The organism is Comamonas sp. 4034 (assembly GCF_050434545.1).
Lineage (GTDB): Bacteria > Pseudomonadota > Gammaproteobacteria > Burkholderiales > Burkholderiaceae_C > Comamonas > Comamonas odontotermitis.
This window is the reverse complement of record NZ_JBNDIT010000013.1, coordinates 1-56,296: the sequence shown is the minus strand read 5'-3', so window position 1 is coordinate 56,296 and position 56,296 is coordinate 1. Positions and strand designations below refer to the sequence as shown.

The following is a 56,296-nucleotide window of genomic DNA, read 5'->3' as shown; positions in this document are numbered from 1 at the left end:
GTACAGCAGGCGCTTGACGGAAACTGGCTCGACTTTGCTGGCCCCATGCGGCAGGCGCCCATCAGCGATCCACCTGAAGGCGATGGCGAAGAGTTTGACCGCTGGCTGGATGCAAATGATGCCATTGATTTTGTGGATATCGACGGCAGCAGCGAGAACGATATCTATGCCGTAGGCGATGAATGCTGGCATTACCACAATGGCCGTTGGAGGCAGTTGCAGTTGCCAACAGATGAGTTCATCAACGCCATCAAGGTCATTAGTGCCAGCGAAGTATTCCTGGTAGGGCACAACGGAACGCTGCTATATGGCAATGCCCACGCAGGCTTTACCGACCTCTCCAGCGTTGATGACAACCAGAATCTCACCAGCGCAGAAGTATTTGAAGGCAAGCTGTATCTCGCGTCAAATAGGGGTTTGTTTGTTTACGACCCGCAGATCAAGAAAATGGAGCCTTGCCTCACCAGCTTGCAGCCTGAACTGCAGGATACCCATATTCTGGAAGCGAAGGATGGGATTCTTTGGAGCTTTGGTTTCAAGGATCTGGCGTATTTTGATGGCCATGTTTGGACCCGCGTAGATCACCCAGATAATCCGCCGATTCGATAACGAACTGAATGTTGCGTCAGGGCAAATGGGGCGGGCCGCAAACTATCCCTAATACGCCTTCGCTGGGCTCGCGTCGCCGCGGAGCAAGCGGCGGTAGCGCGTATGCAGCAGGTAGTGCTTGTGCGGCCCTTCGATGCGGGTGTGCAGGTCGAAATGCGTATCGTCCAATAGGACATAGTGGCCGTTGTAGCGATCCAGATTGCACAGGTGGGTTTGCACCGGCGTCAGCGCCCGTTGGCGTGGGTCGTAGCGGTAACGCTGGTAGGGCTGCCCGGCCTGCAGGCCGTCTGCAAAATCAACCTGAACGATGTCGCCATCCATCCGGTAGTCGAAGCGCCGGGTGAAGGAAAGCGGCCGCTCCCCGGTCACCAGGCGCAACTGTCCACTCTCTTGGTAGTGCAGCTGGTTGGCATCGCCCGGCTGAAACAGGGCCTCGCCCTCGGCTTCCCCAATGGCGAGCGCATCCAGGCCCTGCATGGTGCGTGTGAAGCACCATGGACCGCTGAAATAGCGCAAGAGCGCTGCCTGCAGGTCTTCCGCTGCATCCGGCAAGCGCGGAGCGGTCACCCTCACAGCTTCAGCGCCAGGCATAGGCGCACCACGGGTGGGCAGGGTCGAGCAGCCACTGGTGCAGCTCGTCGCTGCTGATGGCCCGCCCCATGGCATCAGCCCGGCCCCTGGCTACCCATTGCGCACGGCCTTGTACATAGGCCTGGCCAAAATCCTGCCAGCTGGCAAAGCAGTCGCGGGCGCGAGCAGCGTTCAATTGCAAAAGCTGCCACTGCTGGTCGGCTGGCAGCCAGCCCAGCATGGCGGCGGTACGCACAAAAAAGCTGATGCGTGCGCAGGCAAAGGCCATGGCTGCACGCGGGTCGTCGCCGGGCTGCAGTTTGTCGAGGTCAAAGCACCACCAGCGCGTGCGCAGCAGATCGGGCAGTTGCTGGCGCACGCTGGCGTTGTCCAGGTCGGTGCGCAGGCCAAATTCGTGCAGTGCCATGGGGCGCAGCGATGCGGCCAGGCCATCGGTGGGCTCGGGCATGTCGCTGTCGGCAAAGCCGCCCTTGATGGCGTGAAAGGCCATGGGGTGCGCCAGCGCCAGGACCCAGTTGTGCTCCGGTGCCAACTGGTAGGTTTTTTGCAGGTTGCTGCTGCGTGGCGCGCTGCTGCCAAACTGGCGGCTGAAGGCCTGGATGCACTTCCACACCAGCCACATGGCCACGACCAGAATCGTGAGCTGGATCATGGCGTTGTCACCTTCGCTGCAGGCACCGGCTTGCCCGCCTGCCGCAAGGCGTAGGCCAGTGCGGGGCTGATGGCATGGCCCGCCAGAACGCTGCTGTCGCGTGCGGCGGCCAGCCATTGCACCAGGGGCGTGGGCTGGCGCAGGTGCTGCAGCAAGCCGGGTTGGCGCTGCCACAGTTGCAGCTGGTCGGATTCCTGCGTCAGCGCTTCGACCTCATGCCAGCGGGAAGCCACCCGTACCAGGCGCATGCCCAGTGCATCGTCGGGCGTGTCGTCGCTGGTCGGCAGCTGGTTCAGAAAGCCGAGTACATCGGCGCGGTAGCGGTCGATCGGTGGCCGATTCTGCTTGCCCTTGATCTGGTCGATGCGCAGTCGGCCATCGTCCTGTACCCAGGCGCTGATGGTGATGCGCGGCTGCTGCAGGCCGGTGCGGTAGCTGAAGATGCGCATGCGGCCTTGCTCGCAGCTTTCGGCGTAGTGTTCACCATAGCCGCCTGTCAGCAGGCGACGGTTGGCAAACTGGCCCAGGCAATGGCGCATCATCTGGCTCTCGTAGGCCATTTCTTCGCGCAAGGCAGCGCCTGAGGGCAGCAGCTCGACAAACTCTCCATTGCTGCCTTGCCACAGCGGTGTTACCGCTTGCGGGTTGTGGCTGCGCCAACCTGCCAGTTGCCGGGTTTCGAACGCACGGTGCTCCTGCTCCCAGCGCTCCAGGGCCTGAGGGCAGTTGATGCGCATGAGCTTGCCTTCCAGCGATGTGCCCACGCGCGAATGCAGAAATTCCAGCAGCCGTGTCTCCAGCGCCAGGATGGCATCGCTCTCGGGGTTGATCCACCACAGCGCGGGTTCGGCGCCATCCCTGTGGGAGGCGGCAGCGCGTGCCACAACGGCCATGGCCCAGGCGGGAGGGCCGTTGCGGTAGCGCTGTTGCAGGTCATCGGTGGTGTAGAGGGGCTGCACGGCAGGCGGCGGGGCCAGCAGGTTGCCCACCACGTAGCGGTAGAAGTGGTTTTGCAGCCAGGTGGCAATCTCGTTGCTGTCGCCCCGTTGCTGGCTGCGTTCGGTAATGCGAACCTTGATCTCGGGCGCGTTGACCACGTTGCGCGCCAGGTACGTTGCCTGGTGGCTCATGGCGTTACCAGAACTTCCACCAGGGCTTGCTGCTGTCTGCGGCGCTGCTGCCCGTGCCTTTTCCCAGCTTGGGTGCCAGCTCGGCAATGCTGTCTTCCAGACGCTTGCGCTCGTCGGGATGGCTGTCTGCGGAAAAGCGCTGCGCGTCCTGGTAGATCTGCATGGCTTCCTGCCGTGTTCCAGATGTCTGCATGGCATCGCCCGCCCGGCGCAGCAGATAGGCGTTCTTGCGCTCGCGCAGCTCGGGCAGCAGGGCTTGCAGGCGCGGCAGCACCTCGGCGCCATGGGTGTCCGAGTAGTAATCGAGCTGGTTGAGCAGGCTGCTCAAGTAGTCGTGGCGGGACTCGCGCTGGTCGTCATCGTCCAGCGCGTTCCACCATTCGTCCAGGCGCTCCAGCCAGATGCTGTTTTCCACGTTGCGGCTCTGCTGGTAGAGCGCATAGGCCACCTTGGGAAAGTAGTCGGACGGGCTGTGCCGGCTGTAGCCATTTTCCCGGCTGTAGTGCCACAGCTGCTCGCCCGCGGCGATGATCTGGGGGTAGTTGTTGGTATCGATGTAGGTGGAGAGGATGCCGTTGTAGTGCTCGGCAAACGGGCTGGTGGCGATGCCCTTGGCGTGCAGGGCCAGCGCAGCGTCGTAGTTTTCGTCGTTGTAGCGGTACTTGATGGCCAGGTTGTTGCACAGCATCGAGTAGTCGTGGATGTCGCCATCCTTGTAGCTGCCCTGGCCGGTGGCAAACCAGTGCTCAAAACGCGCCTGACCGGCTTCGTAGTAGTGCTTGGTCCAGCGCAGCAGCTCGTCATAGGGCCAGTCGCTGGGCAGGGCGTCGCCGGCAATGTTCAGGGCTTCCTTCAGCGGCCAGTCGTCGTCCATGCGCACGCCCATGGCGTAGTTCCAACTGCCTGCGTCGGTGCGGATGTAGGGCGTTTTCAGCGCCGCCTGCAGGCCCATGCTGCGCGCGCGTGCGATGAACAGCCGGTACGTCAGCTCGCCATTGGCGTACTGGGGCAGCTCGCTCAGCGCTTCCAGCAACGGCAGCGCTTCGGCATGGCGGTCGGCTTCGAACAGGTGGTTGCCTTGCAGCAGGCGCCAGAGTGGATGGTTGGGCGTTTGCTGCTGCACGATGGCGCCATAGTGCGCAAAGGCCTGCTCGGGCTCCATGCCTTCGGGCAGAAACTCTGTCAGCTCGGCCTCGCAGCTGGCGGCCATCAGGGTCAGGGCCCAGTAGGGGGCGCCCGCCGATTCGCCCAGGTGGGCGAGTGCCTGTCGGCAGCCTGCTTCGCGCGATGTGCCACGGCTGTGCAGTGCGCTTTCGAACGCCATGTGCGCGGCCTCGGGCAGACGGCCCGCCTGTACCAGCCACTCGATCAAGCTGGCGCTCATGGCGTCGTCGCTGTCCTGCACCAGCGCAAAGCGGCCTTCCAGGCCTTTGGCAATGGCGGCATCGAGCTGGCCCTGGCGGTACAGGCTGTGCGCATGCAGGCGCGCCAGCTGGGCCAGGGTGTCGCGTCGGGTGCCGGGTGAGGCATCGGCGGGCAGGCTCGCCAGGGTCCATTCGCTGTAGGAGGCCACGGTATCGGGCGCCAGGGAGATGATGTCATCGGCCAGGCGCAGCCAGTCGTTGGTGTCGATGTCCTGCCCGGCTCCAGGCTGCTGCAGCTTGGCGAAGGCGTAGTGGCCGAAATCGCGCGCCGATGTGGGGTTGCCTTTGGCCGCTTCGATGGCGCCCAGGCGGGTGGCAAGGACGGCGTCGTCCCAGGCGCGGTAGCTCGCGCGTTCGGCCTGCTGGCTTTTGTACTGGTGCTGTTTGCGGAAGATCTGCTCCTGCAGATCGAAAGCCTGGGCCTGCTGCGCATGGCGGGCGAGAAAGCCCCAGGCACGGTCGGGATCGCCTTGCGCGCCCCATTGGTCTACGGCCTGCATGGCATGGCGCACCACGCTGTGGTACTGCTCGCGCGGCAGTTCGCGGATGTCTTCGGCCGCATCGGCCTGCATCATGCCCATGGTGACGGCGGCGTCACGCTGGGCGGTGTGGCTCAGGTCGCCGAGCAGGCGCTCCTGGTGCTGCTGCACGGCGGCCAGGGCGCGTGCAGGCTGGCCGCTCATCGACCACAGGCGGTAGATGCGTCGCAACTGGTCGAGGTCGTCGGGCTGCATGGCCTGCTGGCCCAGGCGCTCGCTGGCAGCCGTCTGGCGCGCAGGCCATTCAAGCGGCTGGGCTTCGTCGTCATCGCTGTCGAAAATGGTTTCCACATGGTCGAGATAGGCATCGAGCGCATCGCCGTGCAATGCGGTGGAAGGATCGGCAACGGAAGCCATGGTGCAAGCTCGCTTTCTGTGGAGTGTCTCTCTGTGCGAAGCCCACATGCTACCGACCCTGGCCCGGCTTCCGGCAGGGTAACCGCCGGGCGCCTGCTGGATTTGAGGTGAAAGACGGTCGCCGCGCTTGTCTATTGAGCGCTTGTAGCTATTAAAAGATGAGTATTCTTGTTTTCGTTATTTGTAATAAATTGTTGATTCTTCTGTGCATGAGGCGATGGTCATCGAGCCACGGAGCCACCAGCCCGCTGCAAACGCGCCCATCCGAAGCAGTGCAACAATGAAAAAGCCGCCTGTGCAGGCGGCTCGGGTCATGCTGTAGCGGAGCGCCTTACTGCGCAATCACCACTTCGCCGCGCAAGGTGTAGGCCATGGCTTCGGTGATCTTCACATCGACCATCTGGCCAATCAGGCGTTCCTGGCCGGGGAAGTTGACCACGCGGTTGCATTCGGTGCGGCCCATCAGCTCGCCGTTGTCGCGCTTGGATTTGCCTTCCACCAGGAGTCGCTGCACCGTGCCCAGGCGTTCTTCGCTGATTTCCTTGATGTTGTTGTTGATGACGGCTTGCAGCTCCTGCAGGCGGCGCAGCTTCACGTCGTAAGGCGTCTCGTCGGGCAGGTTGGCTGCAGGGGTGCCGGGGCGTGGGCTGAAGATGAAGCTGAAGCTGTTGTCAAAGCGCACATCGTGGATGAGCTTCATCATCTTCTGGAAGTCTTCCTCCGTCTCGCCGGGGAAGCCCACGATGAAGTCGCTGCTCATGGCCAGATCGGGCCGGATGGCGCGCAGCTTGCGGATGGTGCTCTTGTATTCCATAGCGGTATAGCCGCGCTTCATCGCCATCAGGATCTTGTCCGAGCCGTGCTGCACGGGCAGGTGCAGGTGGCTGACCAGCTTGGGCAGCTTGGCATAGGCTTCGATCAGGCGCGGCGTGAACTCATTGGGGTGGCTCGTGGTGTAGCGGATGCGCTCGATACCGGGAATCTCCGACACGTATTCGAGCAGCAGCGCAAAGTCGGCGATCTCGGCCGTATCGCCCATCTTGCCCAGGTAGGCGTTCACGTTCTGGCCCAGCAGCGTGATCTCCTTCACACCCTGGTCAGCCAGGCCCGCAACCTCGACCAGCACGTCCTCGAAGGGGCGGCTGACTTCCTCGCCCCGCGTATAGGGCACCACGCAGTAGCTGCAGTACTTGGAGCAGCCTTCCATGATCGATACAAAAGCCGATGCGCCTTCAACCCGGGCGGGCGGCAGGTGGTCGAACTTCTCGATCTCGGGGAAGGAGATGTCAACCTGCGGCTTGGCCTTGGCCTGGCGGGCGTTCAAAAGCTCGGGCAGGCGGTGCAGGGTCTGCGGGCCGAACACCACGTCCACATAGGGGGCGCGCTTGATGATCTCGTTGCCTTCCTGGCTGGCCACGCAGCCTCCCACGCCAATGAGCACACCCTTTTCCTTGAGGTGCTTGACGCGGCCGAGGTCGCTGAACACCTTCTCCTGCGCCTTCTCGCGCACCGAGCAGGTGTTGAACAGGATCAGGTCAGCCTGCTCCGGGTCGTCGGTGGGTTCGTACCCCTGGGCGGCGCCCAGTACGTCGGCCATCTTGTCCGAGTCGTACTCGTTCATCTGGCAGCCAAAGGTTTTGATGAAGACTTTTTTAGACATGGTGCAAATCCATAGCGCCACGGCCCCGGCAGGCGAGGCTATGGTCAAAGCAGCCATTGGCGCTTATCCAGAAAGCGCCAGCAGCTATGAAAAGAGTAGTTTTTACCGAGGCCTGTTTACCGGAACAGGCTGCTCCAGAAGCTGTTGTCGGCCCGGTCGCGCTTGAGCTGGGCTTCTGCGCCATTCAGGATCCAGGCAGCGTGCAAGCGGCCCGAGGCTTTTTCGATCACGTAGTTCACGTTCAGCTCCTGGCCCTGCACGGTGCCGGGGCGGATCGTGGCGTTTTGCGGGTTGTAGAGCTTGAATGCCGGAGCCAGCAGGAGTTGCTTGCCATCGACCGTGGCCTGGCTGGCGCTGCTCACCACCAGGGTGCCGCGCAGGGCCTGCGGAGGAAAGGCGCGAACCTGGCCTTGCACAGGGGCGAAGGTAGCGGTCTGGGCTTGAGCGGGCACGGCGGCCAGCAATCCCAGGCCCAGGGTGAGAGCCGTTGCCATGGCGGCGGAGTGGCGGCGCAGGCGTGTCGTGTGTGGGGTTGGTGTTGTGCAGCGTTGCATGGTGTATATCCAGGGGCTGAAGGCCGCATTCTACAAAAGGGCATGGTGCCAGAGTCCGGCGCTGGGGCTTGGCGTGCGGGGCCCTTTGTTTATGGCCGGGCGCCCTTGGTGGTGGCGATCAGGCCTGCCATCACCAGGGCCATGGCCGCCAGCAGGGCAGGCGAGGGCATGCGCTGGTACATAACCAACTCCAGCGCGGCGGCGGTGACGGGCCCCAGGGTCTGGAATGCAATCACGAGCGATGCATCGAGGCGGCCCAGTGCCCACAGCAGGCAAAAATAGCCCAGCCCGCTCGACAGGCCGATGAAGACCACGTGCCCCCATTGCACCACAGAAAACACCGGCACCAGGGGTTGGCCCTGCAGCGCGCAGTACAGCGCCAGAAACAACACCGCTGCGCCCATGGCAAGGCTGCTGGTGGGAAGCGCCGGATACCGCCGCATATAGGGGCCGTACAGAATGCTGGTGGCTGCCCCCACCAGGGTGGCTGCCAGCAGGGCCGCCATGCCAGAACCATCCAGCGTGCCGGCGCTGCCAGCGTGGCGCCCCGAGCCCAGCAGCAAAACCGCCACCCCGCCCACGGCCAGCAGCACGCCAGCGAGTTTGCGGAGGCTGAAGGATTCGCGCCCCGCGAGGGCCGCCAGGCACAGGGTGAACAGCGGCATGGTGGCAAACACCAGCGCGCAGGTCGATGCGGGCAGGCGTGCCAGCGCGTGGTTGAGCAAGAGGATCAGCACCGCAAACTGCGCCACGCCCAGCAAGGCGATGGCCAGCGCATCGCGGGCGCGGTACCGGGGCCAGGCCGCCAGCAGGGCGGGGCCCGCCAGAATGGCCAGCCCAATGGCATAGCGCAGAAATGCGAGGCTGGCAGGCGAGGCTGCGGGCGATACCGCGCTGGTGGACACCATGGCCGCCCCCACCAGCATGCCGGTGGTGGCTGCGGCCCACAGCGCGGGCTGGCGAGACTGCATGTGCCGCCTAAGCCCCGTGCAGGCGGCGGGTGAACTGCTGCTCCACCACCTTGGAGCCCCATTGCTGGCCAGCCTCCTCATGTACCAGCGCAAAGCCAAAGGATTCGTAGAGCTTGCGCGCCGCATCCAGGCCCTGAAACGTCCATAGCTGTGTAGAGGCAAAGCCGCGCTGGTCGCAAAAGGCCATGGCCTGCGCCATCAACTGGCGGCCCACGCCGCTGCCGCGGCAGCCGTCGTCGAGAATGAACCAGCGCAGGTGGGCCTGGTTGTCGCCCAGATCCTGGCCATCAATGGCAACGGAGCCCACGATGCGGTCGTTCTGCACGGCAGTCCAGATCTGGTTGCCCGGCTCGGCGAGGCGCCCTGCAAATTCGGCAACACCGGTGGCGACCTTGCTTTCAAAGAACTGGCCAAAGCCCCAATGCCGGGCATAGAAGGCCGCATGCATCTCCGCCACGCGGCCGATCACGCCCGGCCGGTAGCCGCTGTGCACGGTGATGGCGCTGGTTCCTGCCGTGGGCTGGTCTGCCTTGGCGCCCAGCCGGTGCGTCTGCAGTGCTCCGGCATAGGCCGACAGTCCCTGGGCGACGGCCTGCTGCTGCGATGGGTTGAGTTGCGCCATGGCAGAGCGCACCTGCATCTGGCCATAGGCGTGGATATCGGCCACCGTGCGGCTGCCGTGTGCGGTCAGCAGCAATTGCTTGGCGCGTGCGTCATCGGTGCAGGGCTGCTCGTTCACTTCGCCGTTCTTCACGAGCTTGGCCACCATCCGGCTCACGCTGGATTTGTCCAGCCCCAGAAACTCCGCCAGTTGCGCTGCCGTGATGCTGCCGCGCGCCTCAATTTCCAGCAGGGCATGGACTGCCGATGCAGAATACTGGGTGGCCGCCAGTGTGCTGGCCATGAAGCCCAATTCCCGTACCATGCAGCGCGATGCTGCGCGGATGTCGTTGACCAAGGTCGCGTCTGCTGTCATACGGATCTCCTGTAGATAGTTGCAATATACAACTTTTAGGTTGTATGTTGCAACTTTTATGAAGATCGATCACCGAGACAGATGGGCGAGGGCGGGTTTTTGGAGGGGCAGGGCGGAGGATGCCGCCTTGTCCACCTTTCCATTCCGTTGGTGAGTCCCGTCGCGCTGCCGTTTACGCGTCCAGACGATAGCTCGACACCGCCAGCCCGCCCATGAACGCGTCTTCATGGTACACCCGCACCGCCTGGTCGCCCTCGGCTGCGCCCACGGCCACCATCAGCGGGAGCAGATGCTCTTCGCGCGGGTGGGCCAGCCGGGCCGCAGGGGCGGTTTCCCAGTCGATCAGGTGCTGCGTGCGCTCGGCCGGGGTGGCGTCGAGCATGGTGTCGGCCAGCCAGTCATCAAAGGCTTTTGCTGGCGCATGCGCTTGCGGGCCAAAGGCGCGCAGGTTGTGGTACGAGAGGCCGCTGGCAATGATCAGCACGTCCTCATCGCGCAAGGCTGCCAGTGCGCGGCCCAACGCCAGGTGCTCGGCGGGGTCGAGCCCGCGCCGCAGCGACAGCTGCACCACCGGCACATTCGCCTCCGGATAGATGGCGCGCATTGGCGAGAACATGCCATGGTCGTAGCCGCGCTCGGCGTCTGCCTCGACCGCAATGCCTGCCTGGGCGAGCAGCTCGGTGACACGTTGCGCCAGCGCGGGTGAGCCGGGCGAGCGGTAATGGATCTGGTAGGTTTCGGGCGGAAAGCCGCCGTAGTCGTAAATCATGCCGGGCTGCGGCGTGGCCTGCACGGTGAACGTGGACTCTTCCCAGTGGGCAGACACCATCAGCACAGCCTTGGGCGTGCGGCCAATCTGGCGCGGCATGTCGGCCAGCGACGTGGCGAGGTTGGCATAGGTTGGCGCCATCTGAGGCATCCAAGGCCAGGGGCCGCCGCCGTGCGAGATGAAGTACACGGGCAGCCGCTGGGGGTGCGCAGGGGCGGGAGAAACAGTGGGGGCAGTCACGGTGGTGGTCATGGAAAAAACTCCTTGCCATGAATGTAGAGCTGCTTGTTCAGGAAACCAAGGGCCTAAAATGCATGGATCAATTTCTTGATAAGAAACCATGGACCAGCTCACCAGCATGCAAGTGTTTCGGCAGGTGGTGGACAGCGGCAGTTTTGCGCTGGCCGCGCAGCGGCTCGATATCTCGGCGTCCATGGCCAGCAAGCATGTGGCCCAGCTGGAAAAGCGCCTCGGTGCACGCCTGCTCAACCGCAGCAGCCGCCACCTGAGCCTGACCGAAGCCGGGCAGCGCTGGTATGCGCAAAGCAGCCAGGCGCTGGAAATGCTCGATGCGGCGGCGCAGGAGATCGGCCAGCACCACCAGGCGCCGCGCGGCCAGCTCAAGATCAGTGCGCCGGTGTGGTGTGCCACGCCTCGCATGGCCCAGATACTGGCGAGCTACCGCGCCCGCTACCCCGAGGTGCTGGTGGACATTCACCTCGACAACCACAAGATCGATCTGGCCACCGCAGGTTACGACATGGCCCTGCGCGCCGCCACCGAGCCCGCGCCGCACCTGATTGCCCGCCCGCTGTGCGAGGTGCCTTTCTACCTGGTGGCGGCGCCCGCCTACCTGCAGCGCGCAGGCCATCCGCAGCAGCCCGCAGACCTGATGCGACACGCCGCCGTGGTACCCAGCTATGTGGCCACGGGCCCTCTGCAACTGAGCCAGGGCGGGCGCAGCGTGCCCCTGCACTTGCCCCCGGCGCTGCTGTCGGATGATTCCAACCTGAGCCTGCACGCCGTGCGCGCGGGCATGGGCATCGGTTTTCTGCCCGGCTGGCTGGTGGATGCGGAGGTGGCCCAGGGGCAACTGGTGCGCGTGCTGCCGCAATGGAGTGCGCTCACCGTGACCCTGTACGCGATCTACACCAGCCGCCGCTACCTCGCCCCCAAGGTGCGCAGTTTCATCGACTGGCTCTCGCAGGAGCTTGCCGGCAGCGGCGAGAGTTCACCGACCGGAAAGGGCTGATGGACTCACGCTGCCTGCAGGCCAGCCGTGCGCACGCGCTGCGCCAGCCGCAGGCGGCTGATGAAGCCGATCTGGCGCAGGGCTTCGGCAAATTCCTGCTCGGTGTCGCGCTCGGTGCGCGAGGCCAGCTCGGCAAAGAGGCCCATGCGGGTGTAGTGGCGCACGCAGGCAATGAATGGAAAGCCGTGGCGCGCGCGGTAGGTCTGGTTCAGTGTTGCCAGGCGCTCGCCCTGTTCCTTTTCCAGATCGCCGAGCCCGGCGCTTTGCTGCTCTTGCTGGGAATCGCTGGTCAGCGTGCCGGAGCGCACCGCGCTGGCTGACAGCTCCGGGTGGCCGCAGAGAAAGTGCACTGCCTGCTCGCGCGGGCTGGTGTGCACGGCGGCCAGCATGGCGGCGTGCAGTGCGTCGATGCCCGCGAACGGACGCTGGCGCGCAGCCGATTCTGCAACCCAGGGGGCATATTCGAACACCTCGCCAAGTGCGGCCACGAAGTCGCCATGCGCCATGGTGTTGAGTTCGTCGAGCGAAGGGGTAGGGTGGGTGGAGGTGGTAGTCATGGAGCCAGTGTAGAAAGCGCGTTTCCCGCCTCCCAGTCCTGGCTTGTTATAGCCCGTATAGCATTCGGCTACGCCAGCTCTACAAGGGCCTGCGACGCCTGGCCCAGCAGGCCGCGCAGCCAGATATGGGAGGCATCGCGGTGCCGCGACGAATGCCATAGCTGGTAGAAGCGCATGGCGCGGTTGCCCACCGGCAGCGGCTGCATGGCCAGGGGCAGACGCCTGGCGTGGTAGGCGGCGAAGTGGCGGCTGGTGGTCAGCAGCAGGTCGGTGCCCACCAGCAGATCCGGGGCTTGCGAGAAGTAGGTGCACTGCACGCGGCCATCGCGGCTCACCCGCATGGTGCCCAGGCTCGATTCCACCACCCCGCGCTGGTCGGGCGAGTAGGGCGTGAACACCACGTGCGCCGCCTGCAGGTAGCGCTCTGCCGTCAGCTCTTCTGGCGCAGCCAGCGGGTGGCTGGCATCCATGAGGCAGACCACCTCGTCCTCGATCAGCGTGGAGATGTGCAGGTGCTCCGGCGGGCTGGGCCAGTTGCCGATGACGATGTCCACCTCGGCATTCTGCAGGGCCTGTTCGTAGTCGAAATTCTGCCCCAGCGGAAGTATGGCAAGCCGCGCCCCGGGTGCCTGGGCGCGCATGAGCTGGACGACGCGCGCCATGAAGGGTGGGGCCAGGTAATCGGGCGCGGCAATGGTGAAACGCTGCTGCGTGGTCTCGGCTGCGAACTCCTTGCCAGAGGTGAGCAGCCCGTCGATCAGGCCCAGCGCGGCGCGCGCCTGCTCCACCGCCTGCAGTGCCCGCGCGGTGGGCACCATGCGGTTCTTGTCACGCACCAGCAGCGGGTCGTTGAAGATGGCCCGCAGGCGCCGCAGCGCGGCGCTGATGGCAGGCTGCGACTGGTTCAGCCGTATGGCGGCGCGCGACACACTCTTCTCATGGATCAATGTGCATAGCACACGCAGCAGGTAGGTATCGAATGGATCTTCGCTGCGAGACACGTGTTTTCCCTATGAATATGCGTTTTGCTATGCGGCTCATAGCAGCTGGCTAGTTTCGCATATTGCCGCAAGCCGCGACCATGCAAGCGTTCGCAAACCCAACTACAAATTCCCGAGACAAGGACTTGCAATGAACGCTCAAAGTGTGCCCCTCAGTGGTGCGGCGACCTCCATCGACGAGGTCGACGCCACCTATTCCAAGATCTCCTGGCGGCTGTTGCCCTTTCTGGGTGTGCTGTGGGTGCTGGCCTGGCTGGACCGCGTCAACATCGGTTTTGCCAAGCTGCAGATGCTCGATGACCTGAAGTTCAGCGAAGCCGTCTATGGCCTGGGCGCAGGCATCTTCTTCATCGGCTACTTCCTGTTCGAGGTGCCCTCGAACATGCTGCTGCAGAAGATCGGCGCCAAGAAGACGGTGATGCGCATCACCATCGGCTGGGGCATCATCTGCATCCTGCAGGCCTGGGTGACGACACCTACGCAGTTCTACATCCTGCGCTTTCTGCTGGGTGCCTTCGAGGCAGGCTTCTACCCCGGCGTCATCCTGTACCTGACCTACTGGTATCCATCGAAGCGCCGCGCCAAGGCTTTTGGCACCTTCATGTCGGCCTCGGCCATTGCCGGTGTGCTGGGCGGCCCGCTGGCGGGCGGCATCATGACCTGGACGGCAGGTGCCCACGGCATGCACGGGTGGCAGTGGCTGTTCATCATCGAAGGCATTCCTTCGGTGCTGGCCGGTGTCGTGGCCTATTTCTACATGACCGACCGCCCCGAGCAGGCCAAGTGGCTGACCGACGCGGACCGCGCCATCGTGCGCCAGCAGCTGGAGCTTGACCAGAAGGCCCAGGGCGAGCGCGACAGCGACTGGCGCACCCTGTTCAGCAACCCCATGGTGTGGCTGCTGATCGCCGTGTTCTTCTGCCTGCTGTGCGCCAATTCCACGCTGACCTTCTGGATGCCGACCGTCATTCGCGAAGCGGGCTTCACCACCCCCATGCAGGTGGGCTGGATTGCGGGCGCCGCCTATCTGCTGGGCGCTGCGGGCATGGTGCTCAATGGCCGCCATTCGGACCAGCGTGGCGAGGTGCGCTGGCATTTTGCAGGCTCGGCCCTGCTGGGCGCTGCCGGCATGCTGGCGCTGGCCATCACCATGGGCATGGCCAGCATCCCGGTGGTGCTGGCGCTCACGGCCATGGTGCTGGCCCTCATTGGCACGATGAGCGCGATCCCCGTGTTCTGGCAGATGCCCAACATGCTGCTGAGCGGCGGCGCCGCTGCCGTGGGCGTGGCGCTGATCAACTCGGTCGCCAATCTGGCCGGCTTTGGTGCGCCCTACCTGATGGGCCTGATCAAGACATCCACCGGCAAGGTGGCGCCGGGCCTGTACCTGGTGGCGATTGTGGAAGCGCTTGCAGCGGTACTTGCCATTGCTTTCATTGCCCGCATGCAGCGCCGCAAGGGCCAGGGCCGCTGAGGCCGCACCCGAGGAGACCGGTTCATGACCCAGACATCACATTCCTCTGCGCCACAGGGCACACAGCCCCAGGCTGGCCTGCCCCAGGGTGGCCTGCCCCAGGATGGCCTGCCCCAGGCTCCGGCTCGGCGCCAGTTTGCCCTGGGCGGCCTTGCCCTGGGGGCTTCTGCCCTGGTGGCCGCGCGGGGCGCGCTGGCAGCCGATGCGCCTGCATCGCCTGCTGCACCCGCGCAGGGCACGGGCCCCATCGTGCTGCATGGCGCAAGCCCACGGCTGACGGTGCACACCATCGACACCTACCACGGCACGGCCGCTACTGGCCTGCGCATCGATTTTTCACGCTGGGATGGAGATGCTTATGCGCTGGTGCGCAGCTTCACCATCAACGCCAATGGCCGTGCCGACGAGCCGCTCCTGATCGACGACAGCTACCGCACCGGCCGTTACGAGCTGCTGCTGCATGTGGATGCGTATTTCGCAGCCAGGGGCGCCCAGCTGCCGCGGCCGCCGTTTCTCTCCAAGCTGCCGGTGCGCTTTCAGATCACCAATGCAGCAGAGCGCATCCACCTGCCGATCCAGTTCGGCCCCTGGAGCTACACCTACTCGCGCGGCAGCTGAGCCGCCGCAACGCTACTTGATCGAAAGGAACGCCATGGCAGGCATCAGCACCCATGTACTCAACCTCACCACCGGCCGCCCCATCAGCGGCATGCGGGTGGAGTTGTATGACCTTGCGCACACACCTGCGCAGCGCATCACCAGCACGCGCACCAACGCCGATGGGCGCACCGATGCGCCCATGATGGCAGCCACCGCCGCGCGCACCGGTGACTTCGAGCTGCGCTTTTACGTGGGCGAGCATTTCAAGGAGCCCACGGCCCTGTCGGACGAGGTGCTGGTGCGCTTTTCCATCTTTGACGCGGCCCAGCACTACCACGTCCCCATGCTGTGCTCGCCATGGTTCTTCAACACCTACCGAGGCAGCTGATCCTTGTTTTTCCATCCGAGGGAATGATTTCATGAGCAACGACAACAACGACACCGGCAAGTACCTGATTGAATCCATACGCCTGGCCATGGGCAACGTCAAAGGCCGCAAGCAGGCCACCTGGCCCTTTGGCGCCGTGCTGGTCAAGGATGGCCGGGTGCTGGCCCGTGCGGTGAACCAGGTGGACGAGCTGTGCGACCCGTCGGCGCACGCCGAAATGCAGGCGGTACGCATGGCCGCCAAGGCCCAGGGCAGCACCGATCTGTCGGGCGCGGTGGTGTACGCCAGCGGTTACCCCTGCACCATGTGCTACACGGCCATGCTGCTGGCTGGCGTGAAGACGGTGTACTACGCCTATTCCAATGAAGACGGCGAGCCCTACGACCTGTCTGCCGCGCGCGGCTATGAGCAACTGGCCAAGCCAGAGGGAGAGCGCGAGATGGCGCTGGTCAGCCACCGCGTGCGCGATGAGGGCGAAGACCTGTACGACGCCTGGCAGAAGGCCGTTTCTGCCGCCTGACCCTGTACTGCAGATTGCCAACCTCCTGTTGCCCCGCGTGCACTGTGCGCGGGGCTTTTTTGTTGCGCCGGGCGCGCCCGGTCAGCCCGCGCGGCGGAAGGTCAGGTTGATCCGTTGCTCCGCCAGCAGCGGATGCGGCACGGGACTAGCCCCGTCCTTGACCGGCATCACGCCGTGGTAGCGCATGCGGTCCACGCCTCCCCACACCACCACGTCGCCATGCTGCAGCGGCAGCTTTTGCGTGGCATCGCCGCGCTCATGGCCTCCCCACAGAAAAATGGCGGGCAGGCCCAGCGAGACAGAGACGATCGGCTGGCTGGCATCGCCTTCGTCCTGGTGCAGGGTGAGACGCGTCCCTACCGTGTAGCGGTTGACAAGGCAGGCATTGGGCGCAAACGCGGCAAGCGCCGCAGCTTCAGCGGCCTGCGCAGCCAGTTCCATGAAGCTCGACGGCATGGCAGGCCAGGGCTGGGCGCTTAGCGGATCGGCGCGCACATAGCGGTAACCCAGGCGGTCGCTGTACCAGCCAAACTGGCCGCAATTGGTCATCGCCACCTGCATGTGGCGCCCGCCGGGGGTGACGAGGTGGCGAAACGGTGCCTGGCGGATGATGAGCGTCAATTCATCGAGCAGGGCCTGTTGCCAGCGCAGCGCAAAGCCGCGCAGCACGCAGGCTTGCTCGCCGATGGCAATGCGCTCCCATTGGGGGCTGTCACTGGCCTCGTCAGTGCTGAACAGGTCTTGCATGTTCCTTGTTTGCTATTGTTTTTATAACTCATTGCGCCCATGGCGTGAGCGCCTGCAGCCGTTTTGATCAGATCAGCTCTTTCTGCTGCGTCTGGGCGGCAAACCCCTCGGTCGCGAGCAAGGCATGCTTGCGCTCCAGCCCCCAGCGGTAGCCGGTGAGCGAGCCGTCCTTGCCGATCACCCGGTGGCAGGGCACCAGCAGCGAAATTTCATTGGCGCCATTGGCCCGGCCCACGGCGCGCACGGCCTTGGGGTCGCCCAAAAGCGCCGTCAGCTCGCTGTAGCTGCGGGTCTGGCCCGGAGGAATCTGGCACAGGGCCTGCCACACCTTCTGCTGGAACGCCGTTCCCCCCAGCACCAGAGGTACCTGGGCTGCCAATGCGGGCGTCTGCAGCGCGGCCTGCACGGCCTGCGCCAGTGCGGCCAGGCCCGCGTCGTCGCGCACCAGGGCGGATTTGGGGTAGCACTGCGCCAGTTCTGCTACCAGGGGCGCTGCTTCGTCGCCAAAGTACAGCACGGCCAGGGGGGGCAGTTGCTGGCCGAGGGCGGTGGGCGCATCGCTGCGGGTGGCAATCAGCACCAGCCCCAGCGAGCAGGGCACCACGCTGTAGTTCAACTGCGCGGGCGCACGTGGCGGGGTGGGGAGCAGGGTGATGTGTGGCATGGCAAGGGTCCCTTCGGATGGAGTGATTCCACTGTAACGCGGCGGCTTTTTCCGTGCCTCGACATTCTTGCGCTGCAATTGCCGCGGTCCGGCGATCCGGCAGGCGGATTGCAAGGCGCGCGCGCGTGGCATTGCCATGCAAAAGCAAAAACCGCAGTGCCCTTGCGAACACTGCGGTTTGTTGTCTGGTGGTCGTAGTGGGACTTGAACCTACGACATCAGCATTATGAATGCTGCGCTCTAACCAACTGAGCTATACGACCAGGAGGGCGCATTGTAGGGGCAAAGTGGACGCGCTGCAGCACAATTGCGCTCTTTTTCACCAACGGTGCAGGTTGCGCGCGCACGGCAAGGTGCCAGCGAACCGCAGTCTTGAGGCCTGAATGCGCCTGCGCAAAGAAAAACCGCAGTGTCCTTGCGAACACTGCGGCTTGTTGTCTGGTGGTCGTAGTGGGACTTGAACCTACGACATCAGCATTATGAATGCTGCGCTCTAACCAACTGAGCTATACGACCGGCAGAGCGCCATTATATATCGAAATTTCAGCCCGAAGAAATTTCGCGGCACTTTTGCAGATAGCTGCACGAATCATCCGTGCGGATTTGCATAGCCCAGGACATTCATCAATAACGACAAACCCGAGTGTGTAAAAGATCATGCGCGCATATGTAAATTTTGTTGACAATATGTAGGCATTTCCCAATAGTGGCGCCTGCTTTATCGACCGGTGGGACGGAAATATCCCGCGGATCCGCAAGAAATCACTCAAGGAGAAGGCGCCATGCAGACGCCAGACAAGAACAGGGCAGCCGGGCAGCGGCAATGGTCGCGCCGCCAGTGGCTCCAGACATCCGGGGCGCTGATTGCCGGGGCGCCGTACATTGCGCGCTCGCAGTCCGCACCCATTCGCGTGGCAGCCACCTTTGCCAACAGCGGTGTGGAAAAGCCCAACGGCCAAGGTCTGTTCCAGGGGGCGCAGGCCTGCTTCAATGCCATCAACCGCGCAGGCGGCATCAATGGCCGCCAGATTGAGCTGGTGATGGCAGACGATGAGTTCAACCCTGCGAAGGCCAAGGAAAACGCGGTCAAGTTCGCCTCGGATGCAGGCGTGGTGGCATTGCTGCATCCCCAGGGCACGCGCCAGACGGCCGAGGTGATGAACGCCGTGCGCACGGTACCCATCGTGGGGCCCAACTCAGGCACCACGGCGCTGCACAAGCGCGGGGCGAACAATGTGTTCTGGGTGCGCACCAACTACGACGTGGAGCTGGAGCGCCTGGTGCGCTTTGCCGACACCCTCAATCTCAAGCAGATCGCCCTGGTCTATCCCAATGATCCGTTTGGCCTGTCGGTGCTCGATGGCTTCAATGCGGCGCTTGCGCGGCGCAACATCAAGGCCGTGGGCATTGCCAGCACGCCCGGCACGGCCAGCCTCGAAGTCGGCCCTGCTGCCAAGGCGCTGGCTGCTGTGCCCGCGCAGGTGCTGATCATGAGTCTGGTGGGCACGCTCCCTGCCTTTCACGAGGCCTACCGCGCAGCGGGCGGCTCGGCAATCTCGTTTGCGCTGTCCCTGGGCGGCAGCGCTCCCAATCTGGCAGCCATGGCCAAGCAGCCCGAGCGGCCGATTTTCTCGGTGATCGTGCCGCCACCCAATGCGGAGCGATTCGAGCTGGCACGCAGGTACCGTGCGGACATGCGCGCATCCAATTTCAGTGGCGATTCGCTGGTCAGCCTGGAGGGCTATGCCGATGCCCGGGTGCTGGCCGAAGGCATTCGCCGAGCGGGTGCAAGGATCGACCGCGACAGCGTGATGGCAGGTCTGGAAAGCATGAACGATTTCGACCTGGGCGGCCTGCGCATCCGCTACGGCAAGGACGCACGCGAGGGCAATACCTATACCGATATCGTGACAGTGGCGCAGAATGGCCAGATTCTGAGTTGAGGACTGAGTTGAGGATAGACGGAGTGAGGAGAAGCAAAAACGCCGCGTCATGCGGCGTTTTTCTTGGGAGTCTGCCAGGAGGCTCGAGCGGCTATCGAACGGCTACTCGTCAGCTATCCATCAGCTGTGCGTGAACTTGGCGTCGCGCTTGTTCACGAAGGCATCCATGCCTTCTTTCTGGTCGTTGGTGGCAAACAGCGCGTGGAACAGGCGGCGCTCAAACATCACGCCATCGTTGAGGCTGCCTTCGAAGGCGCGGTTGACCGATTCCTTGGCGGCCATTACGGCCAGCTGCGAGAAGCCGCTGATGATGATGGCCGCGCCCAGGGCTTCTTCCATCAGCTTGTCCAGCGGCACCACGCGGCTGACCAGGCTGGCGCGCTCGGCTTCTTCGGCATTCATCATGCGGCCGGTCAGGGTCATGTCCATGGCCTTGGCCTTGCCCACGGCACGCGGCAGGCGCTGCGTACCACCGGCGCCGGGAATCACGCCCAGCTTGATTTCGGGCTGGCCAAAGCGGGCGTTGTCGGCTGCGATGATGAAGTCGCACATCATGGCCAGCTCGCAGCCACCGCCCAGCGCGTAGCCGGACACCGCTGCAATCACCGGCTTGCGGATGGAGCGGATGGTTTCCCAGTTGCGGGTGATGTAGTCGCCGCCATAGGCGTCGGCAAAGCTGTACTTGGCCATGGCGCCGATGTCGGCACCTGCAGCAAATGCCTTTTCGCTGCCGGTGATGATCATGCAGCCAATGCGCTTGTCGGCGTCAAACTGCTTGAGCGCGTCGCCCAGCTCGTTCATCAGCTGGTCGTTCAGCGCATTCAGTGCCTTGGGGCGGTTGAGCGTGATGACGCCGACCTTCTCGGCTTCGACACGCACTTCGATCATTTCATAGGCCACGGTCTGTCTCCTTGGTTGGTCTGGCACCAGCGGCCCGCTGGCACCTGCATAGTTCGTCAGGCATCCTACACCAAGCCCGCTGCTGCGGCGCAGCAGGTGGTGCAACTTGGCACATCAGGGTACCTGTTCAGTGAAAGCTGTCGCTGTCTAGCGCCCATCCAGCCAGCAGTTGACCGATTTTTCATCGGCGACAGAGAGTGTGACGGTATCTGCAGGTGTGGCGGTTTTTGTGGTGGGTTTGCGACCTTTTGTCGCTGCCTTTTCTGCCATTTTTGGAGCTGTGGCGGCAGGCAACTGCAGCGGCAGGCGCAGCAGGCGCTTGTCGCGGGCGACGAGGGCGAGCACTTGGCTGGCGTCTCCTGCGTAGAGCAGCAGGTCGTCGAGCTTGCCCAGCCGCCAGCCAGCCGCCTGGGCGGTGGCTTGCACGGGCTCGATGCCAATCCATTCGTCTCCGGCCATCATGCCAGCGGCTTCGGCGAGGCTGCCGCGCAGCACGACCTTGATGCCGATGCCGGCAGCGCCTTCGCTCACGCGCAGGCCCAGTTGCTGGGCGATCTGGGGTGTGTCGCCCTTGCATTGAACGCCGTGCGCTTGCAAAAGTGTAGCAACAGGCAGGTCAAATCTGCCATGCACCCAGGCGGCGATATCGGTGGTCCAACTGCGGGCTGTCAGGGTGTGCAGCACATCCAACAGGTCCTGCTCGCGCATCGGGCCACCCTTGCATTGCTTGTAGAGCGCGCGCATCACCTGATCGAGCGTGGTGCTGCCTTCGCGGCGCAGGCTCAAGTCGAGGCACAGCGCCACCAGCGAGCCCTTGGTGTAGTAGCTGACGGTGGCGTTGGGCGTGTTTTCGTCCTGGCGGTAGTACTTGACCCAGGCGTCGTAGCTGGCCTCGGCCACGCTTTGCACATGGCGGCCGGGGGTCTGCAGCACCTGGTTGATGGTCTTGTTCAGGAGTTTCAAGTATTCGGCATTGTCCAGCAGGCCCGCGCGGCGCAGGATCAGGTCGTCGTAGTAGCTGGTAAAGCCTTCAAAGAACCACAGCAGCTCGGTGTAGTTCTCGCGCTCGTAGTCATAGCTGGCCAGCTCGATGGGGCGCAGGCGCTTGACGTTCCAGGTATGGAAGTATTCATGGCTGATCAGGCCGAGCAAGGTGGTGTAGCCGCTGCCGGCCTTGTTGCCATCGGACGCCTGGCCCTTGCGCGGCAGGTCGCGTCGGCCGCAGATGAGGGCTGTGGAGTTGCGGTGCTCCAGCCCGCCATAGTTGTCGTCCATCACATTGAGCATGAACACATAGCGCTCGAACGGCGGCTTGCCCTTGGGGTGCCACAGGCGGATTTCGGTCTCGCAGATCTTCTTGGTGTCGGCAATCAGGCGCTCGCCATCAAAGCTTGCCGCTGCGCCCGCCACGACAAAGCGGTGGGGCACGCCGTGGGCGGTGAACTCCGCGCTCCAGAACGCGCCCATCTCTACCGGGCAGTCCACGAGCTCGTCGTAGCTGGCAGCGTGGTAGCGGCCAAATCCGTTCTTGTGGGTCTTGATGGCAGTCAGGCCGGTGGCCACTTGCCAGCGCGGCTGGCTGGCGGGGGCTTCGATGTGCAGCACCTGCAGCCGCTGCTCGGCACCGTGCACGCGCACAAACACGCTGGTGCCGTTGAAAAAGCCGCGGCTCGCATCCAGCCACGCGGTGCGCACCGAGCTGTCGTAGGCGCAAATCTGGTAGCTCAGGGTAAGTGGCACGCCTGCGCTGGCGTCGATTTGCCAGGTGTTCTTGTTCTGCTGCACGGCATCGACCATCTGCCCGCCCTGGCTGGCCGTCATGTCCTGCAGGTTTTTGGAGAATTCGCGCACCAGGTAGCTGCCAGGTATCCACACCGGCAGCGATACGGTCTGCTGCGGCTGGGGCTCGGGAATATTGACCACCACCTCGTACAGGTGGGCGTTCAGATCCACCGGCGTGATGGTGTACTGGATGGCATTGGCGGCTGCAACGGGAATGCTTTTTTTCATGGACTGGGCCGGATGGCTGAGAGTATGTGCGCAGTATAGGCAGGGTATGGGTGGGCCAAGGGGCGCCTGCCGCCTTCCCTTGTCGGGATGGTGCTTTTCATCTGGGGACGGCTCGGCCATAAAAAAAGGCCCCGCAGGGCCTTGTTGTCGCATGTTCTCCTGGCGGAGCGCGTGCTTACTTGATGGTTTTCAGGCGTTTTTCCAGGTCTTCTGCACCAATGGCGCCGGGTACGCGCGAGCCGTCGGCAAAGAAGATCGTGGGCGTGCCGGTGATCTTGTACTTGCGGCCAAACTCCATGTTGCGCTGCAGGGCGGTCACGTCGCAGCTGGCGGCAGCAGCAGGGGCTTCGGTACCCTTGAGCATGTGGCTGGCCCATTCCTTGGCGGAGTCTTTGGCGCACCAGATGTTGCGCGACTTTTCGACCGAATCGGGGCTCAGGATCGGGTAGAGGAAGGTGTAGACCGTCACGTCCTTGACGTTCTGAAGGTCCTTTTCAAAGCGCTTGCAGTAGCCGCAGTTCGGGTCTTCGAACACCGCAATCTTGCGCGAGCCATTGCCCTTGACGGTCTTGATCGCGTCCTTCAGGTTCAGGCTGTTGAAATCCACTGCCGTGAGCTTGTTGATGCGGTCTTCGGTGAGGTTGCGGTGGGCCTGGGTGTCGATCAGCTCGCCCTGGATCAGGTAGTTGCCCTTGGCATCGCTGTAGAACACATCGGTGCCAATGCGCACTTCGTACAGGCCTTGCATGGGCGTGGCGCTGACTTCCTCAATCTTCTGCAGCTGGGGAATGCGTTCTGCCAGGGTCTTGCGGATCACGTCTTCTTGCGCGCTGGCGCTGAAACTGGCCGCCATGGCAGCACTGGCCAACACGGTAGAGAGAAATCGCATGAGAGTCTTTCTGTAAGTTCAAACAATCCAAAGGCCCGGGTGAGCGGGCCAACCCAGGTTTGTACCGCAAGGTCGCTAAAAGTTCACACCCATGGCCTGGCGGGTCACCCAGGCTTTGAGCGGGCCACTGCGCTCAAAGCCGCTCATGCCCCAGTTGCGCAGGTTGGCCAGTGGCAGTTCGGCCCGTGTAAACAATTGTTGGATACCGTCCATGGCCAGGCCAATGGGGGCGAGGCGTGCCTTGCGTTCACGTTCGTAGCGGCGCAGCAGGCGCAGATCGCCCAGGTGGCGCCAGCGGGCGTCTTCACCGGTCAGCAGCCGGGCAAGCGCTGCCACATCGGCCATGCCCAGGTTCAGGCCCTGGCCTGCCAGCGGGTGCACGGCATGGGCGCTGTCTCCGGCCAGCACCCAGCTGGCGGGTTCGCGCAGGGCGTCGCTGCCGGGCATGGGGCCGCACCATTGGCGCGCCACCGATTGCTGCAGCGGCCATGCGGCGCGCTCGGCCACCACCGTCAGGCGCCCGAGCGCCCCCTGGCTGGCAGATTGCAGCGCATCGGCAAATTCGTCATCGGCCAGCGCCTTGAGGGCGGGTACCTGCTTTTCGGGCAGCGACCAGACCACGGCGACTTCGCTGGCGCCCACACCGCCCAGCGGCAAGAAGGCGAGAATGTCGCCTGCTGGCGAGAACCACTGGCGCGCGGCCTGGCCGTGCGGCACCTCGCACTGAACACGGGTGGCAATGGCCGTCTGGTGGTAGGGCATGGTGGCAAATTCAACGCCAAACTCCTCGCGGGTGCGGCTGTGCCTGCCTTCGCACACCACCGTGAGGCTGGCGTTCACCGGGCTTGCCACCACTTCCACCATGGGCTGGTAGCGCACGGCGGCAGCCAGTTGGGCTTCCAGCGCGGGTACGTCCACGATCCAGTTGAGGGCATCGACGCCCTGGCGCTCGGCTTCGAAATGCACTTCGCCGCCCGCGTCGCCATACACATCCATGCGGGTGACGGGGGTGGCGTAGGCGTTTTCGGGCCAGCTGCGCACCGATTGCAGCACTTCGCGCGAGAGCTGGTTGAGCGCATAGGCCCGCACATCGCCATGGCCGCTGTTGCCGGGGGAGGGGGCGGTATCGACCAGCGCCACACGCATGCGCTCGCGCGCCAGCAGCAAGGCCAGAGTGCGACCCACAATGCCGGCGCCGCGAATACAAACATCGAATTCAGAAGCCATAGGCGGACTATTGTAGTAGGCGTGGAGCGCGGGCCATTTACTCGTTACAGTGTGGTTTGCCAAGAATCAAACAAGAGTACGACCATGGTAGACACCGATTTCTTCGACGTGACCGGCCAGATTGGCCAGTTGTGGATTTTCCCGATCAAGTCCTGCGCGGGCATTGCGGTGCAAAGTGCGCGCCTGCTGCCGACCGGTCTGGAGCACGACCGTGCCTTCATGCTGGTGGATGCGCGTGGCGAATTCATCACGCAGCGCGAAATCGCCCGCATGGTGCTGGTGCAGCCTGCGATCGAAGGTGGCGTGATGACGGTGACGGCCCCCGGCATGGAGCCCTTGACTGTGGACATGGCGTTCACCGGCCCCGAGCGCAGCGTGCGCGTGTGGGACGACCACGTGCCCGCGCTGCAGGCGCCAGACGCCATCAACGCCTGGTTCAGCCAGTTTCTGCAGAAGGAATGCGCACTGGTGCGCATGGCACCGCAGGCGCAGCGCCTGGCCAGCAAGAAGTGGACGCGCGGCGCCGATGCGCCCACGCAGTTTGCCGATGGTTATCCGATCCTCGTGGTCAGCCAGGCCTCGGTGGATGAGCTGAACGACCGGTTGACGCAGGGCGGCCACAGCGCGGTGGTGGCGCACCGCTTTCGCGCCAACATCGTGGTGCAGGGCTTCCAGTCGCACGACGAAGACCGCATCGAGGCGCTGGCGGTGCACCAGGGCAATGCAGACAGCCGCCAGTGGCTGGATTTGCCGCTGGTCAAGCCCTGCGCGCGCTGCCCCATTCCCGATATCGACCCGGCCACATCGCAAAGCGGCACGAGCGTGACCGACACCCTGCAGACCTACCGCCACGACGACCGGCTCGATGGCGCCGTCACCTTTGGCATGAACGCCATCGTGCCTGCGGGCGCAGGCGGCCTGCTGCGGGTGGGCGACCGGGTCGGCGGCGTGCTGCAGTTTGATTGAGCAACGGATTTAGTGAGAAAAACAGCTGCAGCGGCCAGAGGGTGAGCGCCTGCCGCTATTGTTTTTGAATTGCTGCCGCCTGCGCTGCGGGTGGCGGTGAAGCGTCTGAATATGCCCCAGTGCCGCCCGCAAAACCGCTTCGGCTTAAAATGCCGGGTTTGTCCGAAAGAATAGAGAAAGCACTGCCATGAGCCTCAAATGCGGCATCGTCGGTTTGCCAAACGTTGGCAAGTCCACCCTTTTTAATGCGTTGACCAAGGCTGGAATTGCCGCCGAGAACTATCCTTTCTGCACCATCGAACCCAACACTGGCGTGGTGGAAGTGCCCGACCCGCGCCTGGACGAGCTCTCGAAGATCGTCGAGCCCGAGCGTGTCGTTCCCGCCATCGTCGAGTTTGTGGACATTGCGGGCCTCGTGGCTGGCGCCTCCAAGGGCGAAGGCCTGGGCAACCAGTTTCTGGCCCACATCCGCGAAACCGACGCCATCGTGAACGTGGTGCGCTGCTTTGAAGACCCCAACGTGATCCACGTGGCCAACAAGGTCGACCCGATTGCCGATATCGAAGTCATCCAGACCGAGCTGTGCCTGGCAGACCTCGCCACCGTCGAAAAAGCGCTCAACCGCTACAGCAAGGCAGCCAAGTCGGGCAACGACAAGGAAGCGGCCAAGCTCGTCTCGCTGCTCACGCCCATCCAGGCTGTGCTCAACGAAGGCAAGCCTGCCCGCATCGTGCCCGTGTCCAAAGAGGACGCGCCCCTGCTCAAGCAGTTCTGCCTGATCACCGCCAAGCCTGCCATGTTTGTGGGCAACGTCAGCGAAGACGGCTTTGAGAACAACCCGCTGCTCGACAGCCTCAAAGCCTACGCCGAAGCCCAGGGCGCGCCCGTGGTGGCGATCTGCGCCAAGATCGAGGCCGAAATGTCGGAAATGAGCGACGAAGACCGCGACATGTTCCTTGAAGAAATGGGCCTGGAAGAGCCCGGCCTCAACCGCCTGATCCGCGCTGGCTTCAAGCTGCTGGGGTTGCAGACCTACTTCACCGCAGGTGTGAAGGAAGTGCGCGCCTGGACCGTGCCCGTGGGCGCCACCGCCCCGCAGGCTGCCGGCGTGATCCACGGCGACTTCGAGCGCGGCTTCATCCGTGCGCAGACCATCTCGTTCGACGACTACATCCAGTTCAAGGGTGAGCAGGGCGCCAAGGAAGCGGGCAAGATGCGCGCCGAAGGCAAGGAATACATCGTCAAGGACGGCGATGTGCTGAACTTCCTGTTCAACGTCTGATTGAACCTGCCATTGAACTGTCAGCGCATGGCCCCTGCGCTGGTGGTACGGCCCCACAAAGCCCGCTGCATTGCCAGCGGGCTTTTTGTTGGCGGGCGGGCGCGGCGCAATGCCGCTGCAAGCCGTTATAAGATAGCCTTTGACCGCGCGGAGAGCCTCTTCGCCATCCCTTGCGACCTCTGCGCCATCGCGCGGTCCGAGCCATCCCAACGAATTTCCGAGAAAGTCCTGCCTGGTGACACCATCCGCCGCTGCCATGAATGCCGTTGCACCTACCGCGCCAAGCGCTGCCGAGCGCGAGCAGCATTCGGTGCAGGCCGATCTGGTGGCGGTGCTGGTGGCGGTGACGGGCGGCGAGCCGCGCATCCTGACCACGCATGGCGGTGACGCCCTGCCTGCGGGGCCGTTCACCGCCAACCACCGCTCGCTGCAGGCCAGTCTGCGGGCCTGGGTGGAGACGCAAACCCACCACCCGCTCGGCTTTGTCGAGCAACTCTACACCTTTGCCGACCGCGACCGCTCGCAGGAGGTGGGCATGCGCGCCATCTCCATCAGCTACCTGGCGCTGACGCGCGAGCTGGATGACGCGGGGGATGCCCAGCCGGGCTGGCAGGACTGGTACCGCTATTTCCCCTGGGAGGACTGGCGCAGCGGCGCGCCCGACATTCTCAGCCAGTGCATTGCGCCCGCCTTGCGCGCATGGAGTAATGATGCTCCTGAAAATATAGCTAAAAGCGCTCGATGGGAGCGCGCTAGCGTCACTTTTGGCCTGGAGGGCAGCGATTGGAACGAAGAACTGGTGCTGCAGCGCTACGAACTGCTTTTTGAAGCTGGCCTGGTGGCCGAAGCCTGGCGCGACGGCGTGGCCGCCCCCGCAGGCCGCCAACTGCTGGGTGCAGCCATGCGCAACGACCACCGCCGCATTCTGGCCACCGGCATGGCGCGCCTGCGGGCCAAGATCAAGTACCGCCCCGTGGTTTTTGAGCTGATGGCGGACAGCTTTTCGCTGTTGCAACTGCAGCAGACCGTGGAGGCCTTGGCCGGGCGCAGCCTGCACAAGCAGAACTTTCGCCGTTTGATCGAGCAGCAGGCCCTGGTGGAAGACACCGGCCACATGAGCACGGTGGGCGCGGGCCGGCCCGCCAAACTGTTCCGCTTTCGTCGCAATGTGCTGATGGAGCGGGCCATTGCCGGAAACAAGCTGCCCCTGGCGCGCAGCTGATCACTATTTTATTCAAAAAAGATAGCTGCTAGCGTATGCTGGTTGGCTGCTGAAGCCATATTTAACTGCTATTTCTGCACCTGCACTGCAGGCCGATGCGGTAGACGATAGATGCGCGCCTGCAGTTGCCAAAACGGTCGTCCGCAGGGTATGGGTTCGGATGCGCTCAAAAGGACAAGCCTTGACAATATTTATGCTCATATTTAGCATAAGTGAATGCGCAACGAACAAGGCTCGTCGCGCCCCTTTTTTACCCTTTAAATACTCAAAATGAGCATTAATAAGACAGCCGCACTGCCCGTACCTCCCTTGCCTGATGTGATGCTGGAGCCGATGGTGCGCATGGCCCTGCTCGAAGACCTGGGCCGCGCTGGCGATCTGACGACCGACACCATCGTGCCCGCCGATGCCAAGGACAGCCTGCGCCTCGTGGCGCGGCAGGAGGGCGTATTGGCGGGGCTGGATCTGGCGCGGCTGGCCTTTCATCTGCTCGACAGTGGCCTGGTGTTCGAGCCGCTGTGCGGTGATGGCACGGTGCTGGCGCCGGGAATGGAGATCGCGCGCATCAGCGGCAAGAGCCGCGCCATTCTGACGGCTGAACGCACGGCGCTGAACTATCTGTGCCACCTGAGCGGCGTGGCCAGCGCTACCTATTCGATTGCCCAGGCCATTCGGCCCTACGGCACGCGGGTCACCTGCACGCGCAAGACCATGCCGGGCCTGCGCGCGCTGCAGAAATACGCGGTGCGCGTGGGTGGCGGCAGCAACCACCGCTTCGGTCTGGACGATGCCGTGCTCATCAAGGACAACCACATTGCCCTGGCAGGCGATGTGGCCACCGCCGTGGGCCGCGCGCGGGCGGGCGTGGGCCACATGGTGAAGATCGAGCTGGAAGTGGACACGCTCGCGCAGCTGGAATCCGCCCTGCAACTGGGCGTTGACGTGGTGCTGCTGGACAACATGGACCTGGAGACGCTGCGCACGGCTGTGGCCATGTGCAAAGGCAAGGCGGTGACCGAGGCCTCGGGCCGCATCACGCCCGAGACCGCGCCGCACGTGGCCGCAACCGGGGTGGACCAGATCGCCGTGGGCTGGCTGACGCACAGCGCCAAGGTGCTGGATATCGGCCTCGACGCCTGAACCTGCCGCAGCGCAGCACACCAACCTTGCAAGGAGGCGCACCATGCCCCGATTTCCCAAACGCATTTCCTGGTGGTGGGTCGCAGCCGCCACGGCGGCCTGCATGGCCGCAGGCCTGTGGCTGGGCGGCAGCACCATGGCGGCGGCCCGTTTTGACCGGCCGATCACCATCGTCGTGACCTTTCCGCCCGGTGGGGGCACCGATCTGCTGGCACGCAAGCTGGGCGCCGCCCTGCAGCAGCGCATTGGCCAGAGCGTGGTGGTGGAAAACCGGCCCGGTGCCAGCGGCAACATTGGCGCGCGCCATGTGGCCGAAGCGGTGGGCGACGGCGCCACATTGTTGATGGTGAACAGCTCGTTTGCCATCAACCCGGCGGTCTACCAGCAGCTCGATTTTGACCCGCGACAAGATTTCAAGGCGGTCTTCAACGTGGGCACGATTGCCTCGGTGCTGGTGGTGCCGCAGGCAAGCGCGCTGCACAGCCTGGCCGATGCGCGGGCCGCTGCGCAAGTGCAGGATCTGCCGTTTGCATCGTGCGGCAACGGCACGCCGCAGCACATGGCTGGCGAAATGCTGGCGCAGGCCGCGCAAGTGCATTTGCAGCATGTGCCCTACAAGGGCTGCGGGCCGGCCATCACGGCGATTGCGGCAGGCCAGGTGCCCCTGGGCGTGGTGACGGCCAGCAGCGCTGCGCCGCTGATCGAAGCGGGCCGCGTGCGGGCCATTGCCATCACCGCGCCCCAGCGCCTTGCGCAGTGGCCGCTGGTGCCCACGGTGGCCGAGCAAGGCGTGGCCGGGTTTGCCGTGGAGCAGTGGCATGGCCTGCTCGCGCCCGCCGCTACTGGCGATGCCCTGGTGCAGCGCATGCACGCCGTGCTCGCGCAGATTCTGGCGGAGCCCGCCATGCAGCAATCGCTGCGGGAACAGGGCTATACGCCGGTGCAGCAAAGCGCGGCGCAGTTTGGCCAGGTCATCGCGGCCGATATCGACCGCTATGGTGCTGTGGCACGGCAGTTGGGCTTGCGGGTGGATTAGGCGGGCGTTGACGCGGAAGGCCTTTGTGGCGGGACGGTTCGGCATCGCCATTCCCCGCCCTACGCCAGGAATGTGTCATCCGTATGGCATGTGGGTGGCATCTGAGTGGAGGGGCTGGCGCTGTTGCTGTTTGGTGCCATGCGTCTGCAGACGCTGCAGAAACCTGTACGCGCTCCCTATAATCCGCGCCAAATCAATCAAGGAATCACGCGTGCGGCGCGGTGCGTGACTGGTGGGCGGACGGGCCGGGCACGCTGGCTGCAGATGCGCGAAGGAGTTTTTATGCGTTGGACCCCCTGGATGCATGGCCTGGTGGCTGCTGTGTGCGCCGCCCCGTTGATGGCCCATGCGGCCCGCCCGATGAACACGGACGATGCGCGGGTGGTGGATGACAAGTCGTGCCAGCTGGAGAGCTGGGCCAAGCGCACCGATGGCCATACCGAGCTGTGGGCGCAGCCCGCCTGCAACTTCACAGGCAACCTGGAGGTGACGCTGGGCGGCGCGTGGACGCGCGAGGACGGTGGCACGCGGCGCAGTGCGCAATTGATCCAGGGCAAGACCCTGTTCAAACCGCTGGAAACCAATGGCTGGGGCTATGGCCTGGCCGCTGGTGTGTCGCGCGATCCGCGCCCGGGCTCGGGCGGCGGCCGCGATACCTATGCCTATGTGCCTGTCAGCTTTTCGTTTGCCGACGACAAGCTGGTGCTGCACACCAATGTGGGCTGGCTGCGGGAGCAGGGCACGCACAACAACCGCCTCACCTGGGGCCTGGGCTCCGAGACGCAGCTGTCGGGCAGCAACTGGCTGGTGGCAGAGACCTACCGCCAGGGCGTGGGCAAGCCGTATTACCAGGTGGGCCTGCGCCACTGGCTGGTGCCCGACCGGGTGCAGGTGGACGCCACCTACGGCAACCGCTTTGGCGGCGAGGGCGGCCACTGGGTTTCCATCGGCCTGCGCCTGCTTTCGCCGAAGTTTCTGCCCTGATCAGCCAGTGAGCGAGCCTGCGGGCCAGAAGTGCAGGATGGTGGCGGTCATGACGAGGTAGCGCATGAATTTGCCGATGGCCATATAGAAGACGCAGGGCCAGAACGGCAGGCGCAGCCAGCCTGCAACGGCGCAGATCGGATCGCCCACCACCGGCAGCCAGCTCAGCAGGCAGGCCTTGGCGCCAAACTTGCGCAGCCAGACGCGGGCCATGCGCTGGTGGCGGCTGCGCTGGTGCGGGGCCTGGGCGGACGCGGCGTCGTCACCCACTTGCACGGGGTCGTTCGCATGGCGCAGGCTGCGCGCCTTGCGCCATGCCTTGTGTGCCAGCATGCCGGTCCACCAACTGATGGCGCCACCCAGGGTGTTGCCCGCCGTCGCCACCAGAATGGCCTGCCAGAACAGATCGGGGTTGAGCTGCAGCAGGCCCGCCACGGCAGGCTCGGACCCCAGCGGCAGCAGCGTTGCCGATATCAGCGCCACGATAAAGACGGTGCTGAGCCCGAACTGGGGCAGGGCCAGCCATTGCAGCAGTTGATGCATCCACACTTCCATGCGCGCCAGTGTAGCCCGCAGCTCTGGCGTGAGGGCTTTTCATGCTGCCGAGGCCCTGCAACGAAAAAATAACAGGACGAATACGGTGTCAACCGGGTTGATTTGGTGCTTGCTGATTTTTTGAGCAGGTACAATCGCTCTCTTCCCCAAACCATTCAAGCTACGGCGCCCCTGTTTTTGGAGCGCGCTTTTGTCTTTTCCCCATGTCCGTGCGCATCGGTTCCTATCAATTGGCCAACAACGTGTTTGTGGCACCCATGGCGGGTGTGACGGACCGGCCCTTCCGCCAGCTGTGCAAGGCGTTGGGGGCAGGCTATGCGGTCAGCGAGATGGTGACGAGCCGCAAGGACCTGTGGGACAGCTTGAAGACCAGCCGCCGTGCCAACCACGCGGGCGAGCCGGGGCCGATCTCCGTGCAGATCGCTGGCACCGATGCGCTCATGATGGCCGAGGCGGCGGTCTACAACATCGAGCGCGGCGCGCAGATCATCGACATCAACATGGGTTGCCCGGCCAAGAAGGTGTGCAACAAATGGGCGGGGTCGGCGCTGATGCAGAACGAGCCGCTGGCGGTGGAGATCGCCGCCGCGGTGGTGGAGGCGGCAGCGCCGTTCAAGGTGCCTGTCACCCTCAAGATGCGCACCGGCTGGAGCGACGAGCACAGGAACGCCATCACGCTGGCGCAGCAGTTCGAGCAGGTCGGCATCCAGATGCTGACTGTGCATGGCCGCACGCGCGAGCAGGGCTACAAAGGTTTTGCCGAGTACGACACGATCCGCGCCGTCAAGGCGGCCGTGGGCGTGCCCGTGGTGGCCAATGGCGACATCACCAGCCCCGAGAAGGCGCGCGATGTGCTCGCCTACACCGGTGCAGATGCCGTGATGGTGGGGCGGGCTGCCCAGGGGCGGCCCTGGATTTTTCGGGAAATCGTGCACTTTCTGCAGACGGGCGAGCACCTGGCACCGCCCTTGGTGGCCGAGCTGCGCAGGCACCTGCTGGCGCACCTGCAGCACCACTATGCGCTGTACGGAGAGAGCACAGGTGTGCGCTCTGCGCGCAAGCACATCGCATGGTATGTGCGCGATCTGCCCGGAGGGGACGCGTTTCGGCGCGAGATGAATCTAATAGAGAACAGCGCTGCGCAATGGCAGGCGGTGGCCGATTATCTGGATGCCCTGGGGCAGCAGATGGATCGCCTGCCTGTTAGTGCGGCAGCGCCAGTGGCCGGCGAGGGAGCCGATGCCCCAGCAACAACGAGTGATTGTGTATGAGCAAGACGACGATTGAGCAGTCCGTGCGCGAAAGCCTGCAGACGTATTTTCATGATCTGGAAGGCGAAGTGCCGGACCGCGTGTACGAGATGGTGGTGCGCATGGTGGAGCGCCCCATGCTGGAAGTGGTGATGAACCACGCAGACAACAACCAGTCGCGCGCGGCCGAATGGCTGGGCCTGAACCGCAACACCCTGCGCAAGAAGCTGGTTGAGCACAAGATGCTTTGAAATCTATCAAATTTATAGCAGCTTGCGCAATCAGTGCAAGCGCTAGAGCCTGTTTTTATCTATAGAGTGATTGCCATGAAAGCACTGATTTCCGTTTCTGACAAGACCGGCATTGTGGAGTTTGCGCAGGCGCTGCACGGCCTGGGCGTGCAACTGCTGTCCACCGGCGGCACGGCCAAGCTGCTGGCGGGCGTGGGCCTGCCGGTGACTGAGGTGGCTGAGGTGACCCAGTTCCCCGAGATGCTGGATGGCCGCGTCAAGACCCTGCACCCCAAGGTGCATGGCGGTCTGCTGGCGCGCCGCGAGTTGCCCGAGCACATGGCAGCCCTGAAGGAACACGGCATCGAGACCATCGATCTGCTGGTGGTGAACCTCTATCCGTTCGAGGCCACTGTGGCCAAGGCAGGCTGCACGCTGGCCGACGCTATCGAAAACATCGACATTGGTGGCCCGGCCATGGTGCGCTCTGCCGCCAAGAACTGGAAGGATGTGGGCGTGGTCACGGCTGCCGACCAGTACGACGCCGTGCTGGCTGAGCTCAAGGGCGCGGGCAAGCTGTCCGACAAGCTGCGCTTTGCGCTGTCCGTGGCTGCCTTCAACCGCATCGCCCAGTACGATGGTGCGATCAGCGATTACTTGTCGAGCGTCAAGTTTGAAGAAGAGAAGCTGAGCGAAGCATATGTGCCCGAGCGCGCACTGTTCGCCGGCCAGAGCAATGGCCACTTCATCAAGGTACAGGACCTGCGCTACGGCGAAAACAGCCACCAGCAGGCAGCGCTGTACCGCGACCTGTATCCCGCCCCCGGCTCGCTGGTGACCGGCGTGCAGCTGCAGGGCAAGGAGCTCTCTTACAACAACATCGCCGACGCCGATGCTGCCTGGGAGTGCGTCAAGAGCTTTGACGTGCCCGCCTGCGTGATCGTCAAGCACGCCAACCCCTGCGGCGTAGCCATCGGCAAGGATGCGCACGAAGCCTATGCCAAGGCCTTCCAGACCGACCCCACCAGTGCGTTTGGCGGCATCATCGCCTTCAACCGCACTGTGGACAAGGCTGCGGCCGAAGCCGTCTCCAAGCAGTTCGTTGAAGTGCTGATGGCGCCTGACTTCAGCGCCGAGGCGCTGGAAATCTTCAAGGCCAAGGTCAATGTGCGCCTGATGAAGATCGCCTTGCCCGCCGGCGGCGAGCGCGCCTGGGACCAAGGCCGCAACGCCGTCGAATCCAAGCGCGTGGGCTCGGGCCTGCTGCTGCAGACCGCAGACAACCATGAACTGCAGCTGGCCGAGCTGAAGGTCGTCACCGTCAAGCAGCCCACCCCCGAGGAGCTGAACGACCTGCTGTTCGCCTGGAAGGTGGCCAAGTACGTCAAGTCCAACGCCATCGTGTTCTGCAAGAACGGCATGACCATGGGTGTAGGCGCGGGCCAGATGTCGCGCCTGGATTCGGCACGCATCGCCTCTATCAAGGCCGATGCCGCCAAGCTGTCGCTGCAGAACACCGTGGTGGCGAGCGACGCCTTCTTCCCGTTCCGCGACGGCCTGGATGTGGTGGTGGATGCGGGCGCAACCTGTGTGGCCCAGCCCGGCGGCTCGATGCGCGACCAGGAAGTGATCGACGCCGCCAATGAGCGCGGCGTGGCCATGGTGTTCACCGGCGTGCGCCACTTCCGGCATTGATTGATCGTGCGCCGCTGGGCGGTCTTCCTGAAGGAGGGCTGCCTCGTGGCGGTTCGGCGTATCAATTGAGGAAGCCATGAGCGATACACGAGAAGAGAGAGACGAACAGCCCCGCCGCTCGCGCTGGTGGGGCGTGGTGATTGTGGGTTTTGCGCTGGTGGTGGGGCTGGGGATGTTCAACATCGGGCGCCTGATCCTGCGGCCCAAGCCGGAGGTGGTGGCGGTCGAGCAAACCATTGCGGCCAGCCCTGCTCTGCAGCGGGGGCGCGATCTGGTGACGAAAAGCAGCGACTGCATGCGCTGCCACACCATGGATCTGGATGTGGTGGGCCCCGGTTTCATGACCATTGCCAAACGCTACGGCGACCGGCCCGACGGGGTTCAGTACCTGGCGGGCAAGATCCGCGAGGGCAGCGTGGGGGAGTGGGGCCGTGTGGTGATGCCCCGCCACCCGCAGATCACGCAGGAGCAGGCCGAGTTGATGGCCGGCTGGTTGATGGCGCTCAAGCCATCAGCCAAGCCGGAGGCTGGCAAGCCTTGAGACCCCCGATCCCGCCCACAGGCCCGCAAGATGCGGGCTTTTTTTCTGCGTGCCGGTCCATGCAGGCAGCAATGCCCGTACGGCATGGCTGAAAAGCCTGTACTTTTGTAAAGCAAATCTGCGATACTGCGGCGCACAAGGGGGCAACGATCGGTGCCCCCTGCAACGCAGAGAAACCGAAGGAGGACGCATGAACTTTCCCGAATACGCCGGCCACGGCGGTGGAGTGCCCGAGGCGCAGACCCGCGGCCAATTTATCAAGGCTGCCTACAGCTATCTGGCTGTTGCCGTGCTGCTGTTTGCCGTACTGTCGTTTGGCCTGTATGCGAGCGGCGCATCGTTTGCCATGCTCAAGATGCTGGGCGCCAGCAAGTGGGCCTGGCTGGGCGTGATGGGTGCATTCATGGTGGTGGGCTGGCTTGCCACCAATGCGGCAGACAATTCCGAGAGCAACAGCGTGCAGATGCTGGCGCTGGGTGGCTATGTGGTCGCAGAGTCGCTGATTTTTGCGCCGATGCTGGCCATGGCAAGCATCATCGCTCCTGGTGCCATTCAGGCAGCAGCCATTGCCACCCTGGCCTTGGTGGCGGGCCTGACCTTTACCGCTTTCACCAGCAAGACCGATTTCTCCTTCCTGGGCGGTTTTCTGAAGATTGGTGGTCTGGTGGCCATCGGCGTCATCATCGCGGGCGTGCTGTTCGGCTTCAAGCTGGGCGTGTGGTTCTCCGGTGCCATGATCCTGTTCGCTGGCGCCTGCGTGCTGTATGACACCTCGCAGATCATCCACCACTACCCCGCAGACCGTCCTGCAGGCGCTGCATTGCACCTGTTCGCATCGGTGGCGCTGCTGTTCTGGTACGTGCTGCGCCTGATCATGTCCCTCACCGGCAACGACGACTGAGCGGCGTTTTCTTCATGAACAAAGCCCCGGCATGCCGGGGCTTTGTTTTGCTCTCTCTTTAAGAGCTATTGGCGCTTGCCAGAAAAGCGCCAAGGCCGGATTTTTATAGTGTTTTGAACACTTCGCGGGCGGCTTCCACCGTCGAGGCGATGTCCGCATCGGTGTGCGCGCTGCTGACAAAGCCGGCTTCGTACAGCGCGGGCGCAAAGTAGTGGCCGCGCGCGAGCATGCCGTGGAAGAACTTGTTGAACAGCGGCTTGTCGCTCTTCATCACGGCGTCGTAGTTGCTGGGCAGCTCGGGCAGCAGGAAGAAGCCGAACAGGCCGCCCTGGTGGTCCACGCAGAAAGGAACGCCGGCGGCATCGGCTTCGGCCTTGATACCGGTCATCAGCTTGCCAGTCTGGGCGTGCAGGCGGTCATGAAAGCCCGGCTGGCTGATCAGCTCCAGCGTCTTGAGGCCGCAGGCCGTGGCAATCGGGTTACCTGAGAGGGTGCCTGCCTGGTAGACCGGGCCCAGGGGCGAGAGTTTTTCCATGATTTCGCGGCGCGCGCCGAAGGCGGCCATCGGCATGCCGCCGCCGATCACCTTGCCCATGACCGTGATATCAGGCCGGAAGCCCGGGATCTGCTGCGCATAGATGCTTTGCGCGCCGCCCAGGGCCACACGGAAGCCCGTCATCACCTCGTCGTAGATCATCAGCGCGCCGTGTGCGTCGCACAACTGGCGGATGCGCAGGGTGAATTCGGGCGTGGCGCGCACGAAATTCATGTTGCCCGCAATCGGCTCCATCATCACGCAGGCAATCTGGCCCTCATACTTGGCAAAGGCCTCTTCGAGCTGGGCGATGTCGTTGTATTCCAGTACGACGGTGTCCTGCACCACCTCGGCCGGCACACCGGCCGACGACGAGGCGCCAAAGGTGGCCAGGCCCGAGCCCGCCTTGACGAGCAGCGCATCGGCGTGGCCGTGGTAGCAGCCGTTGAACTTGATGAGCTTGTTGCGGCCGGTGTAACCCCGCGCCAGGCGGATGGCGCTCATGCCGGCTTCGGTGCCGGAGCTGACCAGGCGCACCATGTCCATCGACGGAATGAGCTTGAGAATGGCCTCGGACAGCGCCACTTCGCGCTCGGTCGGTGCGCCGAAGGAGAAACCATCCAGCAGGGCGGCCTGCACGGCCTGCACCACATCGGCCTGGCCATGGCCCAGGATCATCGGCCCCCAGGAGCCGATGTAGTCCACATACTGTTTGCCGTTGGCATCCCACAGGTAGGCGCCTTGGGCGCGTGCAATGAAGGGCGGGGTACCGCCCACGGCATTGAAGGCGCGCACGGGCGAGTTGACGCCGCCGGGAATCACCTGGCGTGCGCGTTCAAACAATTGGGCGTTTTTATCGATGGTCATAGCGGGTCAGAGGAGAGTTCGCCGCTGATTGTCGGCCAACCAGCGGAGAGGGGCTGTCAAACCGGGGGTACCGCAGCGGGATGCATTGTTTTACCCCCGGCGGGGTGACGGCAACAGACGCCACCCGATTCCAACAGATGACATCAGGTGGTAACAATCAGACAATCAGGTCGCGCTGGCAGCGTCGTCCGGGTCCGCGTCTTCGTCATCATCGGCATGTACCCAGAACAGGCGATCCGGAATCGTCTTGCCCATGCCGGGGCGCAAGCCCCCTTCCAGGCATTTGTCGAGGTAGGTCATCGCTTCTGCCGTGGCGTCGCTCAATGGGACTTCAGTGGCCAAGAGGGCGGCCAGTGCGGCGCTCAGGGTGTCGCCAGCGCCCAGGTACTCGGTTTCGAACAGCTCGAATTCGCCGCTGCCGTAGATGGTGTCGGAGGAGGCCAGCACGTTTTCCACATGCTGGTCCTTGCGGGGAATGCCGGTAACCAGCACAAAGGGCACCCCGTGTTCGGCGGCGGCCCGGGCAATGTCGCGCGGCGTGGGCGGGTGTTCGGAGGTGCGGTCCGGCACCAGCCAGCGCCACAGCAGGCCATAGGCGCCCACCAGCACGGTCACCTGGGGCAGCAGCAGCTCTTCATAGGCATCCAGGTAATCCTCGATCAGCGCGCCATCCCACCAGGCCATGCTGGAGACATAGGCAACCACCGGAATATCCGGATAGTCATTGGTCACTTCTGCGCAAACCCGCACGTTGCCTATCGATCCCAGAAAACCGATCTTGATGGCGCGGATGGGGATGTCCTGCAGAACCGTCTGGGCTTGATGTTGCACTGCATCATCAGGCAGCGCGTAGAAATCGAGGGTATCGAGGGTGTCGCGCACCAGGGTGCCCGTCGCCACGGTGCAGGGGTGCCCTCCCATGGAGGCTACGGCGAGGCTGTCGCCGTTGATGCCGCCAGCGCCAATCGGGTCGTTGGCGTTGACGCACAGGATGCTGACGGTGTCGATGGAGGCGGCGAGGGTGCTGTCACTGGCGCTGGATTCGGGCACAGATGTCAAAGGAGATGTCATAGGTCAATAGGGTATGGCACAGTGCCGCAAGAACCACAACCAACCGTGTTGAAAAGCTACAATCGTTGCATTCTATTTAAAGGCTATGTAAGCTTTTCAAGATTAAGAGCAGGGGCGACGGGTCCAGTGTACGCGTTGTGGTGCAAAATGCGCCAAAACGGGCGCCGTTCCGTCGAAAGAAAAATCGCATACATGCGATTCACATTTATGCGAGCCGGGTGGGAGGGGTGTTGTCAGCCTTCGCTGCCGTGTGCATTTGCATTTCACACTTTAGGTGAGGAGAGTGGCCGGTGACAGCATCCGCAGAAAATTTCAAGGTCCTGGTGGTTGACGACAGCAACACCATTCGCCGCAGTGCCGAGATATTCCTCAAGCAGGGTGGCTATGAAGTGCTGCTGGCGGAAGACGGCTTTGATGCACTTTCCAAGATCAACGATTTCAAGCCGGACATGGTGTTTTGCGACATCCTGATGCCCAAGCTGGATGGCTACCAGACCTGCGCCATCGTCAAGCGCAATGAATCCTTTGCCTCCACGCCTGTGGTCATGCTGTCGTCCAAGGACGGCGTGTTCGACAAGGCCCGGGGCCGCATGGTGGGTTGCGAAGACTACCTCACCAAACCATTTACCAAAGACCAATTGCTGGAAACCGTCGGGCGCTTCGTCGCTGTGCGGTAAGGAGGGGCTGTGCCTATTCAAAAAGTTTTAATCGTCGACGACTCCAAAACCGAGTTGATGTTCCTGAGCGACCTGTTGATGCGCCACGGCATGGTGGTGCGCACGGCCCAGAACTCGGATGAGGCGATGCAGCGCCTGGCAGAAGAGCGCCCTGACCTGATCCTGATGGATGTGGTCATGCCCGGGCAAAATGGCTTCCAGCTCACGCGCTCGATCACGCGCAACCCGGATTACGCGGACATTCCGATCATCATGTGCACCAGCAAGAACCAGGAAACCGACCGCGTCTGGGGCATGCGCCAGGGCGCACGCGGCTACGTGACCAAACCGGTGGACCCGGCCGAGCTCAAGGCCAAGATCGAGGCATTGGGTTAAGGCATGACACAACGCGAAGACCTACGGGATTTGCAGGCCCGCCTGGCAGATCGCCTGAGCCAGGCGCGTACACAGACCGCTGTGGGAGCGTCGTGGCTGGCCGTCAAGATCAGCAACAGGAATTTTCTGCTACCCCTGAGCCAGTCTGGCGAAGTGGTAGGCTGGAGCGGCGTCGAGCCGGTTCCCTACACCAAGCCCTGGATGCTGGGAGTCACCAGCATCCGGGGCATTTTATTGACCGTGGTCGACCTCGCGCGCATGCTGGGCCTGCCCGTTGCGCGCAGCGAACAGGTATTTGCAGAGGCCTCGGTCGTGGCACTCAATCCCATGATGGGGGTCAATGCGGCGCTGTTCGTGGAGGACCTGGGAGGTCTGCGGGGCATTGCCGATTTCCAGCATTCCAGCGATGCGGCTCCCGATGCGCCTGAGTTCTTTGGCGCCCTCTATACGACGACCACCGGCGAACAATGGCAGGAGTTGAATCTGCAGCTGTTGGCCAATGCCCCCGATTTTCTCGATATCACGGCATAGCGCAGAACGCCTGCCACCCTCTGACCATAACCACTCTGTATGTTTAGCAAACTATTCAAACGCAAAGAAGATGCGGCAGCGCCAGAACCCGGTGTCAGCATTTTCCCGGATGGCGACCAGGTCATGCTGTCCGAAGGCTCCACCGGTGATGCTGTTGCGGCTCCCTCTGAGTCGACATTGGCCACCAGCAATGCATACATGGAGCAATTGGTCGAGGGCAACGTGAGCGGTGATGATCCGATCACCCTGCCCGTATTGGGAACCGCTCCGGCGTCCAAGCACCAGAAAACCCTGCTGGCGATCGTGATCGGCGGCCTGGTGGTGTTCTTTGCGCTGGCAGTGTGGGCGATTCTTCAGTCGCGCACAGTGACGGGGCAGTTGTCTGCCACCGGCCAGGCGCTGACTCAGTCCCAACGTCTTGCCAAGGCCGTGGGCCAGGCGCTCAATGGCCATGAGCAATCCTTTGCCGATGTGGCCGAGAGCTCGACCGTTCTCAAGCAGAACGTGCTGGGCCTGAAGTCCGGCGATGACGAACTGGGCATCAAGGCCTTGTCGGACTCGTATGCCGAAACGCTCGATCCTCTGGTGGAGGATGCCAACCGCACGGCTGCCAAGAGCGATGTGATCATCAAGCAAAAGGATGCGCTCATCTCGATGAGCAAGGCCTTGCAGGCCATCCACAGAAACACGCAGAACCTGCTGGAGTTGAGCGAAGCCGTTGTCAGCCTGAAGCTGCAACAGGGCGCGCCCACTGCAGAAATCGCTGCAGCCAGCCAGTTGACCATGCTGACCCAGCGTATTGCCAAGTCCTCCAGCGATTTCCAGTCTGGCGCCGGCGCCAGTGCGGAAGCCGTTTTCCTGCTGGGCAAGGATCTGAACACCTTCAAGGAGTTGGTGGGCGGCTTGCTCAATGGCAGCAGCGAACTGCGCCTGGGTGCTGCCCGTGATGGTGCAGTGCGCGAAAAGCTGCAGGCACTCAGCGCTCAGTACGAGACAACCCTGAAGGACGGCTCGGCCGTTCTGGGCAACCTCAAGGGCATTTCGGAAGCCCGCGAGGCCGAAGTGTCGATCCAGTCGGCCAGTGAGCCGATGCGCCAGCGCCTCAATACCCTGCAGGCGGATTTGAACAGCGGCTCCAACCGGGTCTGGCTGTACCTGGTCGGCATTGTGCTGGCCGCTCTGCTGGTGGGCCTGGGAGGCTGGGGCCTTGTGCGTCTGCAGCTGATTGATTCTGCCAACCGCCGCCGCGCTGCGGAAATCCTGCAGCAGGATGCGACCCGCCAGGAGCAGGAAGCCAAGCGACTGAACGATGCCAACCAGGCGGCCATTCTGCGTCTGATGAACGAATTGCAATCGGTGGCTGAAGGTGACCTGACGCAGGAAGCTACCGTGACGGAAGACATCACGGGCGCCATCGCCGACTCCGTGAACTACACCGTGGAAGAGTTGCGCATGCTGGTGGGCAGCGTGCAGAACACGGCGACCCGGGTGGCGCACACCACCTCGACCGTGGATTCCACATCGACCGAGCTGCTGGCCGCCTCGACCGAGCAACTGCGCGAGATTCGTGAAACCGGCAAGTCCATTCTGGACATGGCAACGCGTATTAACCAGGTGTCGTCGCAGGCGCAGGAATCGGCTGCGGTGGCGCGTCAATCGCTGTTGGCTGCCGAATCGGGTTTGAAGGCGGTGGAAAACTCCATCGGCGGCATGAACTCCATCCGTGACCAGATTCAGGACACTTCCAAGCGCATCAAGCGCCTGGGTGAGTCTTCGCAGGAAATTGGCGAAATCACGGACCTGATTTCGGACATTACCGAGCAGACCAACGTTCTGGCGCTCAATGCCGCCATTCAGGCTGCGTCGGCCGGTGAAGCGGGCCGGGGCTTCTCGGTGGTGGCCGAAGAAGTGCAGCGTCTGGCGGAGCGCTCTGCCGACGCAACGCGCCAGATCTCGGTGCTGGTGAAGGCGATTCAGACCGACACGCAGGATGCGGTGGCCGCTATGGAGCGTTCCACCCAGGGTGTGGTGGAGGGTGCACGCCTGTCTGACAGCGCGGGTACGGCACTGGCCGAGATTGACCGTGTGTCGCGCCGCCTGGCAGAGCTGATCTTGCAGATTTCCCGCTCGGCATCGGATGAAGCCGTGCAGGCCAATGAAGTGGCCGAGAATATCCAGCACATTTTTGCAGTGACGGAGCAGACCAGTGATGGCACCCGCACTACGGCGCAGCAGGTGCGCGAACTGTCGCAGATGGCTGAGGAGCTGCGTCAGTCCGTGGCGCGATTCAAGATTGCTTGACCGCGCCTGTTGTTCATTTTTGACCCGCAATCGGGGACTGTTGCATGTCTATGGCTATCGAAAATAAAGCGGAAAACGCAGTGCAAACAGAAGAGAGGGATCTTGGGCCATTGGCGTGGATCAGTGATGAGGTTCGCCGCTCGCTGGAATCCATGGTCAAGGCGCTCAATCGCTATGTTCGTGATGTAGAGGTCGCCAAGGCCTCCGACCTGGAGGCCATTGATTCCACGGGCATCCGTATTGCTCGGCAGAACCTGCACCAGGTGCAGGGCGCCCTGCAGATGGTGGGTGTGGAGCAGCCGGCGCAACTGGTCGGTCTGATGGAGACTGCTGCCCAGCGTTTCGCGCAAAAGCCGCACCTGTGCACCGAAAAAGCGGTTGCGCTGATGGAGCGCTCTTCGTTTGCGCTGCTGGAATACCTGGGCCATGTGCTCAAGGGCCGAGCCGTGCCGTTTGTGGCACTGTTTCCTCAGTACAAGGAAATGCAGGAACTGGTGGGGCAGGACCGTGTGCACCCTGCTGACCTGTGGCATGGAGATGCGAGCCAGCAGGAGCCGCAGACGGAGGCCGTTGCGCCACTGGCCCTGGACCGCGGTGCCCGTGAGCGCCTGGATGCTGGCATGCTCCACATCATCAAATCAGCGGACAGCAACGCTGCCCGCGATTTGACGGCGGTGTGCCTGGGCATTGCGCAAGGGCAGTCGAAAGCACCACTGCGTCTGTTCTGGAAGGTTGCATCGGGCTTTTTTGATGGCTTGGCACACAAGCTGCTGGTGCCTGACCTGTATGTCAAACGCTCGGCATCGCGCGTCATCATGCAGTTTGCCCTGCAGGCCAAAGGCAGTTCTGATGTAGATCAGGCCTTGCTGCATGAACTCAATTTCTTCTGCGCAGTAGCGCAAGGCGCTGATGAGTCCCAGGCCAGAATCCTGCAGGCGGTGCGCGCAGGCCTGCAAGGCAGCGATCTGCAGGGTGTCAACTACACGCAGGAGCGCTTTGGGCTGTTTGACCCGGCGGTGCTGGCGCAGGCGCGCAAGCGCATCGAGTCGGCCGCCGAGCTGTGGTCTTCGCTGGCAGATGGCGACCGTTACAAGATCAAGCCCGTGGCGGATCAGTTCCACCTGATCCGTGAATCCCTGCACAAGCTGCATGTCGGCGCTGATGAACTGGGCGCGGCGCTGGGCCGCGTTGCCGAGCGCTTGCAGGCGACGAGCACGGTGCCTTCGGCGCCGCTGTCCATGGAGGTGGCAACCTCCATCCTGTACCTGCAGGCCAATCTGGAATCGCTGGACGTCAAGCCGGTGCTGATGCGCGAGCGGGCGAGCCGGCTGGCACAGCGCCTGGACCACGTGCTCTCCGGTGCGGCGCCCGAGCCGCTGGAGCCCTGGGTGGAAGAGCTGTACCGCAAGGTCAGCGACCACCAGACGATGGGCAGCGTGGTAGATGAGCTGCGCTCGACCCTGGCCGAAGTCGAAAAGCACCTTGACCAGTATTTCCGCAATCCGGAAGATGTGTCGATGCTGGGCTCGGTCACGGGCTCCATGTCGCAGATGCGCGGGGTTTTGTCGGTGCTGGGCCTCGATCAGGCCGCCGCTGCCACTCAGCATTTCCGCTCTGTGGTCGAGCAACTGGCCGTGGGCCAGATTGCCGACGAAGACAAGCCAGCTGTTTTTGAAAAGCTGGGCAACAGCCTGGGCGCGCTGGGCTTCCTGCTCGACATGCTGGGTTACCAGCGCACCTTGGCCCGCAAGCTGTTCCTGTTTGATGCGGCAAGCGGTGAATTGCGCATCGTCATGGGTTCCCAAAAGGCCGGCCACGTCGCACAGGCATCGGTGCCTGCAGTCTCCGCTGCGAGAGACGACGATTCGGTGCATTTTGCACCGACCATTCCAGCGCCGCTGTTTGACCTGACCCCTGCACCCCCCGCTGCACCCGCCGTTCTGGCCCCGGATCTGCAGATGTTTGCACCAGCAGTACAGGCCATACCTGCTGCTCCTGTGCAGCAGGAGGAGCTGGATGACGAGCTGCTTGGCATCTTCCTGGAAGAGGCGCAGACCGTGGTGCAGACAGGCGGGCAGGCCTTGCAGGCGCTGCGCCGCGATTCCACCGATACGGAAGCGCTGACCACATTGCGCCGGGCCTTCCACACGCTCAAGGGCAGCTCCCGCATGGTGGGGCTGATGCAGTTTGGCGAAGCCGCCTGGTCCATGGAGCAGGTGCTCAACACCTGGCTGGCGGAACACCGGCCCGTGAATGGCGCGTTGCTCGCACTGAGCACCGAGGCCCTGCATGGATTTGGCCGTTGGGCGGAAGACATTGGCGCCGAGCGCAACTCTACCTGGAACCCCGACATCTTCCGCATCTCTGCCGATGCCATGCGTCTGGACGGTACCCATATTCCGTTGGTCACGCCAGCGCAGGCCGGTGATGCAACTGTGGCCGAGGCCGAGGATTCGCAGCCGCAAGAGCTTCGCTCCGACATGGCTGCTGCCGATCCGGAGCAGACCATGGTGCTGCCGCTGGAGTTGCCTGAACTGTCGCTGGACAGCGCTTTCGAAGCCAGCCAGGAACTCGACGCAGAGGTAGCGGCAGAGGGCGCGAGCGAAGCTGCGCAGGATGCACAGGCAGCTTTCGATCGGGAAGCGCTGGACGCCGCCACGGCGAAGCCCCAGGAGCCCGCTTCGCCTCTGGAGTGGCCGCTGGAAGGCCTTGACTTGAATCTGGAGCCTGCAGTCGATGCACCAGACCTTGCAGTACCCCATGATGTGGTGTCTGCATCGGCCCCTGAAAGTGCCGAAGAGGTTGATTTCGCTGAGTTTGCGCAGGCCATGGCAGCAGAGCAGGCACCTCCGGCGGCTGCAGCCCCGCAAGAGCCGCAGGATTTGCAGGACTCTGGCGTCGGCTTTGTGTCCATGGACGAGAGCATCGAGTTTGTCGATGCGCCGCCTGTGGTTGCTGCCCAGGAAAAGCTGCCCCTGGATCTGCCATCGCTGGAACTGGGCAGTTTTGCCGCGCTCACGACCCCGGCAGCAGAGCCTGCCACGGCCATCGAAGAAGCCGTCGTTGCTGCAGAACCGCAGAGCAACGCAGTCGTTGAATCCAGCGAAGAAACAGTGAACGTGCTGGGTGTCAGCACGGCGCTCTTCAATGTATACCTCGCAGAAGCAGAGGAGTGGTCGCACAGCCTGGAGAAGGTGCTGTACACCTGGGCGCAGAATCCCAGCCGGCATTTCCCCGACGATGCCATCGCCTACGCCCATTCGCTGGCTGGCAGCTCGTCCACCGTGGGTTTCCATTCGCTGTCGGAGCTGGGGCGTGCGCTGGAGCATGCATTGGCGCATGTGCAAAATGCATCGCAGCCCGAAGTCGCCTGGCTCAATACCTTCCAGGCGGCAGGCTCCGAGATCCGCAAGCTGCTGCACCAGGTGGCCGCCGGTTTTGTCAAACCTGCCAACGACATCGTGCTCAAGGATCTGCACGGCATCGCCAACCAGGAGATCGATTCCGCGCTGCACCCACCCTATGAAATGCAAGACAGCCCGGCCAGCGATCTGGCCGAACTGTCAGAGGTGGAGCCCGCCGTCCATGCGCCAGCGCCGCTGATCGGCGAGGTGCGGCCTGCGATGGGTCTGGTCATGGACGACTCGATGGACGTTCATGACGTCATCGATCCCGACCTGTTCCTGATATTTGAAGAAGAAGCCCAGGAGTTGCTGCCAAGACTGGGCACGGCGCTGCGCGAGTGGTCCGCAGATCCGAACTATCTGCCTCCGCGCGGAGAGGTGCTGCGCCACCTGCACACGCTCAAGGGCAGCGCGCGCCTTGCCGGAGCCATGCGTCTGGGCGAAATGTCGCACCGCATGGAATCCGAGGTCGAAGACATCGGTACGGAGAATCTGACCACGCAGGACATTGAAGCCTTGCTGGCTCGCTACGATGGCCTGCAGCACGAGTTTGTTGGGCTGCAGCAGCGCGGCAACCAGGTGCTGGCCGAAGGTACCTTGCCGCAGCATGCAGCGCCTGCCTCCGACATGAGCGCCGTGGTGGCGGAAGTCGTCGCCAGCGCGCCTGCACCGCAAGACGAAGAGTCCGAAGCTCTGGCGAGCGAGCCGTCTGCAGGCGTGGGCCAGGGCGTGCACCACAAGCCGCTGGTATTGCGGATGGCACCTGTGCGTGTGGCGGCCGGGCAGTCGGTACGCGTACGCTCCCAGCTGTTGGACCGGCTGGTGAACGAGGCCGGTGAGGTGCTGATTGCCCGCTCCCGCCTGGACATGCGCCTGTCCAACATCCGTTCGTCGATCAAGGACATGTCGGCCAACCTGGAGCGTTTGCGCAGTCTGCTGCGTGACGTGGAAGTGCAGGCCGAGTCGCAGATGCAGTCGCGCATGGCGCAGGCCAAGGATACGGACTCGGGCTTCGATCCACTGGAGTTTGACCGCTTCACCCGCGTGCAGGAACTCACTCGCATGATGGCCGAATCGGTCAATGACGTGGGTACCGTGCAGCGCAACCTGCAGCGCACTGCCGAAGGGGCAGAAGACGATCTGATCGCCCAGGGGCGTCAGGCCCGCGAGCTGCAGCGCGATCTGCTGCGAACGCGCATGGTGGAGTTCGATTCGATTTCCGAGCGGCTGTATGCCATCGTGCGGCAGATTTCCAAGGAGCTGGGCAAGCAGGTCAAGCTGGACATTGCCGGTGGTGCGATTGAAATCGACCGCGGCGTGCTTGATCGTGTGACGCCTGCCTTCGAACACTTGCTGCGCAACAGCGTGGCCCACGGCATTGAGTCGCCCGAGCTGCGCAAGCGCCAGGGCAAGCCGGCCATCGGCACCATCACGGTTGATGTGAAGCAGGAAGGCAACGACATTGCGGTCTCCTTCAAGGACGATGGCGCAGGTCTGCAACTTGAAAAGATCCGCCAGAAGGCTGTGCAGCAGGGCCTGGTTACCGTGGAAGAAGCGGTCGATGTGCAAAAGGCGGCGCAACTGATCTTCGCGCCCGGCTTCTCCACGGCGGCATCGGTGTCCGACATTTCGGGCCGCGGCATCGGCATGGATGTGGTGCGCACCGAGATCCAGTCGCTGGGTGGCCATATCGTCACCACATCGGACCAGGGCCGTGGTACCACCTTCCAGATGGTGATGCCCTTGACCACGGCGGTGACGCAGGTGGTGATGATGCGTGCTGGCGGCATCAAGTTTGGCGTGCCGGCCAACCTGGTGGAGTATGTCCGCCGGGTATCGCAGGACACGATAGACCAGGGCCATTCCAGCGGCGTCTACCAGGACAACGCCGACGCACTGCCGTACTACTATGCCGGCGCACTGCTGCAAGGCGATCTGCGCAGCAACGAAGTGCCGGAAAAGACCAGTGCGGTGGTCATCCTGCGCTCGGCCGCCAAGCGCGTGGCGGTGCATGTGGACGAAGTGCTGGGCAACCAGGAAGTGGTGGTGAAGAACCTTGGGCCGCAACTGGCGCGTCTGCCGGGTCTGGCGGGCATGTCGGTACTGGCATCGGGCGCGATCGTGTTGATCTACAACCCCGTGGCGCTGTACACCGTGTATGGCGACCAGGTGGCAGAGCGCATCGCCAAGGCTGCAGTCCATCCTGAAGTGGCCAAGGCGCCAGTGCGGGCGTTGGCAGAGCAGGTGGTGCAGACGCCTCTGGTGCTGGTGGTGGACGACTCGATCACCGTGCGCCGTGTGACGCAGCGCCTGCTGCAGCGCGAAGGCTACCGGGTGGCTCTGGCCGCCGATGGCCTGCAGGCCCTGGATCGGCTGCGGGAAGAGCGGCCTGTCATGGTGCTGTCCGACATCGAAATGCCGCGCATGGATGGCTTCGAGTTGGTGCGCGAGATTCGCGCCGATGACGCGCTCAAGGACTTGCCCGTGGTGATGATCACATCACGCATTGCCGACAAGCACCGCGAGCACGCGGCCAGCCTGGGCGTCGACCACTACCTGGGCAAGCCCTACGCCGACGAAGTGCTGCTGTCATTGGTACGCCAGTATGTGCTCGACAGCGAAATCAAGGCCGCCGATGCTGCAGAAGGCTCAGCCCACCACGGTGGCTGACGGTGCCTTCCGAGGCTGACGCCATCCACAGGGGCCGCAGCAATGCGGCCCTTTTTTTGGGCCATCCGCTCCTGGGCGCGGTTGGGCAGGGCTTCGTCAGTGGTGGTAGCACCGTTCGGGCAGATCGGACCGGGGGCAGAGAGCTTGCCGCTTCAGGGCTGACGGCCTGCCCGTACAATGGCTGCATGAGCGCCGAGACCGAGACTTCCGAGACCCTGAACCTGACACACCATTTCCTGATTGCCATGCCTGGCATGCAGGATGAGATGTTCAACCGCAGTGTGGTCTATGTCTGCGAGCACAGCGACAAGGGGGCATTGGGCATCATCATCAACAAGCCCTCGGATATCACCATGGGAAAATTATTCGACAAGGTGGATCTGCTGCTGCGCCGTGATGATCTGCACCAGGAGCCGGTGTTCCAGGGCGGGCCGGTGCATACCGAACGCGGTTTTGTGCTGCATGACCGTATCGTGCTGGACGCCAGCGCGGGCGATGAGTCGGCTTACGCTTCCACCCTGACGATCCCGGGCGGGCTGGAGATGACCACCTCGCGAGACGTACTCGAAGCCTTGTCCACGGGAGCCGGCCCCCGGCGCGTGCTCGTGTCGCTGGGCTATTCATCATGGGGTGAGGGCCAACTGGAGTCCGAGATCACCGAGAACGCCTGGTTGACGGTGAATGCCGACACCCAGGTCATCTTCGATACACCGATTGACCAGCGCTATGACACGGCGCTGGGCCTGCTGGGCGTTCAGCCCTGGGCGCTGTCGGCTGCGGCGGGGCGCGCATGAGCGACGCCGCCAGCCTGGCTGCAGCCCGGCAGATGCAGAGCTTTATCGCCTTTGACTACGGAATGAAGCGCACGGGGGCTGCTTACGCCACCCGCATGCTTGGCACGGCGCGCCCGCTGCCCACCATCCAGGCGGAAGGCAAGGCGCGTTTTACCCCCATGGAAGGCCTGATCCGCCAGTGGCAGCCCGATGCGTTGGTGGTGGGTGTGCCTTACCACCCGGATGGTGCGGCGCATGAAAACACCGTCAACGCCCTGCGTTTTGCCCGCCAGCTGCGTGGCCGCTTCGGGCTGCAGGTGTTCGAAGTGGATGAGCGCTACAGCACCACCGAGGCCCTGGCCAATGGTGCACGCGATGCCGATGCTGCCTCGGCATGCATCATTCTGGAGCAGTTCATGCGCAGCCTGGATACGGCTGCAGCACTGCCTGCATCAGATACCTCTAACGATTGACGGGACGGACAGGCATGGCAGGTTGGCGTCGCAAGGTGGTCGGGGTGGTTCGCCTGGGGCGGCTGGGTGTGCACATCGTCTCCGGGGTCTTCACCATCTGGAGTCGCTTTGACAGGCTGAGCCACGCAGAGCGCAACCGGGAAGTGGAGCGCTGGGCCGGTCAGATGTTGCGGCATGCGGGGGTAGAGCTGCAGGTGCTGGGCCCGGTGCCCAGCCAGGGGCCGCTGCTGCTGGTGGCCAACCATCTGTCGTGGCTTGATATTCCGGCCATCCATGCCAGCAAGCATTGCCGTTTTGTGTCCAAGTCGGATGTCAAGGCCTGGCCTGTCATTGGCAGCCTGGCAAGTGCGGCAGGTACTCTGTTCATTGAGCGTACTTCGCGCCGCGACGCCATGCGCACCGTGACCCGCATGGAAGAGGCCATTCGCAGTGGCGACATGGTGGCGATCTTTCCCGAAGGCACCACGGGCGATGGCTCCGAGTTGCTGCCGTTTCACGCCAATCTGCTGCAGGCGGCCATTGCTGCCGAGTCAGCCGTTCAGCCCCTGGGCCTGTGCTTCTACGACAAGCGCACCGGTCAGATGAGCCGTGCGCCGAGCTACGTGGGCGACGAAAGCCTGCTGGGCTCGATCTGGCGCACCGTGACTGCGCCGCCGCTGGTGGCGCAACTGCGCTATGGTGTGCCGCAGGATGCGCAAGGCCGCAATCGCCGCGACTGGTCAGACGCCTTGCATGGCGAGGTCGACCGGCTTCGACAGGTACAGGTGCAGCGCTGATTGCTCTCTATTTTGAATGCCTGGCGCTTGCCAGCTATGCCTTGCAAGCATTTTTTCAGGTAGTTTCCAGATATCTTTCAGATACCTTCCAGGTGCTTTCTAAGTGTTGCTGGGAAAGCGCACCAGGTTGATGGGCCGTGCCTGCAAGCCAACGCGTGTGCCAATGGGGTGGTCGATCTGGCTGGACACCTGGGCATACACCTGTAGATCGTCCGTCAGCGCCAGGGTGTACAGGTACTGAGAGCCGCGAAAGGATTTGCGCAGCAATGTGCCCTGGTAGAGTGAGCTGGCATCCAGCACCACCTCGCTGGCGCGCAGCAGCACATCACAAGGTGCTTCGGGCTGCGCTGTCTGGCCAGTGGTGATGGGCCCCAGCGGCGTTTGCAGGAGCCAGCCTTGCGGCCCTTGCACCGGCGTGGCAGGTACAAACGCGCCATGGCCGATGAAGTCGGCCACAAAGCGGCTCGTGGGTTGCCGGTACAAGGTGGAGGCGCCAGCCCATTGGTGCAGGCGGCCATGCTCCATGACGCCAATCTGGTCTCCAATGGCAAAGGCTTCCAGCTGGTCGTGCGTCACGAACAGTGCGGTGGCGCCTGCAGCCTTCAGAATGTCGCGCAGCTCATACGCCAGGCGTTCACGCAGATCGACGTCCAGGTTTGAGAACGGCTCGTCGAGCAGCATCAGCTGTGGGCGCGGCGCCAGGGCGCGCGCCAAGGCCACGCGCTGCTGCTGGCCGCCCGAGAGTTCATGCGGGTAACGCATGGCACTGCCTTCGAGGCCCACCAGGCTCAGCACCTCATGCACACGCTGCAGTTGCTCTGCCTTGGGCAGGTGGTGAATGCCAAACGCCACGTTCTTGCCCACGCTCAGGTGCGGAAAGAGGGCGTAATCCTGGAACACCATGCCGATGCGGCGCTTTTCAGGCGGCAGGCTACCGGCACTGGAGCTGACGATCGCGCCATTCAGCCGGATCTCGCCATGGCTGATGGGCTCCAGCCCTGCCACCGCTCGCAACAAGGTGGTCTTGCCGCAGCCCGAGGGCCCGATCAACACACCAATGTCGCCAGCCTGCAGCTGTAGCGACACCTGACTGACAGCAGCCTGCGCGCGGCCGGCATAACGCACATCGAGTTGAGAGACCTCTAGAAACATGGTTTGCATTGTAGGGGGCGGCCACCATGGGCGATTGCCGGCGGGTAGAATCGCCAGCTTTTATTCAGGTTGATTCGCATTTGCAAAACCTCGCCCGCATCCGCCGCCAGTGTCTGCTGCTCGTCATCGCATTTGCGCTGGTGTTGCCGGTCGTCACCGTTTTCAGTGCGTGGCTGCCCGGAATCGGCAATGACGCCGATGCCTTTGCCATCGTGCGCGAGATGTTTGCCACGGTGTTGCCGGGTTATCTGCAGACCACCGTAGCCCTGGGCCTGATGGTGGCCGTGGGCGCGGCCTTGGTGGGTACGGTGTGCGCGGCAGTCGTCACCCTGTTTGATTTTCGAGGCCGCAAGACCTTTGAGTGGCTGCTGCTGCTGCCGCTGGCCATGCCGGCGTATGTCACCGCCTACGCCTATACCGACTTTTTGCAGTTCAGTGGCCCGTTGCAAAGTGGCCTGCGCACCAGTTTTGGGCTGGAAGGGCGTCTTCTGCCCGAAATTCGTTCGCTGGGCGGGGCGGTGCTGGTGTTCGTGGTGGCGCTCTACCCCTATGTGTATCTGCTGGCGCGCACCGCGCTGTCTGAGCGCGCCGCGCACCTGATGGAAGCGGCACGCCTGCTGGGGGCCCCCATGGGCAGGCGCATCCGCACCGTGGCCTTGCCGATGGCGCGGCCTGCAGTGGTGGCGGGGGTTGCGCTGGTGGTGATGGAAACCCTGGCCGATTTTGGCGTGGTCAGCTATTTTGGTATTCAAACCTTCACCACGGGCATCTACAAGGCCTGGCTGTCGATGGAAAACCGCACAGCGGCCGCGCAACTGGCCACCATGCTGCTGGTGCTCGTGCTGGTGGTGCTGCAACTGGAGCTGCGCGCCCAGCGCCGCATGCGCTTTGTGACGAGCGGTGTAGGGCGGGCATCGTCAGCAGAGGCGCAGCCCCAGAAGCTGACGGGCATGCGCAGTGCGCTTGCATGGCTGGTATGCGGGCTGCCGGTACTCCTGGGTTTTGTGGCGCCGGTGTTGTTCATGCTGCGGCCGCTGGCGGCCGACTGGTCAGTCATCCCATTTGGCCGCTTCCTGCAATGGGCGGGCAACAGCATTCGCTTTGGTGCCATCACCGCCGTGCTGGCCGTGGCGATTGCGTTGCTGGCGGCATTTTCGGCGCGGCGCAGCCGCGATTGGTTCACGCGCGCACTGGTTGCACTCATCAGTCTGGGCTACGCGGTGCCGGGCGCCGTCATCGTGGTGGGTTTGCTGCTGCCCGTTGGATGGGTGCAGCAATGGGCGCCGCAGTGGGGCTTTCCAGCCTGGATCACGGCCACCGCCGCGGGCATCGTCTGGGCCTACCTGGTGCGATTCACGGCGATAGCACTGCAGTCGCTGCAAAGCGGTTACACCCGTATCCCCAACAGTCTGGACGAATCGGCGCGCATGCTGGGAACCAGCAGCCTGGGCTTGCTCACACGGGTGCACTGGCCGCTGCTGCGCCGCTCGGCTTTCACGGCTGCGCTTCTGGTGTTTGTCGATGTGATGAAGGAGCTGCCGGCCACCATGGTGCTGCGGCCCTTCAACAGCGACACCCTGGCTGTGGTGGCCTACCAGCTGGCTCGCGATGAGCGGCTGGGCGAGGCGGCCCTGCCATCGCTCGCACTGGTTTTGGTGGGGCTGGTGCCGGTGGTTCTGCTGATCCGCACGATCCGTACCGAAAAAAGAGGATGAAACTTGATGTACATCAAGTGATGTTCATAAAAAATCTCCATTTGTTTGTTTTGTAACTATTTACTTTTTTAAAGAGTACCAAAGTACTCTTGTTGTCGTTTCCGCTTTCTATAATCCGGGGAAATTCAGCGGCTGGTGCTCGGCGGGCGGTACCGGTTTTCATGCTGTGTGCCCGGTGGATGAAGAAAGCGCCGCCCAGCGGCTTAGCACGCGTGTCTGAACAAATACCTGTTCTGGAAACAGACAACTGGGGCGTGGCCTATGGAGACAAGGTCATCCTCTCGGCGTTGAACCTGCAGATGGCGCCACGCACGATCACGGCATTGATGGGGCCCGTGGGCGGCGGCAAATCGAGCCTGTTGCGCAGCCTAGCCGGGGTGAACGACGACAATCCGCGTTTTCGCCAGTGGGGCGGTGTGCGCTATGCGGGCCAGCCCCTCACGGAAGCGCATCGCCCGCGCATGGTACGCCAGCACGCACGGCTGATGCTGGCGAGCGTGCAGGATTCACTCACCGAGTTCCGGCGCGCAGGCGCGCAATCCGTGCAGGAGCGCCGCCAGTGGTGCAATGATTTTCTGGATGGAATGGGGTTTTCGGAGCTGAAAACCCAATTGGCCACTCCCGCCGTGGAACTGCCTGCCGTACAGCAGCGTGCCATCGCCATTTTGCGCGAGGTGGCCGCAGACCCTGATTTGCTGATGGTGGATGAGCCCACAGCCGATCTGGACGAGTACGACGCCTACCTGCTGCTGGAACTGCTCAAACGCATAGGGCAGGAGCGGGCCGTCCTGTTCGTCACCCACAACCAGCGCCACGCCGCAGCCGTGGCGGACCGGGTGCTGCTGCTGGCTGGCGGAACGGTGCAGGAGTCGAATGCGGTCGAGGCTTTTTTTGCCGCACCGTATTCGCCAGCGGGCCAGCAGTTTGTGCGTAGCGGCAGCTGCTCGGTGCTGGTGCCGGAGATCACGGTGGAGCAGGCGATGCAGGCTGAAGCGGTGCAGGCGCCCCCTGTGCCAGCAGCTGCAACGGCGGAGCAGGCTGCGCGCCTGAGCCAGCGCGCTGTACTGCCCGACCTGGCATTGGCCAACCCGGTTTTGGCTGCAGAAACCTTTGTTCCGGGGTCGCGCGGGCCGCGCGGATTTGCCTGGCTGGTGCCCGGCAAGCTGGCGGGCACACCGTTGCCGGGCGTTGTCAATGCCATCGACATCGACCTGCAGGCACTCAAGCGCTGTGGCGTGACCGTGTTGGTTTCGTTGACCGAAAAGGATGTGGACCAGGCCACGCTCGCGCGCAATGGGCTGCGAAACATCCATCTGCCCGTGTATGACCGCGAGCCGCCCACAGTTGCGCAACTGCAGATGCTGATGCTCAAGATGAAGCGCCTGCTGCTGGGCGGCGATGTGCTGGCGGTGCACTGCCTGGCGGGCCTGGGCCGTACGGGCACGGTGCTGGCGGCCTGGCTGGTGTTTGAAGGCATCACTGCAGAAGAGTCTTTGCGCCGCGTGCGCGCCGTGGAATCGCAGTTCGTGCAGTCGGAGCTGCAGGAGAACATTCTGTTCGCCTACGAAGCCATGCTGCTGGAAAAAATGGGTTAACGCATAAAGGCGAGGGTGCAGCGCTGGCAGGGGCTGGCGGCATGCACGCGCCATGTTTTACGAGAAGGAAAGCTATATGTCGATGGATGCAGTTCTACAGAAGGTCGCATCGTTTGTACCGGAGTGCCTGGCCGCGGGCTATGTGGACGTGGCCAGTGGCATGCTGCTGGCAATCCGCACCGTGGATTCGCACCCGCGTGAGGTCATTGATCTGGTTGCGGCTGCAACGGCAGATCTGTTCAATGGCCCCAACGTCTCGATGATCGAGCGCATGTTCAAGAAGTCGCGCGGTCTGCCCGATGACGGCCACCATTACTTCCAGGAAATCATCGTCAACAGCGACAACCTGCTGCACATCTTCATCCGGGGCAAGACCAACGAAGAGTATGTGGCCGTCTTTGTGTGCCGCCGCACGGCCAACCTGGGCATGGCGCTTACCAAGGCGCGCATCATCATGCCGGAGCTGGAAGCCTCCCTGTAATAAGATGGGGCCATGTCCCCAACTACCACCACCATCTATCACAATGCGCGCTGCAGCAATTCGCGCGGCGCGCTCGCCCTTCTGCAAGAACGCGGCATCACGCCGCAGGTGGTGGATTACTTCCAGCAGCCTCTGGATGCACAGCAATTGGCGCAATTGATTGCGCAACTGGGCGTGCCCGTGCGCGATGTCATGCGCAGCAAAGAGGCCATCTACCAGGAGCTGGGCCTGGACGATCCCACATGGAGCGACGCGCAGCTCATCGACCACATCGCGGCGCACCCGATCTTGCTCAACCGCCCCATCGTGGTGACTGGCAAGGGCGCCCGCCTGTGCCGTCCACCGGAGCTGGTGCTGGAACTGCTATAGCAATACGTGCCTTATCAATAATCGCCAAAGGCAGATTTCATCGGTTGCACTGGGATCGATGATCGTGATCGTATCCACTGCATCTGCCGAGACTTTGGATCACCGCTCAGGCGCTGGTTGAGGCGTGACCGATGCATAGCATGCCGACACGCTGGTCCAACTTTGTTGAGCCTGGCAGAACACCTCTTGGGCGCCCGTAAGCCGATCCACGCGCACCGATTTGTCGCCGGTGGGCTTTGTTGCACAAATCCGGGCCGCAGCGGTAGTAGGCTCGGATGATGAGTGAGACGAACTGGGGTCGGCGCAAGTACCGCACCACAAACTG

The 56,296-nt window shown here is 63.4% G+C and carries 51 protein-coding genes and 2 tRNA genes (1 of these 53 cut by a window edge); 30 read left to right on the top strand and 23 right to left on the bottom strand.

Translation table 11 applies throughout. From position 1 onward, the window contains the following. Positions 1–609, top strand: the 3' portion of a protein-coding gene (locus ABIE32_RS14635) for a hypothetical protein (protein WP_429017260.1). 414 nt of this gene lie to the left of the window's left edge; only the last 609 of its 1,023 coding nucleotides appear in the window; the start codon falls outside the window, past its left edge; the stop codon is at positions 607–609. Between the two features lie 48 nt (positions 610–657). Here ABIE32_RS14635 and ABIE32_RS14630 read toward each other — a convergent pair whose 3' ends face one another. From ABIE32_RS14630 to ABIE32_RS14590, 9 genes are all read right to left on the bottom strand, one after another. Beyond that, the gene (locus ABIE32_RS14630) at positions 658–1,176 is read right to left on the bottom strand and encodes a DUF6314 family protein (RefSeq protein WP_429017257.1); all 519 of its coding nucleotides are present in this window, start codon (positions 1,174–1,176) and stop codon (positions 658–660) included. Positions 1,177–1,186: 10 nt separating this feature from the next. Continuing rightward, a complete protein-coding gene (locus tag ABIE32_RS14625) occupies positions 1,187–1,852 on the bottom strand; it encodes a DUF1266 domain-containing protein (protein ID WP_429017254.1) in 666 nt (221 codons plus the stop codon). Continuing rightward, on the bottom strand, positions 1,849–2,982 hold the full coding sequence (locus ABIE32_RS14620; RefSeq protein WP_429017251.1) for a hypothetical protein: 1,134 nt from the start codon (positions 2,980–2,982) through the stop codon (positions 1,849–1,851). The genes ABIE32_RS14625 and ABIE32_RS14620 overlap by 4 nt, the downstream gene beginning before the upstream one ends. A gap of 4 nt (positions 2,983–2,986) precedes the next feature. After that, positions 2,987–5,302 carry a hypothetical protein gene (locus ABIE32_RS14615; protein ID WP_429017248.1) on the bottom strand — a complete coding sequence of 772 codons (2,316 nt, stop codon included), beginning with the start codon at positions 5,300–5,302 and terminating at the stop codon, positions 2,987–2,989. 331 nt (positions 5,303–5,633) lie between these two features. Continuing rightward, on the bottom strand, positions 5,634–6,962 hold the full coding sequence (gene miaB, locus ABIE32_RS14610) for a tRNA (N6-isopentenyl adenosine(37)-C2)-methylthiotransferase MiaB (RefSeq protein WP_377779371.1): 1,329 nt from the start codon (positions 6,960–6,962) through the stop codon (positions 5,634–5,636). A gap of 116 nt (positions 6,963–7,078) precedes the next feature. Further along, entirely contained in the window at positions 7,079–7,516 is a 438-nt protein-coding gene (locus ABIE32_RS14605; RefSeq protein WP_224151324.1) for a hypothetical protein, read from the bottom strand. Positions 7,517–7,605: 89 nt separating this feature from the next. After that, positions 7,606–8,487: a DMT family transporter gene (locus ABIE32_RS14600; protein WP_429017245.1), complete on the bottom strand. Its 882-nt coding sequence runs from the start codon at positions 8,485–8,487 to the stop codon at positions 7,606–7,608. A gap of 7 nt (positions 8,488–8,494) precedes the next feature. Further along, complete coding sequence (locus ABIE32_RS14595; protein ID WP_429017243.1) at positions 8,495–9,463, bottom strand: bifunctional helix-turn-helix transcriptional regulator/GNAT family N-acetyltransferase; 969 nt, start codon at positions 9,461–9,463, stop codon at positions 8,495–8,497. Between the two features lie 172 nt (positions 9,464–9,635). Next, positions 9,636–10,484, bottom strand: coding sequence for a DODA-type extradiol aromatic ring-opening family dioxygenase (locus ABIE32_RS14590; protein ID WP_429017241.1), 849 nt, complete (start codon positions 10,482–10,484; stop codon positions 9,636–9,638). Positions 10,485–10,572: 88 nt separating this feature from the next. Here ABIE32_RS14590 and ABIE32_RS14585 point away from each other — a divergent pair, with 88 nt between their 5' ends. After that, positions 10,573–11,484: a LysR family transcriptional regulator gene (locus tag ABIE32_RS14585; protein WP_429017239.1), complete on the top strand. Its 912-nt coding sequence runs from the start codon at positions 10,573–10,575 to the stop codon at positions 11,482–11,484. A gap of 5 nt (positions 11,485–11,489) precedes the next feature. Here ABIE32_RS14585 and uraD read toward each other — a convergent pair whose 3' ends face one another. Both uraD and ABIE32_RS14575 read right to left on the bottom strand, forming a co-directional pair. Further along, positions 11,490–12,041, bottom strand: a complete 552-nt coding sequence (uraD, locus tag ABIE32_RS14580; RefSeq protein ID WP_429017237.1) for a 2-oxo-4-hydroxy-4-carboxy-5-ureidoimidazoline decarboxylase — start codon at positions 12,039–12,041, stop codon at positions 11,490–11,492. A 68-nt stretch (positions 12,042–12,109) separates the two neighbouring features. Further along, positions 12,110–13,042: a LysR family transcriptional regulator gene (locus tag ABIE32_RS14575; protein WP_429017236.1), complete on the bottom strand. Its 933-nt coding sequence runs from the start codon at positions 13,040–13,042 to the stop codon at positions 12,110–12,112. 130 nt (positions 13,043–13,172) lie between these two features. On the opposite strand from ABIE32_RS14575, the gene ABIE32_RS14570 reads away from it, so the two are divergent. The 4 genes from ABIE32_RS14570 to ABIE32_RS14555 are packed head-to-tail and all read left to right on the top strand — an operon-like array spanning position 13,173 to position 16,024. Continuing rightward, the gene (locus ABIE32_RS14570; protein WP_429017234.1) at positions 13,173–14,516 is read left to right on the top strand and encodes an MFS transporter; all 1,344 of its coding nucleotides are present in this window, start codon (positions 13,173–13,175) and stop codon (positions 14,514–14,516) included. A 24-nt stretch (positions 14,517–14,540) separates the two neighbouring features. Continuing rightward, on the top strand, positions 14,541–15,134 hold the full coding sequence (locus ABIE32_RS14565) for a hydroxyisourate hydrolase (protein ID WP_429017232.1): 594 nt from the start codon (positions 14,541–14,543) through the stop codon (positions 15,132–15,134). 34 nt (positions 15,135–15,168) lie between these two features. After that, a complete protein-coding gene (gene uraH, locus ABIE32_RS14560) occupies positions 15,169–15,504 on the top strand; it encodes a hydroxyisourate hydrolase (RefSeq protein WP_429017230.1) in 336 nt (111 codons plus the stop codon). A gap of 31 nt (positions 15,505–15,535) precedes the next feature. Continuing rightward, positions 15,536–16,024, top strand: a complete 489-nt coding sequence (locus ABIE32_RS14555) for a nucleoside deaminase (protein WP_429017227.1) — start codon at positions 15,536–15,538, stop codon at positions 16,022–16,024. Positions 16,025–16,105: 81 nt separating this feature from the next. Here the strand turns inward: ABIE32_RS14555 and alkB are convergent, their stop codons facing one another. From alkB to ABIE32_RS14535, 4 genes are all read right to left on the bottom strand, one after another. Further along, the gene (gene alkB, locus ABIE32_RS14550; RefSeq protein WP_429017225.1) at positions 16,106–16,771 is read right to left on the bottom strand and encodes a DNA oxidative demethylase AlkB; all 666 of its coding nucleotides are present in this window, start codon (positions 16,769–16,771) and stop codon (positions 16,106–16,108) included. A 67-nt stretch (positions 16,772–16,838) separates the two neighbouring features. Beyond that, positions 16,839–17,435, bottom strand: coding sequence for a methylated-DNA--[protein]-cysteine S-methyltransferase (locus ABIE32_RS14545; protein ID WP_429017223.1), 597 nt, complete (start codon positions 17,433–17,435; stop codon positions 16,839–16,841). A gap of 186 nt (positions 17,436–17,621) precedes the next feature. Then, a tRNA-Met gene (locus ABIE32_RS14540) sits at positions 17,622–17,698 on the bottom strand. Positions 17,699–17,874: 176 nt separating this feature from the next. Beyond that, positions 17,875–17,951: transfer RNA gene (locus ABIE32_RS14535), tRNA-Met, on the bottom strand. Between the two features lie 266 nt (positions 17,952–18,217). Here ABIE32_RS14535 and ABIE32_RS14530 point away from each other — a divergent pair. After that, positions 18,218–19,378: an ABC transporter substrate-binding protein gene (locus ABIE32_RS14530; protein ID WP_429017221.1), complete on the top strand. Its 1,161-nt coding sequence runs from the start codon at positions 18,218–18,220 to the stop codon at positions 19,376–19,378. A gap of 120 nt (positions 19,379–19,498) precedes the next feature. Here the strand turns inward: ABIE32_RS14530 and ABIE32_RS14525 are convergent, their stop codons facing one another. From ABIE32_RS14525 to ABIE32_RS14510, 4 genes are all read right to left on the bottom strand, one after another. After that, positions 19,499–20,278: an enoyl-CoA hydratase gene (locus tag ABIE32_RS14525; protein ID WP_224151335.1), complete on the bottom strand. Its 780-nt coding sequence runs from the start codon at positions 20,276–20,278 to the stop codon at positions 19,499–19,501. A gap of 147 nt (positions 20,279–20,425) precedes the next feature. Continuing rightward, complete coding sequence (locus ABIE32_RS14520) at positions 20,426–22,288, bottom strand: M61 family metallopeptidase (protein WP_429017218.1); 1,863 nt, start codon at positions 22,286–22,288, stop codon at positions 20,426–20,428. A 175-nt stretch (positions 22,289–22,463) separates the two neighbouring features. Beyond that, positions 22,464–23,177 (bottom strand): DsbC family protein, encoded by a 714-nt coding sequence (locus tag ABIE32_RS14515; RefSeq protein WP_184706167.1) that lies wholly within the window; start codon positions 23,175–23,177, stop codon positions 22,464–22,466. A gap of 75 nt (positions 23,178–23,252) precedes the next feature. Then, positions 23,253–24,404 carry an FAD-dependent monooxygenase gene (locus tag ABIE32_RS14510; protein ID WP_429017215.1) on the bottom strand — a complete coding sequence of 384 codons (1,152 nt, stop codon included), beginning with the start codon at positions 24,402–24,404 and terminating at the stop codon, positions 23,253–23,255. Between the two features lie 84 nt (positions 24,405–24,488). Between ABIE32_RS14510 and ABIE32_RS14505 the strand changes: the two genes are divergently transcribed. The 6 genes from ABIE32_RS14505 to ABIE32_RS14480 all read left to right on the top strand — a co-directional run bounded on the left by ABIE32_RS14505 (position 24,489) and on the right by ABIE32_RS14480 (position 31,034). After that, entirely contained in the window at positions 24,489–25,370 is an 882-nt protein-coding gene (locus ABIE32_RS14505; RefSeq protein WP_429017212.1) for an MOSC domain-containing protein, read from the top strand. A gap of 187 nt (positions 25,371–25,557) precedes the next feature. Further along, a complete protein-coding gene (gene ychF / locus ABIE32_RS14500; RefSeq protein WP_184706161.1) occupies positions 25,558–26,652 on the top strand; it encodes a redox-regulated ATPase YchF in 1,095 nt (364 codons plus the stop codon). Between the two features lie 256 nt (positions 26,653–26,908). Further along, the gene (locus tag ABIE32_RS14495) at positions 26,909–27,874 is read left to right on the top strand and encodes an NUDIX hydrolase (protein ID WP_224151340.1); all 966 of its coding nucleotides are present in this window, start codon (positions 26,909–26,911) and stop codon (positions 27,872–27,874) included. Positions 27,875–28,144: 270 nt separating this feature from the next. Further along, positions 28,145–29,014, top strand: coding sequence for a carboxylating nicotinate-nucleotide diphosphorylase (gene nadC, locus ABIE32_RS14490; RefSeq protein ID WP_429017210.1), 870 nt, complete (start codon positions 28,145–28,147; stop codon positions 29,012–29,014). A 43-nt stretch (positions 29,015–29,057) separates the two neighbouring features. After that, positions 29,058–30,050 carry a tripartite tricarboxylate transporter substrate binding protein gene (locus ABIE32_RS14485; protein WP_429017208.1) on the top strand — a complete coding sequence of 331 codons (993 nt, stop codon included), beginning with the start codon at positions 29,058–29,060 and terminating at the stop codon, positions 30,048–30,050. Between the two features lie 282 nt (positions 30,051–30,332). After that, positions 30,333–31,034, top strand: coding sequence for a hypothetical protein (locus ABIE32_RS14480; protein ID WP_429017205.1), 702 nt, complete (start codon positions 30,333–30,335; stop codon positions 31,032–31,034). On the opposite strand, the gene ABIE32_RS14475 is transcribed toward ABIE32_RS14480, so the two are convergent. Continuing rightward, positions 31,035–31,577 carry a YqaA family protein gene (locus ABIE32_RS14475; protein ID WP_429017202.1) on the bottom strand — a complete coding sequence of 181 codons (543 nt, stop codon included), beginning with the start codon at positions 31,575–31,577 and terminating at the stop codon, positions 31,035–31,037. A 215-nt stretch (positions 31,578–31,792) separates the two neighbouring features. On the opposite strand from ABIE32_RS14475, the gene dusB reads away from it, so the two are divergent. From dusB to ABIE32_RS14450, 5 genes are all read left to right on the top strand, one after another. Then, on the top strand, positions 31,793–32,860 hold the full coding sequence (dusB, locus tag ABIE32_RS14470) for a tRNA dihydrouridine synthase DusB (protein ID WP_224151344.1): 1,068 nt from the start codon (positions 31,793–31,795) through the stop codon (positions 32,858–32,860). Beyond that, a complete protein-coding gene (locus ABIE32_RS14465; RefSeq protein ID WP_224151345.1) occupies positions 32,857–33,090 on the top strand; it encodes a helix-turn-helix domain-containing protein in 234 nt (77 codons plus the stop codon). The genes dusB and ABIE32_RS14465 overlap by 4 nt, the downstream gene beginning before the upstream one ends. 75 nt (positions 33,091–33,165) lie before the next feature. After that, on the top strand, positions 33,166–34,764 hold the full coding sequence (gene purH, locus ABIE32_RS14460) for a bifunctional phosphoribosylaminoimidazolecarboxamide formyltransferase/IMP cyclohydrolase (protein ID WP_395024737.1): 1,599 nt from the start codon (positions 33,166–33,168) through the stop codon (positions 34,762–34,764). A gap of 76 nt (positions 34,765–34,840) precedes the next feature. After that, the gene (locus tag ABIE32_RS14455; protein WP_395024738.1) at positions 34,841–35,305 is read left to right on the top strand and encodes a c-type cytochrome; all 465 of its coding nucleotides are present in this window, start codon (positions 34,841–34,843) and stop codon (positions 35,303–35,305) included. A 190-nt stretch (positions 35,306–35,495) separates the two neighbouring features. Continuing rightward, positions 35,496–36,206 (top strand): Bax inhibitor-1/YccA family protein, encoded by a 711-nt coding sequence (locus ABIE32_RS14450; RefSeq protein WP_395024740.1) that lies wholly within the window; start codon positions 35,496–35,498, stop codon positions 36,204–36,206. Positions 36,207–36,309: 103 nt separating this feature from the next. On the opposite strand, the gene hemL is transcribed toward ABIE32_RS14450, so the two are convergent. Further along, positions 36,310–37,608 (bottom strand): glutamate-1-semialdehyde 2,1-aminomutase, encoded by a 1,299-nt coding sequence (gene hemL / locus ABIE32_RS14445; RefSeq protein WP_429017197.1) that lies wholly within the window; start codon positions 37,606–37,608, stop codon positions 36,310–36,312. Between the two features lie 165 nt (positions 37,609–37,773). Beyond that, complete coding sequence (gene thiD, locus ABIE32_RS14440) at positions 37,774–38,679, bottom strand: bifunctional hydroxymethylpyrimidine kinase/phosphomethylpyrimidine kinase (RefSeq protein ID WP_429017195.1); 906 nt, start codon at positions 38,677–38,679, stop codon at positions 37,774–37,776. Between the two features lie 290 nt (positions 38,680–38,969). Between thiD and ABIE32_RS14435 the strand changes: the two genes are divergently transcribed. The 8 genes from ABIE32_RS14435 (at position 38,970) to ABIE32_RS14400 (ending at position 50,659) form a co-directional block, all read left to right on the top strand. Beyond that, entirely contained in the window at positions 38,970–39,356 is a 387-nt protein-coding gene (locus ABIE32_RS14435; RefSeq protein ID WP_184706139.1) for a response regulator, read from the top strand. Positions 39,357–39,365: 9 nt separating this feature from the next. Then, on the top strand, positions 39,366–39,731 hold the full coding sequence (locus ABIE32_RS14430) for a response regulator (RefSeq protein WP_263434665.1): 366 nt from the start codon (positions 39,366–39,368) through the stop codon (positions 39,729–39,731). A gap of 3 nt (positions 39,732–39,734) precedes the next feature. After that, complete coding sequence (locus tag ABIE32_RS14425; protein WP_224151351.1) at positions 39,735–40,262, top strand: chemotaxis protein CheW; 528 nt, start codon at positions 39,735–39,737, stop codon at positions 40,260–40,262. A gap of 39 nt (positions 40,263–40,301) precedes the next feature. After that, positions 40,302–42,563: a methyl-accepting chemotaxis protein gene (locus ABIE32_RS14420; RefSeq protein ID WP_224151352.1), complete on the top strand. Its 2,262-nt coding sequence runs from the start codon at positions 40,302–40,304 to the stop codon at positions 42,561–42,563. Positions 42,564–42,607: 44 nt separating this feature from the next. After that, the gene (locus ABIE32_RS14415) at positions 42,608–48,637 is read left to right on the top strand and encodes an Hpt domain-containing protein (protein WP_429017192.1); all 6,030 of its coding nucleotides are present in this window, start codon (positions 42,608–42,610) and stop codon (positions 48,635–48,637) included. Between the two features lie 185 nt (positions 48,638–48,822). Next, positions 48,823–49,431 (top strand): YqgE/AlgH family protein, encoded by a 609-nt coding sequence (locus tag ABIE32_RS14410; protein ID WP_395024747.1) that lies wholly within the window; start codon positions 48,823–48,825, stop codon positions 49,429–49,431. Next, entirely contained in the window at positions 49,428–49,883 is a 456-nt protein-coding gene (gene ruvX, locus ABIE32_RS14405) for a Holliday junction resolvase RuvX (protein ID WP_429017190.1), read from the top strand. Before ABIE32_RS14410 ends, ruvX begins: the two co-directional genes overlap by 4 nt. Before the next feature lie 14 nt (positions 49,884–49,897). Continuing rightward, complete coding sequence (locus ABIE32_RS14400) at positions 49,898–50,659, top strand: lysophospholipid acyltransferase family protein (RefSeq protein WP_429017187.1); 762 nt, start codon at positions 49,898–49,900, stop codon at positions 50,657–50,659. Between the two features lie 99 nt (positions 50,660–50,758). On the opposite strand, the gene ABIE32_RS14395 is transcribed toward ABIE32_RS14400, so the two are convergent. Continuing rightward, positions 50,759–51,811 carry an ABC transporter ATP-binding protein gene (locus ABIE32_RS14395; protein WP_429017184.1) on the bottom strand — a complete coding sequence of 351 codons (1,053 nt, stop codon included), beginning with the start codon at positions 51,809–51,811 and terminating at the stop codon, positions 50,759–50,761. Positions 51,812–51,891: 80 nt separating this feature from the next. Between ABIE32_RS14395 and ABIE32_RS14390 the strand changes: the two genes are divergently transcribed. From ABIE32_RS14390 to arsC, 4 genes are all read left to right on the top strand, one after another. Beyond that, positions 51,892–53,526 carry an ABC transporter permease gene (locus ABIE32_RS14390; protein ID WP_429017181.1) on the top strand — a complete coding sequence of 545 codons (1,635 nt, stop codon included), beginning with the start codon at positions 51,892–51,894 and terminating at the stop codon, positions 53,524–53,526. Between the two features lie 212 nt (positions 53,527–53,738). Then, positions 53,739–55,121, top strand: a complete 1,383-nt coding sequence (locus ABIE32_RS14385) for an ATP-binding cassette domain-containing protein (protein ID WP_429017179.1) — start codon at positions 53,739–53,741, stop codon at positions 55,119–55,121. A 76-nt stretch (positions 55,122–55,197) separates the two neighbouring features. After that, the gene (locus ABIE32_RS14380) at positions 55,198–55,602 is read left to right on the top strand and encodes a hypothetical protein (RefSeq protein WP_224151360.1); all 405 of its coding nucleotides are present in this window, start codon (positions 55,198–55,200) and stop codon (positions 55,600–55,602) included. A 12-nt stretch (positions 55,603–55,614) separates the two neighbouring features. Then, on the top strand, positions 55,615–55,971 hold the full coding sequence (gene arsC / locus ABIE32_RS14375; protein WP_429017176.1) for an arsenate reductase (glutaredoxin): 357 nt from the start codon (positions 55,615–55,617) through the stop codon (positions 55,969–55,971). Positions 55,972–56,296: the final 325 nt, after the last annotated feature.

What these genes read in the sequence shown, in the direction of transcription:
- ABIE32_RS14625 (WP_429017254.1), bottom strand. Translation starts at nt 1,852, where the DNA reads ATGATCCAGCTCACGATTCTGGTCGTGGCCATGTGGCTGGTGTGGAAG.
- ABIE32_RS14620 (WP_429017251.1), bottom strand. Translation starts at nt 2,982, where the DNA reads ATGAGCCACCAGGCAACGTACCTGGCGCGCAACGTGGTCAACGCGCCC.
- ABIE32_RS14615 (WP_429017248.1), bottom strand. Translation starts at nt 5,302, where the DNA reads ATGGCTTCCGTTGCCGATCCTTCCACCGCATTGCACGGCGATGCGCTC.
- miaB (WP_377779371.1), bottom strand. Translation starts at nt 6,962, where the DNA reads ATGTCTAAAAAAGTCTTCATCAAAACCTTTGGCTGCCAGATGAACGAG.
- ABIE32_RS14605 (WP_224151324.1), bottom strand. Translation starts at nt 7,516, where the DNA reads ATGCAACGCTGCACAACACCAACCCCACACACGACACGCCTGCGCCGC.
- ABIE32_RS14600 (WP_429017245.1), bottom strand. Translation starts at nt 8,487, where the DNA reads ATGCAGTCTCGCCAGCCCGCGCTGTGGGCCGCAGCCACCACCGGCATG.
- ABIE32_RS14595 (WP_429017243.1), bottom strand. Translation starts at nt 9,463, where the DNA reads ATGACAGCAGACGCGACCTTGGTCAACGACATCCGCGCAGCATCGCGC.
- ABIE32_RS14590 (WP_429017241.1), bottom strand. Translation starts at nt 10,484, where the DNA reads ATGACCACCACCGTGACTGCCCCCACTGTTTCTCCCGCCCCTGCGCAC.
- ABIE32_RS14585 (WP_429017239.1), top strand. Translation starts at nt 10,573, where the DNA reads ATGGACCAGCTCACCAGCATGCAAGTGTTTCGGCAGGTGGTGGACAGC.
- uraD (WP_429017237.1), bottom strand. Translation starts at nt 12,041, where the DNA reads ATGACTACCACCTCCACCCACCCTACCCCTTCGCTCGACGAACTCAAC.
- ABIE32_RS14570 (WP_429017234.1), top strand. Translation starts at nt 13,173, where the DNA reads ATGAACGCTCAAAGTGTGCCCCTCAGTGGTGCGGCGACCTCCATCGAC.
- ABIE32_RS14565 (WP_429017232.1), top strand. Translation starts at nt 14,541, where the DNA reads ATGACCCAGACATCACATTCCTCTGCGCCACAGGGCACACAGCCCCAG.
- uraH (WP_429017230.1), top strand. Translation starts at nt 15,169, where the DNA reads ATGGCAGGCATCAGCACCCATGTACTCAACCTCACCACCGGCCGCCCC.
- ABIE32_RS14555 (WP_429017227.1), top strand. Translation starts at nt 15,536, where the DNA reads ATGAGCAACGACAACAACGACACCGGCAAGTACCTGATTGAATCCATA.
- alkB (WP_429017225.1), bottom strand. Translation starts at nt 16,771, where the DNA reads ATGCAAGACCTGTTCAGCACTGACGAGGCCAGTGACAGCCCCCAATGG.
- ABIE32_RS14545 (WP_429017223.1), bottom strand. Translation starts at nt 17,435, where the DNA reads ATGCCACACATCACCCTGCTCCCCACCCCGCCACGTGCGCCCGCGCAG.
- ABIE32_RS14530 (WP_429017221.1), top strand. Translation starts at nt 18,218, where the DNA reads ATGCAGACGCCAGACAAGAACAGGGCAGCCGGGCAGCGGCAATGGTCG.
- ABIE32_RS14520 (WP_429017218.1), bottom strand. Translation starts at nt 22,288, where the DNA reads ATGAAAAAAAGCATTCCCGTTGCAGCCGCCAATGCCATCCAGTACACC.
- ABIE32_RS14515 (WP_184706167.1), bottom strand. Translation starts at nt 23,177, where the DNA reads ATGCGATTTCTCTCTACCGTGTTGGCCAGTGCTGCCATGGCGGCCAGT.
- ABIE32_RS14510 (WP_429017215.1), bottom strand. Translation starts at nt 24,404, where the DNA reads ATGGCTTCTGAATTCGATGTTTGTATTCGCGGCGCCGGCATTGTGGGT.
- ABIE32_RS14505 (WP_429017212.1), top strand. Translation starts at nt 24,489, where the DNA reads ATGGTAGACACCGATTTCTTCGACGTGACCGGCCAGATTGGCCAGTTG.
- ychF (WP_184706161.1), top strand. Translation starts at nt 25,558, where the DNA reads ATGAGCCTCAAATGCGGCATCGTCGGTTTGCCAAACGTTGGCAAGTCC.
- ABIE32_RS14495 (WP_224151340.1), top strand. Translation starts at nt 26,909, where the DNA reads ATGAATGCCGTTGCACCTACCGCGCCAAGCGCTGCCGAGCGCGAGCAG.
- nadC (WP_429017210.1), top strand. Translation starts at nt 28,145, where the DNA reads ATGAGCATTAATAAGACAGCCGCACTGCCCGTACCTCCCTTGCCTGAT.
- ABIE32_RS14485 (WP_429017208.1), top strand. Translation starts at nt 29,058, where the DNA reads ATGCCCCGATTTCCCAAACGCATTTCCTGGTGGTGGGTCGCAGCCGCC.
- ABIE32_RS14480 (WP_429017205.1), top strand. Translation starts at nt 30,333, where the DNA reads ATGCGTTGGACCCCCTGGATGCATGGCCTGGTGGCTGCTGTGTGCGCC.
- ABIE32_RS14475 (WP_429017202.1), bottom strand. Translation starts at nt 31,577, where the DNA reads ATGCATCAACTGCTGCAATGGCTGGCCCTGCCCCAGTTCGGGCTCAGC.
- dusB (WP_224151344.1), top strand. Translation starts at nt 31,793, where the DNA reads ATGTCCGTGCGCATCGGTTCCTATCAATTGGCCAACAACGTGTTTGTG.
- ABIE32_RS14465 (WP_224151345.1), top strand. Translation starts at nt 32,857, where the DNA reads ATGAGCAAGACGACGATTGAGCAGTCCGTGCGCGAAAGCCTGCAGACG.
- purH (WP_395024737.1), top strand. Translation starts at nt 33,166, where the DNA reads ATGAAAGCACTGATTTCCGTTTCTGACAAGACCGGCATTGTGGAGTTT.
- ABIE32_RS14455 (WP_395024738.1), top strand. Translation starts at nt 34,841, where the DNA reads ATGAGCGATACACGAGAAGAGAGAGACGAACAGCCCCGCCGCTCGCGC.
- ABIE32_RS14450 (WP_395024740.1), top strand. Translation starts at nt 35,496, where the DNA reads ATGAACTTTCCCGAATACGCCGGCCACGGCGGTGGAGTGCCCGAGGCG.
- hemL (WP_429017197.1), bottom strand. Translation starts at nt 37,608, where the DNA reads ATGACCATCGATAAAAACGCCCAATTGTTTGAACGCGCACGCCAGGTG.
- thiD (WP_429017195.1), bottom strand. Translation starts at nt 38,679, where the DNA reads ATGACATCTCCTTTGACATCTGTGCCCGAATCCAGCGCCAGTGACAGC.
- ABIE32_RS14425 (WP_224151351.1), top strand. Translation starts at nt 39,735, where the DNA reads ATGACACAACGCGAAGACCTACGGGATTTGCAGGCCCGCCTGGCAGAT.
- ABIE32_RS14420 (WP_224151352.1), top strand. Translation starts at nt 40,302, where the DNA reads ATGTTTAGCAAACTATTCAAACGCAAAGAAGATGCGGCAGCGCCAGAA.
- ABIE32_RS14415 (WP_429017192.1), top strand. Translation starts at nt 42,608, where the DNA reads ATGTCTATGGCTATCGAAAATAAAGCGGAAAACGCAGTGCAAACAGAA.
- ABIE32_RS14410 (WP_395024747.1), top strand. Translation starts at nt 48,823, where the DNA reads ATGAGCGCCGAGACCGAGACTTCCGAGACCCTGAACCTGACACACCAT.
- ruvX (WP_429017190.1), top strand. Translation starts at nt 49,428, where the DNA reads ATGAGCGACGCCGCCAGCCTGGCTGCAGCCCGGCAGATGCAGAGCTTT.
- ABIE32_RS14400 (WP_429017187.1), top strand. Translation starts at nt 49,898, where the DNA reads ATGGCAGGTTGGCGTCGCAAGGTGGTCGGGGTGGTTCGCCTGGGGCGG.
- ABIE32_RS14395 (WP_429017184.1), bottom strand. Translation starts at nt 51,811, where the DNA reads ATGTTTCTAGAGGTCTCTCAACTCGATGTGCGTTATGCCGGCCGCGCG.
- ABIE32_RS14380 (WP_224151360.1), top strand. Translation starts at nt 55,198, where the DNA reads ATGTCGATGGATGCAGTTCTACAGAAGGTCGCATCGTTTGTACCGGAG.
- arsC (WP_429017176.1), top strand. Translation starts at nt 55,615, where the DNA reads ATGTCCCCAACTACCACCACCATCTATCACAATGCGCGCTGCAGCAAT.